The sequence below is a fragment of the Amycolatopsis antarctica genome, assembly GCF_002262875.1.
Taxonomy (GTDB): domain Bacteria; phylum Actinomycetota; class Actinomycetes; order Mycobacteriales; family Pseudonocardiaceae; genus Amycolatopsis; species Amycolatopsis antarctica.
The window spans coordinates 57,672-115,342 of sequence record NZ_NKYE01000010.1 but is presented as its reverse complement, the minus strand read 5'-3'; the positions used below and the strand labels follow the sequence as shown (position 1 = coordinate 115,342).

The 57,671-nt window shown below is 70.2% G+C and carries 47 protein-coding genes (2 of these 47 cut by a window edge); 38 read left to right on the top strand and 9 right to left on the bottom strand.

Going from position 1 to position 57,671, the window contains the following annotated elements:
• From CFN78_RS28755 to CFN78_RS17325, 24 genes are all read left to right on the top strand, one after another.
• Nucleotides 1-196: the 3' end of a hypothetical protein gene (locus CFN78_RS28755; RefSeq protein WP_133116375.1), read on the top strand. It extends 353 nt beyond the left edge of the window; only the last 196 of its 549 coding nucleotides appear in the window; its start codon lies off the left edge, out of view; it ends in the stop codon at nucleotides 194-196.
• Between the two features lie 205 nt (nucleotides 197-401).
• The gene (locus CFN78_RS17435; RefSeq protein ID WP_094863884.1) at nucleotides 402-1,226 is read left to right on the top strand and encodes a helix-turn-helix transcriptional regulator; all 825 of its coding nucleotides are present in this window, start codon (nucleotides 402-404) and stop codon (nucleotides 1,224-1,226) included.
• Between the two features lie 76 nt (nucleotides 1,227-1,302).
• Nucleotides 1,303-2,310, top strand: coding sequence for a DUF1702 family protein (locus CFN78_RS17430; RefSeq protein WP_094863995.1), 1,008 nt, complete (start codon nucleotides 1,303-1,305; stop codon nucleotides 2,308-2,310).
• A gap of 104 nt (nucleotides 2,311-2,414) precedes the next feature.
• Entirely contained in the window at nucleotides 2,415-3,395 is a 981-nt protein-coding gene (locus CFN78_RS17425) for a DUF1702 family protein (RefSeq protein WP_094863883.1), read from the top strand.
• On the top strand, nucleotides 3,392-5,335 hold the full coding sequence (locus CFN78_RS17420) for a CRTAC1 family protein (protein WP_094863882.1): 1,944 nt from the start codon (nucleotides 3,392-3,394) through the stop codon (nucleotides 5,333-5,335). Before CFN78_RS17425 ends, CFN78_RS17420 begins: the two co-directional genes overlap by 4 nt.
• A 4-nt stretch (nucleotides 5,336-5,339) precedes the next feature.
• On the top strand, nucleotides 5,340-6,389 hold the full coding sequence (locus tag CFN78_RS17415; RefSeq protein ID WP_094863881.1) for an enediyne biosynthesis protein: 1,050 nt from the start codon (nucleotides 5,340-5,342) through the stop codon (nucleotides 6,387-6,389).
• The gene (locus CFN78_RS17410) at nucleotides 6,386-7,771 is read left to right on the top strand and encodes a cytochrome P450 (protein WP_094863880.1); all 1,386 of its coding nucleotides are present in this window, start codon (nucleotides 6,386-6,388) and stop codon (nucleotides 7,769-7,771) included. The genes CFN78_RS17415 and CFN78_RS17410 overlap by 4 nt, the downstream gene beginning before the upstream one ends.
• Nucleotides 7,772-7,838: 67 nt before the next feature.
• Nucleotides 7,839-8,156: a DUF6235 family protein gene (locus CFN78_RS17405; protein WP_094863879.1), complete on the top strand. Its 318-nt coding sequence runs from the start codon at nucleotides 7,839-7,841 to the stop codon at nucleotides 8,154-8,156.
• Nucleotides 8,157-8,373: 217 nt separating this feature from the next.
• Nucleotides 8,374-8,859 (top strand): DUF6423 family protein, encoded by a 486-nt coding sequence (locus tag CFN78_RS17400; RefSeq protein ID WP_094863994.1) that lies wholly within the window; start codon nucleotides 8,374-8,376, stop codon nucleotides 8,857-8,859.
• Nucleotides 8,860-8,934: 75 nt separating this feature from the next.
• Complete coding sequence (locus tag CFN78_RS17395; protein WP_094863878.1) at nucleotides 8,935-10,275, top strand: FAD/NAD(P)-binding protein; 1,341 nt, start codon at nucleotides 8,935-8,937, stop codon at nucleotides 10,273-10,275.
• Nucleotides 10,268-10,717 carry a DUF6187 family protein gene (locus CFN78_RS28750; RefSeq protein ID WP_133116374.1) on the top strand — a complete coding sequence of 150 codons (450 nt, stop codon included), beginning with the start codon at nucleotides 10,268-10,270 and terminating at the stop codon, nucleotides 10,715-10,717. The genes CFN78_RS17395 and CFN78_RS28750 overlap by 8 nt, the downstream gene beginning before the upstream one ends.
• Nucleotides 10,692-11,294: a carboxymuconolactone decarboxylase family protein gene (locus tag CFN78_RS17385; RefSeq protein WP_094863993.1), complete on the top strand. Its 603-nt coding sequence runs from the start codon at nucleotides 10,692-10,694 to the stop codon at nucleotides 11,292-11,294. The genes CFN78_RS28750 and CFN78_RS17385 overlap by 26 nt, the downstream gene beginning before the upstream one ends.
• Nucleotides 11,295-11,380: 86 nt before the next feature.
• Nucleotides 11,381-11,911, top strand: coding sequence for a DUF5987 family protein (locus CFN78_RS17380; RefSeq protein ID WP_094863992.1), 531 nt, complete (start codon nucleotides 11,381-11,383; stop codon nucleotides 11,909-11,911).
• Complete coding sequence (locus CFN78_RS17375) at nucleotides 11,908-13,563, top strand: FAD-dependent oxidoreductase (RefSeq protein ID WP_094863876.1); 1,656 nt, start codon at nucleotides 11,908-11,910, stop codon at nucleotides 13,561-13,563. The genes CFN78_RS17380 and CFN78_RS17375 overlap by 4 nt, the downstream gene beginning before the upstream one ends.
• A gap of 3 nt (nucleotides 13,564-13,566) precedes the next feature.
• Nucleotides 13,567-14,151, top strand: a complete 585-nt coding sequence (locus CFN78_RS17370; RefSeq protein WP_094863875.1) for a hypothetical protein — start codon at nucleotides 13,567-13,569, stop codon at nucleotides 14,149-14,151.
• Nucleotides 14,148-14,744, top strand: coding sequence for a DUF6239 family natural product biosynthesis protein (locus CFN78_RS17365; RefSeq protein ID WP_133116373.1), 597 nt, complete (start codon nucleotides 14,148-14,150; stop codon nucleotides 14,742-14,744). Before CFN78_RS17370 ends, CFN78_RS17365 begins: the two co-directional genes overlap by 4 nt.
• A gap of 36 nt (nucleotides 14,745-14,780) precedes the next feature.
• Nucleotides 14,781-15,860 carry a carboxymuconolactone decarboxylase family protein gene (locus CFN78_RS17360; RefSeq protein ID WP_094863873.1) on the top strand — a complete coding sequence of 360 codons (1,080 nt, stop codon included), beginning with the start codon at nucleotides 14,781-14,783 and terminating at the stop codon, nucleotides 15,858-15,860.
• A 307-nt stretch (nucleotides 15,861-16,167) separates the two neighbouring features.
• Nucleotides 16,168-16,971 carry a TIGR03084 family metal-binding protein gene (locus CFN78_RS17355; RefSeq protein WP_094863872.1) on the top strand — a complete coding sequence of 268 codons (804 nt, stop codon included), beginning with the start codon at nucleotides 16,168-16,170 and terminating at the stop codon, nucleotides 16,969-16,971.
• Between the two features lie 209 nt (nucleotides 16,972-17,180).
• Complete coding sequence (locus CFN78_RS17350) at nucleotides 17,181-18,362, top strand: acyl-CoA dehydrogenase family protein (protein WP_094863871.1); 1,182 nt, start codon at nucleotides 17,181-17,183, stop codon at nucleotides 18,360-18,362.
• A 40-nt stretch (nucleotides 18,363-18,402) separates the two neighbouring features.
• On the top strand, nucleotides 18,403-18,831 hold the full coding sequence (locus tag CFN78_RS17345) for an SgcJ/EcaC family oxidoreductase (RefSeq protein ID WP_094863870.1): 429 nt from the start codon (nucleotides 18,403-18,405) through the stop codon (nucleotides 18,829-18,831).
• A 141-nt stretch (nucleotides 18,832-18,972) separates the two neighbouring features.
• Nucleotides 18,973-20,370 carry an NAD(P)/FAD-dependent oxidoreductase gene (locus CFN78_RS17340; protein ID WP_094863869.1) on the top strand — a complete coding sequence of 466 codons (1,398 nt, stop codon included), beginning with the start codon at nucleotides 18,973-18,975 and terminating at the stop codon, nucleotides 20,368-20,370.
• Between the two features lie 198 nt (nucleotides 20,371-20,568).
• The gene (locus tag CFN78_RS17335) at nucleotides 20,569-22,146 is read left to right on the top strand and encodes an MFS transporter (RefSeq protein WP_094863868.1); all 1,578 of its coding nucleotides are present in this window, start codon (nucleotides 20,569-20,571) and stop codon (nucleotides 22,144-22,146) included.
• Between the two features lie 284 nt (nucleotides 22,147-22,430).
• Nucleotides 22,431-23,588, top strand: coding sequence for a serine hydrolase domain-containing protein (locus CFN78_RS17330; RefSeq protein WP_094863991.1), 1,158 nt, complete (start codon nucleotides 22,431-22,433; stop codon nucleotides 23,586-23,588).
• Nucleotides 23,589-24,591: 1,003 nt separating this feature from the next.
• Nucleotides 24,592-26,193 (top strand): HNH endonuclease signature motif containing protein, encoded by a 1,602-nt coding sequence (locus CFN78_RS17325; protein ID WP_240519515.1) that lies wholly within the window; start codon nucleotides 24,592-24,594, stop codon nucleotides 26,191-26,193.
• On the opposite strand, the gene CFN78_RS17320 is transcribed toward CFN78_RS17325, so the two are convergent.
• The 5 genes from CFN78_RS17320 to CFN78_RS17300 form a co-directional block, all read right to left on the bottom strand.
• Nucleotides 26,148-27,731: a 4-hydroxyphenylacetate 3-hydroxylase family protein gene (locus tag CFN78_RS17320; protein WP_094863866.1), complete on the bottom strand. Its 1,584-nt coding sequence runs from the start codon at nucleotides 27,729-27,731 to the stop codon at nucleotides 26,148-26,150. The genes CFN78_RS17325 and CFN78_RS17320 overlap by 46 nt on opposite strands.
• 29 nt (nucleotides 27,732-27,760) lie before the next feature.
• A complete protein-coding gene (locus tag CFN78_RS17315; protein WP_094863865.1) occupies nucleotides 27,761-29,104 on the bottom strand; it encodes a cation:proton antiporter in 1,344 nt (447 codons plus the stop codon).
• On the bottom strand, nucleotides 29,101-30,609 hold the full coding sequence (locus tag CFN78_RS17310; RefSeq protein WP_240519514.1) for a tryptophan 7-halogenase: 1,509 nt from the start codon (nucleotides 30,607-30,609) through the stop codon (nucleotides 29,101-29,103). Before CFN78_RS17310 ends, CFN78_RS17315 begins: the two co-directional genes overlap by 4 nt.
• Nucleotides 30,610-30,726: 117 nt before the next feature.
• On the bottom strand, nucleotides 30,727-30,960 hold the full coding sequence (locus CFN78_RS17305; RefSeq protein WP_094863863.1) for a DUF6052 family protein: 234 nt from the start codon (nucleotides 30,958-30,960) through the stop codon (nucleotides 30,727-30,729).
• Complete coding sequence (locus CFN78_RS17300) at nucleotides 30,941-32,272, bottom strand: phenylacetate--CoA ligase family protein (protein ID WP_094863862.1); 1,332 nt, start codon at nucleotides 32,270-32,272, stop codon at nucleotides 30,941-30,943. Before CFN78_RS17300 ends, CFN78_RS17305 begins: the two co-directional genes overlap by 20 nt.
• 270 nt (nucleotides 32,273-32,542) lie before the next feature.
• On the opposite strand from CFN78_RS17300, the gene CFN78_RS17295 reads away from it, so the two are divergent.
• The 3 genes from CFN78_RS17295 to CFN78_RS17285 are packed head-to-tail and all read left to right on the top strand — an operon-like array spanning nucleotide 32,543 to nucleotide 36,130.
• Nucleotides 32,543-33,211 (top strand): flavodoxin family protein, encoded by a 669-nt coding sequence (locus CFN78_RS17295; RefSeq protein WP_094863861.1) that lies wholly within the window; start codon nucleotides 32,543-32,545, stop codon nucleotides 33,209-33,211.
• Complete coding sequence (locus tag CFN78_RS17290) at nucleotides 33,208-34,620, top strand: phenylacetate--CoA ligase family protein (RefSeq protein ID WP_205660549.1); 1,413 nt, start codon at nucleotides 33,208-33,210, stop codon at nucleotides 34,618-34,620. The genes CFN78_RS17295 and CFN78_RS17290 overlap by 4 nt, the downstream gene beginning before the upstream one ends.
• Nucleotides 34,621-34,636: 16 nt before the next feature.
• Nucleotides 34,637-36,130, top strand: a complete 1,494-nt coding sequence (locus tag CFN78_RS17285) for an anthranilate synthase component I family protein (RefSeq protein ID WP_094863860.1) — start codon at nucleotides 34,637-34,639, stop codon at nucleotides 36,128-36,130.
• Between the two features lie 31 nt (nucleotides 36,131-36,161).
• On the opposite strand, the gene CFN78_RS17280 is transcribed toward CFN78_RS17285, so the two are convergent.
• A complete protein-coding gene (locus CFN78_RS17280) occupies nucleotides 36,162-37,394 on the bottom strand; it encodes a cytochrome P450 (RefSeq protein ID WP_094863859.1) in 1,233 nt (410 codons plus the stop codon).
• Nucleotides 37,391-38,416 carry a methyltransferase gene (locus tag CFN78_RS17275; RefSeq protein WP_205660548.1) on the bottom strand — a complete coding sequence of 342 codons (1,026 nt, stop codon included), beginning with the start codon at nucleotides 38,414-38,416 and terminating at the stop codon, nucleotides 37,391-37,393. Before CFN78_RS17275 ends, CFN78_RS17280 begins: the two co-directional genes overlap by 4 nt.
• Nucleotides 38,417-38,738: 322 nt before the next feature.
• Here CFN78_RS17275 and CFN78_RS17270 point away from each other — a divergent pair, with 322 nt between their 5' ends.
• Nucleotides 38,739-39,362 (top strand): anthranilate synthase component II, encoded by a 624-nt coding sequence (locus CFN78_RS17270; protein WP_094863857.1) that lies wholly within the window; start codon nucleotides 38,739-38,741, stop codon nucleotides 39,360-39,362.
• A gap of 119 nt (nucleotides 39,363-39,481) precedes the next feature.
• Here CFN78_RS17270 and CFN78_RS17265 read toward each other — a convergent pair whose 3' ends face one another.
• On the bottom strand, nucleotides 39,482-40,807 hold the full coding sequence (locus CFN78_RS17265) for an MFS transporter (protein WP_094863856.1): 1,326 nt from the start codon (nucleotides 40,805-40,807) through the stop codon (nucleotides 39,482-39,484).
• 482 nt (nucleotides 40,808-41,289) lie between these two features.
• Here CFN78_RS17265 and CFN78_RS17260 point away from each other — a divergent pair, with 482 nt between their 5' ends.
• From CFN78_RS17260 to CFN78_RS17215, 10 genes are all read left to right on the top strand, one after another.
• Nucleotides 41,290-42,450, top strand: coding sequence for an epoxide hydrolase family protein (locus tag CFN78_RS17260; RefSeq protein ID WP_094863990.1), 1,161 nt, complete (start codon nucleotides 41,290-41,292; stop codon nucleotides 42,448-42,450).
• Nucleotides 42,451-42,529: 79 nt separating this feature from the next.
• Nucleotides 42,530-43,855: an acyltransferase family protein gene (locus tag CFN78_RS17255; RefSeq protein WP_094863855.1), complete on the top strand. Its 1,326-nt coding sequence runs from the start codon at nucleotides 42,530-42,532 to the stop codon at nucleotides 43,853-43,855.
• Between the two features lie 213 nt (nucleotides 43,856-44,068).
• A complete protein-coding gene (locus CFN78_RS17250; protein ID WP_094863854.1) occupies nucleotides 44,069-45,526 on the top strand; it encodes an extracellular solute-binding protein in 1,458 nt (485 codons plus the stop codon).
• Entirely contained in the window at nucleotides 45,523-46,899 is a 1,377-nt protein-coding gene (locus tag CFN78_RS17245) for a condensation domain-containing protein (RefSeq protein ID WP_094863853.1), read from the top strand. The genes CFN78_RS17250 and CFN78_RS17245 overlap by 4 nt, the downstream gene beginning before the upstream one ends.
• Before the next feature lie 116 nt (nucleotides 46,900-47,015).
• Nucleotides 47,016-47,288 (top strand): phosphopantetheine-binding protein, encoded by a 273-nt coding sequence (locus tag CFN78_RS17240; protein ID WP_205660547.1) that lies wholly within the window; start codon nucleotides 47,016-47,018, stop codon nucleotides 47,286-47,288.
• Nucleotides 47,289-47,354: 66 nt separating this feature from the next.
• Nucleotides 47,355-50,702, top strand: a complete 3,348-nt coding sequence (locus CFN78_RS17235) for a non-ribosomal peptide synthetase (RefSeq protein ID WP_094863851.1) — start codon at nucleotides 47,355-47,357, stop codon at nucleotides 50,700-50,702.
• Nucleotides 50,703-50,738: 36 nt separating this feature from the next.
• Nucleotides 50,739-52,361, top strand: a complete 1,623-nt coding sequence (gene cmdF, locus CFN78_RS17230; protein WP_240519513.1) for a tyrosine 2,3-aminomutase — start codon at nucleotides 50,739-50,741, stop codon at nucleotides 52,359-52,361.
• Nucleotides 52,362-52,455: 94 nt separating this feature from the next.
• Entirely contained in the window at nucleotides 52,456-53,565 is a 1,110-nt protein-coding gene (locus CFN78_RS17225; RefSeq protein WP_094863849.1) for an ATP-dependent DNA ligase, read from the top strand.
• A 128-nt stretch (nucleotides 53,566-53,693) separates the two neighbouring features.
• Nucleotides 53,694-55,994 carry an ATP-binding cassette domain-containing protein gene (locus CFN78_RS17220; protein WP_240519512.1) on the top strand — a complete coding sequence of 767 codons (2,301 nt, stop codon included), beginning with the start codon at nucleotides 53,694-53,696 and terminating at the stop codon, nucleotides 55,992-55,994.
• A 36-nt stretch (nucleotides 55,995-56,030) separates the two neighbouring features.
• Nucleotides 56,031-57,011 (top strand): DNA polymerase domain-containing protein, encoded by a 981-nt coding sequence (locus CFN78_RS17215; protein WP_094863848.1) that lies wholly within the window; start codon nucleotides 56,031-56,033, stop codon nucleotides 57,009-57,011.
• Between the two features lie 15 nt (nucleotides 57,012-57,026).
• Here CFN78_RS17215 and CFN78_RS17210 read toward each other — a convergent pair whose 3' ends face one another.
• Nucleotides 57,027-57,671: the 3' portion of a zinc-dependent alcohol dehydrogenase family protein gene (locus CFN78_RS17210; RefSeq protein ID WP_205660546.1), read on the bottom strand. It continues 360 nt past the right edge of the window; only the last 645 of its 1,005 coding nucleotides appear in the window; its start codon lies beyond the right edge, outside the window; the stop codon is at nucleotides 57,027-57,029.

Here is a 57,671-nt window from a genome sequence, read left to right as displayed (position 1 = left end):
CGGCCCGTGCGCACGCCCCGGCTGTGGTGCTCCGGTGCACGCGACCGTCCGGGCGGACGGCTCGCTGCGCCCGCAGATCGCATGCGGCGCAGGGCACTTCTGGCGTGGCGAGCCGGTGGGTGCCGGGAACGGGCGGAACGGCAAGGAACTCACCGAGACGCGGCCAGGCCCGGCGCGGCCGGAGCGAGCGGCATGAGCACGGCCGGGACGGCGCACCGCACGGTCGCCGCCGCGGCGGAGAACCGGCGCGTCCACGGGTGACAGCCGGCGCAGTGAGCGGTCCGCGGCCGAGCCCGCGACCGGTGCGGGGGTCGCGGTGCCAGTGGCGTCGCGGCGCAACGACGTGCGTTCCGTCAACACCACGCTGGCCAGGGGAGCCAGCCGAGCGAGGAGAATCCACGATGCTTTCGGCCGTCCAGCACGCGATCTCGTCCATGCACGAGCGATACTTCGACCCGATCACGGTGAACGACCTCGCCGCCGAGGTGTTCGTCAGCCCGTTCCACTTCTCCCGCATGTTCGCCAAGGTGACCGGCGTGACGCCGGGCCGCTACCTGACGGCCGTGCGGTTGTTCGAGGCGAAGCGACTGCTGCTGACCACTTCGCTGACCGTCTCCGACATCGTCTGCAGTGTCGGCTACAGCAGCGTCGGGACGTTCACCAGCCGGTTCACCCAGGCCGTGGGCATGACGCCGACGCAGTACCGCAGCCCCGAGGTGGGGCAGCTCCTCGTCGCCGTCTCCCCGGGTTTCCAGCGTCTGCCCGCACTCGAGGCACTGCGTAACGCCGGGGTGGGCTGTGCCCGCCCGCAGAGCGACGGCGGCTCCATCGTCGGCCGGATCGAGATGCCCACCGGATCGATGCCGGCGACCGTGCTCGTGGGGGTGTTCCCGGACATGATCCCGCAGCGCGGACCGGTGGCGTTCAAGGGAATGCCGAAGGTCGGCTCCACCGAGCTGATCATTAACAACGTGCCGGACGGCCGCTGGGTGGTCATCGCCGCCGCCGAGCACCAGGCGGCACCGGGCGTGCCCACGGCGTTCTCCCTCGGCATGATCAGCGAGCCCGTCACGATCTCCGCCGGGGCGGTGGCGAACGCGGACATCCGGATGCGCGCGCTCCAGCCGACCGACCCGCCGATCGCGTTCACCCTCGCGGGACAGGGATCGCCCACCGTTCCCCGGCAGTTCGTGGCCGAGGTCCGCGGACTGCGGGCCGTGGCCTGAGGTCGGCCTGGGCCCGAGCCGACGTTCACTCGTACACGACGGCGTGGCCGCCGTGCGAACCCGAAGGATGGATCTGATGGCGACAACCCTCGGCGCGCTCCGGCGCCGCGTACTCGCTCCGTCGATGGACGCGGTGAGCTTCGGCGGACGCGGTTTTCCCGGCGCGGGTTCGCCCGCCGCGGACCGGCTCGAGCGGGTTCCGCAGGTGGTGGTGTGCGGGTTCGAATGGGGGATCGACGGGCCCGCGCTCGGTGAGATCGAGCGCAGGCTGGACATGATCGAGCCCGAACTGCGCGGATTCGCCTACGAGGGCGCGACGATGGCGTTCACCATTCTCGACGCGATGGGCCCTCGACAGCGCCACCGCACGGTGGAACTGATGGCCGGCCCCGGGGAACGGCACATATTCCTCACCTACATCGGTATCGGCTTCGCCATGGCACGGCTGCCCAGGGTGCTGTGGAAGAAGGTGCTTCCCGATCTGGCTGGTTCGGCGTACCACCCCACGATGAGCTGGCTGGCCGTGGACGGATACGGATTCGACCGCGCCTATTTCGATACCCGCCGGTGGGTGGACGAACAGCACGTTCCCGCGCCGTACGCCTGGGACGGGTGCCCGGAGTACTTCCGGCGTGCGGTCGATCAGGGAATCGGCCGGGCGCTGTGGTTCATTCACGGCGCGCGCACGGCGGTGGTCACCGAGGCGGTGCGGCGGTTCGCCGAGCACCGCCGCGCCGACCTGTGGAGCGGCGTCGGTCTGGCAGCCACCTTCGCGGGCGGCTGCGACTCACCCGGTCTCGCGGCGCTGCGCGAGTCCGCGGGCGGGCACCGCGCGGAGGTGGCACTCGGTGCCGTGTTCGCCGCGAAAGCCCGTCAGTACGCGGGTTTCGTCCCCGCGCACACGGATTCGGCGGTATCCGCGCTGGCCGGACTGACGGTGGCCGAGGCCGTCGGGATCGCCGACGCCACCGATCCGGGTACGGCGCCGGAGCTGGTCCCCGCCCCCGCCGAGCCGGTCTACGAACTCTGGCGGCAGCGCATACGGGACGCCGTGACCGAACCGGGACTGCGGTTGGCGAGTTGATCCGCCCCCTCGCAGGCTGGGAGTAGATGGGCATTCCCGTGCGCTGCGAGAATTGATTCCGAGAATGCTCCAGGTGCGAATCTACCCGATTGGGGGAGAGCAAGTTGGGCAAAGGTCTGCGCGCGCTCAGGCGCCGTATCCTGACACCGAACGTCTCCGAGACATCGCTTGACGTGCGCGGCTTCCACAAGAAGAATCCGGAAGCCCAGGAACTGCTGGAAAATGTCGGGAAGATGTTCCTCACCGGATACGCACACGCCGTTGAGGCGCGCTCCGTGGTCGAGGCGGAGGAATGGCTCGAAGAGGTTCCGGCACCATTCCGCGGATTCGCATACGAGGGCGCCGGAATGGGCTACGCGATGCTCGACGGGCTTCCGTTCGGACATTCCCACCATGTCGCCGATTGTCTGGCGGGCCGGGGTGACGAGCACGTCTACATGGTGTACGTCGGCATCGGCTGGGCGATGGCGCGGTTGCCGAGGTTCCGCTGGCCCTCCGCCGACGACTTCGACCCGCTGCTGCGCGGGCTCATCCTGGACGGCTACGGATTCCACCAGGCCTACTTCCACACCGAGCGATACGTGTACCAGCAGTACCAGGACCCGGCGTTCCCGTGGCCGGGCGACGCCACCCGCGAGTACTCGCACCACGCGATCGACCAGGGGATCGGCAGGGCCATGTGGTTCGTCGGCGGGACCGACGCCGCACTCGTGGCGTCCATGATCGACAGGTTCCCCGAGTCCCGGCGGGCCGACCTGTACGCCGGGACCGGCCTGGCGGCGACCTACGCCGGTGGCGTCGAGCAAGAGGAACTGCACGTTCTGCGAGACCGCGCCGGTACCTGGCGTCCGCAGCTCGCGCAGGCCTCCGCCTTCGCCGCGGAGGCGCGGGTGCGGGCCGGGCTGCTGGTGCCGCACACGCCCGTAGCGACCGGCGTCCTCTGCGGCACCACGCCCGAGCTCGCCGCCGAACTCACGCGCAGGGTCCGCCCGGACGCGCCGGCCGCCGGCGGTGAGCCCGCCTACGAGGTCTGGCGACGACGCGTCGCCGGCGAGTTCGTCTCCATCGGAGGTGTCAACACATGACCACGACAGTTCGCTGGCTGCGCAAACAGCTCGCCGGACTCCTGGCGCTGGTGGTGATGGCGGCCCTGTTCGTCGCCAGCAGGCTCCCGGAGTCCTCCGCGGAGGAGGTCGACGAGCTGGCGGGCGGGTTCCGTTTCGCCCCGCTGTCGATCGCGATGCCCAGTGGTTTCCCCCAGCAGGAGATCCGCGAGGTCAATCAGGACTACACCGACATCGACGCGTGGATCTCCTCGGTGGGCGCGGGGATCGCGATGAACGACCTGGACGGTGACGGGCTGGCGAACGACCTGTGCGTGACCGATCCCCGGATCGACCAGGTTGTCGTGACACCGACGCCGGGTGCCCGATCGGACCGGTACGCACCCTTCGTGCTGGAGGCCGGTGCGCTGCCGATGAACGACGTGATGGCACCCATGGGGTGCGCTCCGGGTGACTTCAACGAGGACGGGTACATGGACCTCCTCGTCTACTACTGGGGACGCACGCCCATCGTCCACCTTGCCCGTCCCGGGGAGGTCCTCCTCGGCGCCGGCTCCTACCAGCCGGTGGAACTCGTGCCAGGGGACACCGGCCCGCGCTACAACGGTCCACAGTGGAACAGCAATGCCGTCGCGATCGACGATTTCGACGGCGACGGCCATCTCGACATCTACCTCGGCAACTACTTCCAGCACGGGCCCGTCCTCGATCCCTCGGTGTCCGGCGGGGTGTCGATGAACGACTCGCTGTCGAACGCCTCGAACGGCGGGGAGGACTACTTCTTCCGCTGGGCGGGAGCCTCCGGCGGAGCGTCGCCCTCGGTGAGTTTCGACCGGGTCGACGACGTCCTGCCGCAGGACCTCTCGAAGGGCTGGGTGCTCGGCGCCAGCGCCAACGATGTGGACGGTGATCACCTGCCGGAACTCTACCTCGCCCAGGACCACGGCCGGGATGCCATGCTGCACAACAGATCCACTCCGGGCACCATCGCGTTCGAGCCGCTGCAGGGCCCGTCCTCGCCACTGGTGCCGAAGTCGAAGCGGATCGGCGCGGACTCCTTCAAGGGCATGGCCGTGGACTGGGGCGACCTCGACCGTGACGGCCTCTACGACCTGTTCGTCAGCAACATCACCACCTCGTTCGGCATCGAGGAGAGCAACTACCAGTTCATGGCGACGCCGGGCAGCCGGTCGGAGATGCGCGCGCAGCTCCAGGCCGGTGAGGCACCGTGGGAGGACCGCAGCACCGACGAGGGCACGGCCTGGTCGGGCTGGGCCTGGGACGTCAAGATGGCCGACTTCGACAACAGCGGCCACCTGGCGATCGCCCAGACCAACGGTTTCGTCAAGGGCCAGCACAACAGGTGGCCGCAGCTCCAGGAACTCGCCACCTCGAACGACCTGGTCGTGCACGATCCCGCGTGGTGGCCCAATGTCCGGGCGGGTGACGACATCGCGGGCAATCAGCGACTGCACCTGTTCGCCCGCAAGCCGGACGGCGGTTACGTGAACGTCGCCGGGCAGCTCGGCCTCGACGTGCCGGTGCCGACGCGGGGCATCGCGACCGGCGACGCCGACGGGGACGGCAGGCTGGACCTGGCCGTGGCACGGCAGTGGGGCCAGCCGGCGTTCTACCAGAACCAGGCACCGGATCCGGGGGCGTTCATCGGACTGAAGCTGACCCACGAGGGCCCCCCCGGCACCCCCGGCTCGCCGGTGATCGGCGCGCAGGTCACGGTCACCACACCGGACGGCCGCACTCTGATCGAGCGCAGTGACGGCGGCGGCGGGCATTCCGGCAAACGCAGCAACGACGTCCACATCGGACTCGGCGACGTCACCGGACCGGTCACGGTCGGCGTGAAGTGGCGGGACCGGGCCGGCGTGGTGCACGAACAGGAACTTTCGCTGACCTCGGGCTGGCACTCGCTGCGGCTCGGCTCTCAGGCCAAGGAGAAGTGAGGACATGGCCGGGCAGACGACACAGGCAGGTCCCGTACGGCACGATCCGAAGGTGATCACGGCGCTGCGCCGGTTCGCCATCTCGATGACCGTGTTCAACATCCTCGGCTACACGGTTCTCGGCTTCGAGCAGCCGTGGCTCTGGCCCATCCTCGCGTTGGCGACCGGGTACGGGCTGGAAGTGGTGCTGGAGGTCGTCGGTGCGCGCACCGAGAAGCGGGCGCCCCGCTTCCGCGGCAACGGATTCCGCGGTCTCGCGGAGTTCCTGCTGCCCGCGCACATCACCAGTCTCGCGGTGAACATGCTGACATACCCGAACGACCAGATACTGGTGATGCTGTTCGGCATCGTGGTGGCGGTCGGCGCCAAGTGGGTGCTGCGGGCCCCGGTCCGCGGCCGCATGCGGCACTACATGAACCCGTCGAACTTCGGGATCGCGGTGATCCTGGTGCTGTTCCCCTGGGCCAGCATCGCGCCGCCCTACCACTTCAGCGAGAACGTCAGCGGGCCGATCGACTGGCTGATCCCGGCGGTCATCCTCGTGGCGGGCACGATGCTCAACGCGAAGCTCACCGGGCGGATGTGGCTGATCGCGGGCTGGCTCGGATTCTTCGTGATCCAGTCCGTGGTCCGCGGCTGGATCTTCGACACGGCGATCCTCGGCGCACTCGGCACGATGACGGGCATCGCGTTCGTGTTGTTCACCAACTACATGATCACCGACCCGGGGACGACGCCGTCCAAGCCGGCCTCGCAGTTCGCGTTCGGTGCCGGGGTGGCGATCGTCTACGGTGCGCTGACCGCCGCCGGTATCGCCTACGGGCTGTTCTTCGCGACCGCGCTGGTCTGCTTGGCACGCGGCGGTTTCCTGTGGTCACTGCACTTCGTCGACAAGACGCGGGTGAAGTGGGAGACGCAGCAGCGGGTGGAGGCGGCGACAGCCGGTCCGCCCGCCGCCGTGCCCTCGGTGACCGGACTGCCCTCGGCCGGCCGGGCGGAACCCGCCCCGGTCGCGGCGCGGTCGGCCGAGCCCCCGGGCGAGGTGGCGGCGTGACCGTCGTGGCGGGGCCCGCCGGTCGCACCCGGCGGGTGCCGCCCGGGCCCCCGCGCACCGCCACCTTCAGGCTGCTGCGGGAACTGTTCACCGACCGGCTCTCGCTGCTGTCCTCGGCGGCATCCCGGTACGGCGACGCCGCTCGGATCGCCATCGGCCCGAAGGCGCTCTATCTGTTCAACAGCCCGGAGGGCGCCAAGCACGTCCTGGCCGACAACAGTTCCAACTACCATAAGGGAATCGGCCTGGTCGAGGCGAAGAAGGTGATCGGCGACGGGCTGCTGACCAGCGAGGGCGAGCTGTGGCGAACCCAGCGGAAGCTGATCCAGCCCGCTTTCCAGCACAAGCGGATCGCCGCCCAGGCCGGGGTGGTGGCGGCGGAGGCGGGCCAGCTCGTCGATCGGCTGCGGAACCGGATCGGCGCGGGCCCGGTGGACATGACCCACGAGATGACCGGGCTCACGCTCGGCGTGCTCGGCCGCACCCTGCTCGACTCGGATCTCGGCGATCTCGGCGATCTCGGCTCGATCGGGCACGCCTTCGAGTCGGTGCAGGACCAGGCGATGTTCGAGGCGGTGACGCTGTCGCTGGTGCCGTCCTGGCTGCCATTGCCGATGCAGCGGCGATCCCGGAAGGCGAATGCCGAACTGCGGGACGTGGTGAACACGCTGGTCGCTCGGCGGGCGGAACGCGCCGGCGAGGACGTGGCCGGTGCCGATGTGCTCTCCCGGCTGATCGAGTCGACCCGGCGGGAGAGCGATCCCGCGGTCGGCGCCAAAAGGCTCCGGGACGAGCTGGTGACCCTGTTGCTGGCGGGCCACGAGACCACGGCCAGCACGCTGAGCTGGGCGCTGTACCTGGTGGGCCGGCATCCGGAGGTGGCGGCCCGGTTGCGCGAGGAGGCGGCGACCGTGCTCGGCGACCGCCCGCCGGAGTTCGCGGACCTGCGACGGCTGTCCTACACCGGCATGGTGGTGCAGGAAGTCATGCGGATGTACCCACCGGTGTGGTTGCTGCCCCGGATCGCGCTGGCCGAGGACGAGGTGGCCGGTTTCCACGTGCCCGCGGGTTCGGACGTGGTCGTCTGCCCGTACACGATGCACCGGCACCCGGACTTCTGGCACCGGCCGGAGTTGTTCGACCCGGACCGGTTCCACCCGGATCACACGGCCGATCGGCCGCGGTACGCCTACATTCCGTTCGGCGGCGGACCGAGATTCTGTGTGGGCAGCAATCTCGGCACCATGGAAGCGGTCTTCACGCTCGCGATGATCAGCCGCGAGCTGCGCCTTCGAGGGGCGGCGGGGCCTGCCGTCGCGGAGCCGATGCTGTCGCTGCGGGTACGGGGTGGCCTGCCGATGACGGTGCATCCGGCGCACTGACGGTCGCCGAAAACGGGTGGACGGGTCGAACGGGGTCGGGACGAGTCGATGGATCGGGGTGCGTCGCGTGGACGGCGAACGGGAAGCTGAACGGAAACGCTGCCGCCTGACGACGGGCCTGCAGCGGCTCGAACTCTGGGCGGCGACGGCGGACCAGGGTGAGCGCAACCGGGTGTACGACGTGTTGTTCGCCGTCGCCGACGGTTCGGTCTTCTGGCGGTACCGCGTGATGCGGGACGCGCACCGGCCGGGCGAGTTCTCCGTCGTGGTCCGCGACGACCTGATCGTCAAGGTGGATTTCCCGGCTCCGGCCTGTTTCGCGATCCTGTACGTCGGAACGCGCGGTAACGCCGAGGGCCTCGACGTCGATGTCGATGCTGCGTGACGAGATCGACATGAATGGCCGCGAGGCGTCGGCCATGTGGGTGCCGTCGCTTGAGATTTGCAATTTCGCTGTGTCAGTCTCGCTGCACTGAGACGAAATGTGTGCCGTTCCGCCATTCCACGTCAGTTCACGCGCCGTGCAAGGGAGACAACTCATGTCGTCGATGGACATTCCGGGTCTGGATGTTTCCACCAGGGTCCGTGCCAAGGACATCCAGATGGGCGCCGTCGCTGACGTGCGCCGGCGGGTCCTGATGGTCTCCGGAGCCATCGACGCCGTCGACCACGACGTCTCGATCAGCCTGCACCTGCCCGAGCCCGGACGCTGGCAGGTGATCAAGTCCGAGACCAACCTCACCGACCAGACCTGGGTCGCCATGCAGGTCACGGCCGATGAGGACACCCATTTCGTGGACGACGGCGACGCGATGATCCTGTCCCGCCAGTTCGCCAAGACGTTCATCACCCCGGACCAGCGGCGGCTCACCTTCTACGAGGGGGAGGTCCGGCCGGGCGAGGCCGTGCTGAAGGTGTTCGAACTGGAGACCACCGCCCGTCGCCCGGCGTACATGCACGCCAGGTACAGCCCGCTGCCGGCGGACAGCGCGGAGACCTCGGCCGGGAAACTGGATCGGTTGGTCACTGACGGAATGCCGCAGCGACCCGTTCTGGAAACGATTGTCCCGGTCACCATAATCGGGTGAACGGCTCAATTGTTTACCGCTGAACGGAGCAGTTGAACGCTTCGTCCGGCATTGCCGTCGTGCGAGGAGAACGGTATGACCACATTCGTTCCGGAACCCCGTCTGCTGTGGTCGGAGCGGGGCCGCGACTGGCCGCACCGGTATCTGCCCGCGCGGCCCGCGCGGACCGAAGGGCTCCCGTCATCGGCCGATGTGGTCGTAGTGGGTGCCGGGCCCGCCGGGCTCGCGGTCGCCTCGGCCCTGTGGCATCTCGATGTGCGCGACGTCGTGCTGGTCGACCGCACCGGCGGCGTGTGCCGCCGCTTCCTCGACCGCGTCGACACGCTGGCGCAGCGGGTGCTGCGCTCGCCGTACGAACATCACCCCGGGGTCGAGGGGTACCGCGACTGCGAGCTGCTGGATTTCGCGCGCCTGCAATGGTCCTGGCTGTCGGCGACCGAGCGCACGCAGATCCGGATGGCGCAGGCCGGGCACCGTTCGGTCGTTCCGGTCGACGTGTTCGAGGCGTACTGCCGGCATGTGGCCTCGCTGCACGGGGTGCGGGAACGGACCTGGCGGGGCGAGGTGCTCGAACTGCGGCGGGAGAACGGCGGCGTCGCCGTGCGCACCCGCGCGGGTGGCATCCGTGCCCGCACCGTCGTGCTCTGCCAGGGCGAAGAACGCCGCCTGGTGCCGGAGCAATGGTGCGGCGGCGGGCCGTTGCCCCCGGCTTTCGGTTACTGGGACGCCCCGGTACCGGGCGGCGCGCGCTCGGTGGTGGTGGTCGGAGCCGGACTGACCGCGGCACACGTGATCGGCCGCTCGCTCGCCGAGGGCCGCCGGGTGGACTGGGTGATGCGGGAGCAGGCCGAACGCTTCCAGTGTTCCGACGTCAACGCCTCGTTCTTCCGCGCCGAGGGCAGGGCCCGCTTCGACGGTGGCGTGCCATGGCCGGACCGGCTCTCCCTGATGGGGCGGCAGCGCAGGGCGTCGGTGATGTTCGAGTTCCGTCCACTGCTGGAGGAGGCGGAACGTGCGGGCAGGCTGCGGGTGCACCGCGGCCGCGCCGTCGAATCCCTGGCCGGCCCCGGCGGCGCCGCCGAGGTGGCGCTGGCGGGTGGTGCGCGGGTGCGCGGCGACTACGCGGTGCTGGCGCTGGGCACCGTGCCCTCGATCGGCGAACGCCTGCTGTCCGGTGAGATCGTCGGCACCCGGGACGGCTGGCCGGACCTCGACGAGCGGACGCTGGCCTACCGGCGTGCCCCGGAGGTGTTCGCCGTCGGTGCCGCCGCCTGCATGGTGCTCGGGCCCGCCGCCCGCAACATCGACGGCCACCGGGTCGCGACGGCGCGCGTCGCCGCCACCATCGCCGCCCGCCTCAGCGCCGGGACCGGTACCGCGGCCATCACCCGAGGCGAGGTGGAAGCCCTTGTCTAGCAACACCTTCCCGTTCTCCCTGCCCGGTGTGGACGATCCGGCCGAGGTGGAGACCGGGGTGATCCTGATGGGACTGGACCGCGAGCGGCTGCTCGCCGGACTCGGCGTGGCCTCGCTCGCCGAGGATCCCGCACTGGTGGCGCTCGCCGTGGACCACCTTCGGCACGGCGCCGCCGTCGACGCCCCGATGACGGCCGTCGTCGCGGCGGGCATCCGCTGCTGGCGGGCGTCCAGGGCGGCACTGACCGTGGCGGAGCCGCGCGGACAGGCGGTGTCGGCCGCTCCACGGCAGGCGTGGACCCGGGTGCTCGGACTCACCGGCAGCGCCTGCCCGGACCGTGGGCCGGCGGTTCGTTCCTACCTGGCGGCCTGCTGGTTGCGACGTGACGAAGTGGACCGACTCGTGGAGGACGACCGTGCCGTACCTGAAGTCACTGCCTGACGATGCCGTGCTGTTGCAGGTGTTCCGCGCGTACCCGGAGACCTCGCGGCCACTGCTGGACTACCACGAGCTGGTGATGCGGGGGACCTCACCGTTGACCGTGGCCGAACGGGAGCTCATCGCCGCGTACGTGTCCGGGCTGAACTCCTGCGACTACTGCCACGGCGTGCACACCGCCACCGCCGAGGCCTGCGGGGTGGCGGTGGGCGCCGTGCCCGCCGCCGTGGCCGATCTGGACGCGGCACCGGTGGCGGAGAAACTGAAGCCGATCCTGCGCTACGTCGGCACCCTCACCCGCAGCCCCTCCCGGATCGGCCCGGCCGACGCCGAGGCCGTCTACGCCGCGGGCTGGGAGGAGAAGGCCCTGCACGACGCCGTCCTCGTCTGCGCGCTGTTCAACTTCATGAACAGGATGGTGGAAGGCCTCGGAATCAGCGCCGGCCCCGACTATTTCGCCACCTCCGGTACCCGCCTGCGCGACATCGGTTACGCGGGTCTGGCCGGCCTGCTCGGCGACCCGGTGGCCGGCAGCCGAGAAGACGCCGGTACGGGCGCGCCGGTGGTCCCCTTGAGGTGATCTCCGCTGGGGACGGGGTCGCCGCCTTTCGACGAGGAGGAACGCCTGTGCAACCGGGAAACGCGGACGAGGAACACGTCAGGACGATGACGCTGGAGGCCTTCGCGGACACCATCGTCCCTGGAGAGAAGCGTTCGGCCGGCGATCACGCGATCGCCGGTGCCTCGGCGGGTGCGGGTGCGGTGGCCGCGGGCGCGCTGGAGCTCCTGCACACTCCGGCGACCGGAGTGACCGCGGGACTGGAATTCCTGGTGCCCATGCTGAACGGGCACGCCGAGAACCGCGCCCGGACGGAGGGGATCGAACTCGACGCCGCACTGCCCGCGTTCGTCGCCCTGCCGTTCGGGCACCGCACCCAACTGGTGCGCGAACTGACGGCACCCGGGCACCCGGAGAAGGACGGCTGGGTGGCACTGGCCCTGTTCTGCAACATGGCCTTCGACAGCGCCGCCCACCTGCACACCGCGCAGGCGATGGCCGAGGGACACCCCGGCCTGCTGGCCATGGGTTTCTACCCGCCGGACGCCGACGGCCTCTGGCGATTCCCGCACTACTCCTACCGGCGCAAGCTCGCCGACGTCCACCCGGACACGACACCCTCGGGGAGCCCGGCATGAGCACCGAGAAAACGGACGTCGTCATCGTCGGCAGCGGCTTCGGTGGCGCCATCGCCGCCTACCACCTCGCCGCGGGCGGGGCCAAGGTCGTCGTGCTGGAACGCGGCCCGTGGTTGCAGAGCAACGAGTTCGAGCACGACTTCCTGCTCGGCTCCTCCTACACCCGGGCGTTCGACTTCGTCGTCGGTGACGGCATGAGCGTGCTCGGTGGCAACTGCGTCGGCGGTGGCAGCGTCGTCTACTTCGCCGCCATGCCCCGGGCGCCGCGGTTCGTCTTCGAGCGCCACGGCAGCATCGGCAGGCGGATGTGGCCGGCCTCGATCGACCGGTCGAGCCTGGATCCCTGGTATGACAAGGTCGCCGAGGCCCTGCCGGTGTCCCAGCAGGACTGGAACGACGTCTCGTACTCGGGTGGACTGTGGGCTGCGGCGTGCCACCACGCCGGGCGCACGGCGAACCCGGCACCGGTGGCAATCGACAACGGCAAGTGCACCAACTGCAACTGGATGATGGGCGGGTGCCGGTTCGACGCGAAACGCTCCCTGCTGACCAACTACCTGCCCGCCGCACTCGCGCACGGCGCGCGAATCCGCCCGCTGCACGAGGTTCAGCAGTTGTCCCGCACCGAGGACGGTGGTTACCGGGTGAGCTACAACGTGGTCGACGAGGAGGACTACCGCGAGCACACCGGCCGCGGGGTCATCGAGGCGAAGATCGTGGTCCTCGCCGCGGGCGCGGGCGCGACGCCGGTGATCCTGCAGCGCTCGGAGGCCACGCTGGGCGCGATGCCGCACGCCGTCGGCCGGTACTTCTCCGGCAACGGTGAACGGCTGAACACCGCCGTGCTCGACGAGGACAAGGTCCGCGAGGTGCTCGGTCTCAGCCGGGAGGACGGGATCCCCTACGAGGCCAACCAGATCGGCAAGGGCCCGACGGTGGCGAACTGGGACAAACTCGATGGTTCGCTGCCCGAGTACTCCCGCTACTCCCTGGAACAGCTCTACTTCCCGCCGGGACTCGGCACCATCCTGGCGCAGGTTCCGGGCGGAGCCGACCCGACCTGGTTCGGCGCGGAGAAGAAGGAACTGCTGAAGCGGTGGCGTTCCTGGCTGACGATCTTCCTGATGACCGAGGACGACAACGAAGGCGTCTTCGGCCCGCCGCCACCCACCGGCAACGCCTTCCGCATCTCCCAGCAGATGCTCGGCCGGGGACCGCTGTCCTACGAGCCGACGGCGAACACGAAGCACGGCTGGGCACTGGCCGACGCCGACGTGAAGGACATCATGGAACGCGACGGCCTGGCCAAGGTCGCCCCGTGGACCAACGACGTCGTCGGGGCGTACACGGTGCACCCGCTGGCCTCCTGCCGGATCGGGGACGATCCGGCGACCTCGGCGCTCGGTGACAACCACGAGTTGCGCGACCACCCCGGCATCTTCGTCACCGACGGCTCGTCCGTCCCGGGCGCGTTGACGGTGAACCCGGCGATGACCATCGCCGCGCTCGCCGAGCGCGCCGTTCCCGGAATCGTCAAGGCCGCGCGGGAGCGTGGCGTCGACGTCTCATACGGTGCGCCGTCACCCGACGGCGCGACGAGTGGCAGGCGGGCCACCCTGAGGTTGGTGCCCAGCCTGTCGGCAGGGGAGTAGCGAATGGACACGTCAGCCCGGACCGGTGGGTGGCGCGCCGTCAGCGAGGCACTCAACACGCGCTGGCACAAGGCGGCGCTGATGGCCTACGCGATCGTCGTACTGGCCCACTGGGCGGAACATCTCGCCCAGGCCGCGCAGATCTACCTGCTCGGCTGGCCCGCACCGAAGGCCAACGGGGCGCTCGGGATGGCGTTCCCGTGGCTGGTCACCTCGGAGTGGATGCACTACGGCTACGCGATCGGGATGATGGTGGCGTTCATCGTGCTGCGGCACGGTTTCGTCGGCCGCTCCCGCCCGTGGTGGCGCGCCGCGATGTGGATCCAGGTATGGCACCACTTCGAGCACCTGCTGTTGCTGCTGCAGGCGCTCACCGGTGCGCACCTGCTGGGCGGAGCCAAACCCACGAGCATCGCGCAGCTCGTCATCCCGAGGGTCGAGCTGCATCTGTTCTACAACACGATCGTCTTCATCCCGATGGTCGTCGCGATGGTGTACCACCTGCGGCCGAAACCGGAGGACGTGGCGCTGATGCGGTGCACCTGCGGCACCGGGGCCGCGCGCCGGGCCGAGGCCGCACCGGTATGACGGCGGCGCAGGCGGCCGGTGGCCCGCACGACCACCTGGTCACGTTCTCGGTGACCACCGGTTCGCTCTGGTTGCGTGTCCTGCTCGTCGCCGGGCTGCTGCTGGTCGCGGCATTCGCTCTGCTGCGGCCCTTCCTCACCGAGCAGCCACGTCTCGCCGTGGAGCTGGTCACCTGGGCGGCGGCCGGGGCGGGACTGCTCGGCCTGCTGCTCACCGAGGGCATCGACCTGCCGCAACAGGTCGCCCTGCTGCTGCTGATCGCGCTGGCGGTGCCGGTGACGGTGACGCGAGCACGGCAGCCCCGGCTGCTGGCCGTTACCCGGCACGTGCGCGGTGTCGCGCCGTGGGTGCTGGCCCTCGCCCTCGTGGCGTCCGGAGTGGAGTTCGGGCGCGCCTGGCTGGGCGGCACGGACGCCGCCCCGGTGTTGTTGCACACCGGGCTGGTGATCGCGCTGGTGGGACTGTCCTGGTTCACGATCTGCCGGCCACGTACGCGCCTGGCGACGATCTCGGTGCAGACCCTGGTCTGGGTACTGGCCACCGCGGTCGTCGCCGGTACCGCGCACGTCGCCGTTCTCTCCTCCGCCGGGTGAGGCCCGGGCGGGGGCCGACCGACCGAGAGGTGTGCGATGACCCCCGTTCCCGTCCGGCTCGCCCTGCGGACCACCTTGTCCGGCATCCGTCACGTCCGGGCCGTCCGGCCCACGGCCGCGACCGGCCTCGTCCGCGAGGTCTACCGGCAGGCGGAGCGTGACTTCGGCATGCTCGCTCCGCCGATCGCACTGCACTCCCCGGCCCCGGAGACACTCGCCGCGAGCTGGGTGCTGCTGCGCGAGACGCTCGTGGCGCGGGGATCGGCGAGCCGGGCGGCGAAGGAGGCGGTGGCCGCGGCGGTCTCACTGGGTAACTCCTGTCCGTACTGCGTGGAAGTGCACACGGCCATGCTCGGCGGCCTCACCGGACGCGCCGACGCCGCCGCTGCCGCCGAGGGCACGACCGCCGCCGTTCGCGACCCGGAGCTTCGGGCGGTGACGGCCTGGGCGCGCGGAACCGGCGCCCTGCCGGGCCTGTCCGCGGGCACGGTGGCCGAACTTGCCGGCGTCGCCGCGACGTTCGACTACCTGAACCGGATGGTGAACGTCTTCCTCGGCGACTCCCCATTGCCACCGGGACTTCCCGCACCGGCGCGGAGAATCGCCGGCGGGATGCTGGGCAGGGTCCTGCGGCCCTCCGGTGCGGGGCCCGCTCGCGGCGCCTCGCTGTCCCTGCTGCCGTCCGCGCCACCGGGACCGTCCTGGGCGGGAGCCGAGGAGGTGGTCGCCGAGGCGTTCGCCCGGGCGGGTGCCGCGCTGGACACCGCGGGTCGCCGGGCATTGCCGGAGGCGGTACGTGCCACCGTGCTTGGCGCGCTGGCGAACTGGGACGGCCGCCCACCGGGACTGAGCCGAGCCTGGGTGGACCCACTGGTGTCCGGGCTCTCCGGAGCCGATCGCCCGGCGGCCCGGCTGGCACTGCTCACGGCGATCGCCTCCTACCAGGTCGACGACGGAGTCGTCGGCGCGTTCCGGAGCGGGCAACCCGCCGACCGGGCACTGGTGGAATGCGTCTCGTGGGCGGCGATGGCCGCGGCCCTGCGAACGGGCGAACTGCGCGCGGGCGCTTCCGGCACGGTCGCCACGCAGCCACCGGGCACCGCGCCCCGGCCGTGAACCGGAGACTCCGGAATCGCGCGGATGTGCACGCGGGAAGAAGACCCACGCCCCTCGCCCGGCGCAGAATGGTGTTCGTCGGATCGGCACCGCTGAGTCGAAGCAAGTCCGAGACGCACTGACGGCGAACGGCACGGCTTTCACGTCACGCGATCGATCTGCCGCCCCGATGACCGCCGTGCCCCGGCTCCGCGCCGTGGCACGGCGGTCATCGATCCACCGTCCGGCACGCCGGTGGCCCGGAGCTGCCGCACGTACCGCCGCCTCGCCCGCATCGGTCCGCCCAACCGCTGAGAGGACGCCACGCATGAGCAGCCCACAGGACGTGATCGATGCTCTGAGCACCGACGCTCACGAGGTCGACCGGCTCGTCGCCGAACTCGGCGAGTCCGAATGGGACACTCCGACACCCGCGCCGGGATGGACGGTGAAGGACCAGATCGGGCACCTCGCGTTCATCTTCCGGATCGCCGGGATGGCGGCGGGAGAGCCGAAGGCGTTCACGGCGATGACCGCCGGAATCGACGGGGGCGGCGCGTTCGACGCCGCCGTCAACGCCGCACTGGCCGACTACGTCGGGGATCCGGCCGAGGTCCTGCTCGCCCGCTGGCGCGCCGAGCGCGACACCGGCATCAAGCAGCTCGCCGCCGTCCCCGCCGACCAGGTGGTGCCCTGGCTGGTGAATCCGCTGCCGCCGTCGGTACTGGCCTGCGCGGGGATGATGGAGCTGTTCGCGCACGGTCAGGACATCGCCGACGCCCTCGGGGTCGTACGCACACACACCGACCGGATCGCCTACCTGGTCGAGTTCGCCGTGCGCACGAAGGACTTCGGTTACCAGGCAAGGAATCTGACCCCACCGGACGAGGAGTTCCGGTTCGAGCTGGTCAGCCCGTCCGGCCGGATCCTGACGTCGGGCCCGGAGGATGCCGGGCAGCGGATCACCGGCTCGGCCGCCGACTTCTGCCTGCTGGCGACCAGGCGCAGGCATCGCGACGACCTCGACCTCGGCGCGGTCGGGGCCGAGGCGGACCGCTGGCTCGACATCGCCCAGGCATACCGCGGCCCGGCCGGGGCGGGCCGCCGCCCCGGTCAGTTCCGGGTGCGCTGACAGTTCCGGGTGCGCTGAGTTTCGCGTCGCCGTCGGCGCAAGCGGGAAGACGCGCCACCGGGACCGGCGATGGAACCGTTGACCCGAACGCCGACACGGCCACCGTCGCCGGCCGGGTCCTTCACAACGCGTCGGTACCGCCATGACGGGTATCGCACCAACCGCGTGACGCGCGGCGTCGCGGTCGAGGTCGTCTCTAGGAGGAAATTGTGTCCACGACTGAGGTTCCGACCCGGGAGGAACTGGTCCGGCGTGCGTCCGAACTGGTTCCCCTGTTGCGCAGACACGCGAACTGGGCGGACGAGAACAGGCGGCTGCACGAGGAGTCCGTGGAGGCACTGGCCGACGCCGGTATCTTCCGGATGCGGATACCGCGCCGGTACGGCGGCTTCGAGTGCGACACCCGCACGCTGATGGATGTCGCCACCGAACTCGGCCGCGCCGACGGCTCGACCTCCTGGGTCGCCTCGGTGACGTGGATCCCGACGTGGATGGCCTGCATGTTCCCGGACGAGGTGCAGGACGAGGTCTTCGCGACGCCGGACGTGCGCCTGTGCGGGACGCTGAGCCCCAGCGCGATGGCAGCCCCCGTCGACGGCGGCGTGATCGTCAACGGCAAGTGGGGCTTCATCAGCGGCGCGCAGCACAGCCACTGGCAGGAGATCATCGCGATCCTCGCCGGTCCCGACTCCGAGCCGTATCCGATCATGGCCCTGGTCCCGATGTCGGACCTGCTGATCGTGGATGACTGGAACACCTCCGGACTGCGCGGAACCGGCAGCGTCAGCACCGTCGCGAAGGACCTCTTCGTTCCCACGGAACGAATACTGGCATTGCCCTCGGTGCTGCAGGGCGAGGCCGCCTCCAGCACGAACGCCGGATCACCGATCTACCGTGCGCCGCTGCTGCCGGTCGCGTCCGCCTCCTCGGTCGGCACCGTGCTCGGGCTGGGCCGGCACGCCCAGGAGGTGTTCTTCGAACGGCTCCCGGACCGCAAGATCACCTACACCGCCTACGAGAGCCAGCGGGAGGCGCCGCTGACGCACCTGCAGGCCGCCGACGCCGTGACGAAACTGGACCAGGCCGAGTTCCACGCACACCGGCTCGCAGCGCAGGTCGACGGCAAGGGCGTGGACGCCTCGCCCTGGAAACTCGAGGAACGCGCGCGGGCAAGGGCCGACCTCGGCTCCGTGGTGCGGCTGACCCGGGAGGCGGTGGACATCTTCGCCTCGGCCAGCGGCGGCTCCTCCGTCTACCGCGCGGTGCCGATGCAGCGGATCGCCCACGACGTGCACGCGGTCAACCTGCACGCGCTGATGAACCCGAACACCAACGCCGAGCTGTACGGCCGCGTGCTGTGCGGGCTCGAACCGAACACGCTCTACATCTGACCGCCGGACACCGCCGCAGGCAACGAGAAAGGCGTACGCGATGACGACCAGCACCCGACCGGACGGCACCCGGACCGGCCCCACCGAGGCGGACCAGGTGGCCGTCGCCGCCCTGACCCAGAAGGTGGTCGCGGCGTGGGCGTACCACGACGCGGAGGCCTTCGCCGGTGTCTTCGTCGACGAGGGAACCATGATCCTGCCCGGCGTCTACCGCAAGGGACGTGAGGAGATCCGCGCCTTCATGGCCGAGGCCTTCGCCACCACCTACAAGGGCACCCAGGTGACCGGCAAGCCCATCGACTTCCGTTTCCTCGCCGACGACGTGGCACTGCTGCTGACCCTGGGCGGAGTGCTGGGCGCGGACGAATCCGAGATCACCACCGGCAGCGCCATCCGCGCCTCCTGGCTCGCCGTGCGGCGCGAGGGTGAATGGAAGCTGGCGGCGTACCAGAACAGCCCTCGGGACTGACCGGAACCGGTACGCGCCGGGCGCGGTACGACGCGTCCGGCGCGACCCCACGAGGACCGCGCACGGCCCGGACACGGCGGCGTTTGCGCACACACAGCCCGGACCCAGGTTGCCCGGGCCGAGACATGGGAGGCGTCCGCGATGGGCGAATACACGGGAGACCGCGCGGCGGTGCTCGGCGCAGGCATGGCCGGGCTGCTCGCCGCCCGCGTGCTCTCCGAGTCGTATCGGCGCGTGCTCGTCATCGACCGCGACGAGGTGCTCGGCGTACGGGGACCACGCCGCGGCGTGCCGCACGCCCGGCACGCGCACGCGCTCCTCGCCAGGGGCCAGCAGATCCTGGAGGAGCTTTTTCCAGGCCTGGAAAGGGAACTGGGCGAGGCCGGCATCCCGGCAGGCGATCTGGCGGGCAACCTGCGCTGGTACTTCGGCGGGGAGAAGCTGGCCCAGGAGACGTCCGGTCTGGTGAGCGTCTCGGCGACCCGCCCGGTGCTGGAGGCGCACGTCCGTGCTCGCGTCGCCCGTCTGTCCACTGTGGAGTTCCGGGAACGGTGTGGTATCCGCGGATTGCAGGCCGATCCCGGACGGGAGCGGGTCATCGGTGTACGGGTCATCGACGAGGCGGAGGACAGCGTCGAGGAGTTCGTCGCCGCGGACCTCGTCGTGGACGCCACCGGCCGCGGTTCCCGCACCCCGGCGTGGCTGGAGGAACTCGGCTACCAGCGACCCAGGGAGGACAGGGTCAAGGTCGACCTCGCGTACACCACCCGGCACTACCGGCTCCGCGACGACCCGTACGGCACCGACCTCTCCATCAACCCCGTCGCCTCCCCGGACAACCCGCGCGGCGCGTTCTTCCCGAAACTCGGGGACGGCACGTCGATGTTGTCGCTCACCGGGATGCTCGGCGACCACCCGCCGGCCGACGACGAGGGCTTCCTCGAGTTCGTGAAGTCACTCGCGGCCCCGGAGATCTACCAGGCGGTGCGCGAGGCCGAACCGGTCGACACCCCGGTGACCTTCCGCGTCCCGGCCAGTGTCCGGCGCCGGTACGAGCGGTTGCGCCGCTTCCCCCGCGGACTGCTCGTGATCGGTGACGGGGTGTGCAGTTTCAACCCCGTGTACGGACAGGGGATGACCGTCGCCGCGATGGAGGCGATGGCACTGCGCGAGCACCTGAGCGAGGGCGGGCCCGACGCGCGCCGCTTCTTCCGGCGGATCGCACCGATCGTCGACGTGCCCTGGGAGACCTCGGTGAGCGCGGACCTGGCGTTCCCGGGCGTCGAGGGCCGCCGCACGCTGAAGGTCAGGATCGGCAACGCCTACGTCTCCCGCCTGCATGCCGCCGCCCGGAGCGATGCGCGGTTCGCGACGGCGTTCTTCCGCGTCGCCGGGCTCGTCGATCCGCCCCAGGCACTCATGCGGCCTCGGCTGATGCTCGACGTGCTGCGTGGTTCCCGGCGCCGGGTGCCCGTCGTCCCGGCCCGGCCGGCGGCACCACCCGCCGAGGTCGAGGCGCCCGTCCGGCGCGCCGCCTGAACCGCCGGGCGGCCCGGCGCGCGCGTTCTCCCGGGCCGTCCGAGCACCGCACGTTGAGAGATGTCGATCCGGTATCCGGCCCAGCACACTGAGCGTATGGCCCAACGGGCCCACCCCCGGCCGGACCCGCCGCATCGGGCCGCAGGCGCCCGGCACGTCCCGGGCGCAGGTCCCACCCAGACAGCAGGAGGAGATTCCATGGGCGCGAGCCAGACGACCGGGAACGGTGCCCGTGCGGGCAGGCGGGAGTGGATCGGGCTCGCCGTGCTCACCCTGCCGACCCTGCTGGTCTCGGTCGACGTGAGCGTGCTGTTCCTCGCCCTGCCGCACCTGACGGCCGATCTCGGCGCCTCGAGCACCGAGCAGCTCTGGATCAGCGACATCTACGGGTTCATGGTCGCCGGATTCCTCGTCACCATGGGCACGCTCGGCGACCGGATCGGCAGGCGCAAGCTGTTGCTGATCGGCGGTTCCGCGTTCGCCTGCGCCTCGCTGCTCGCGGCGTTCTCCACGACACCGGAGATGCTGATCGTCGCCAGGGCACTGCTCGGGATCTCCGGCGCCACCCTGCTGCCATCCACCATGGCACTGATCAGCAGCATGTTCCGCGACCCCAAGCAGATGGGTGTGGCGATCGCCGTCTGGGGCACCGCGTTCATGTCCGGTGTCGCGCTGGGACCGGTCATCGGCGGCGCCCTGTTGTCGACGTTCTGGTGGGGTGCGGTCTTCCTCATGGGCGTGCCGATCATGCTGCTGCTCGTGCTGTCCGCGCCGTTCCTGCTGCCGGAGAGCCGCGACCCGGCGGGGGGACGGATCGACGCGGGCAGCGTCGCCCTCTCCATGGTGGCCATTCTGCTCGTCATCTACGCGCTCAAGGAGTTCGCGAAGGAGGGTCTTGAGCCGCTGGCGATCGCCGGCCTGCTGGCCGGCGCCGCCGTCGGCGCGCTGTTCCTGCGCAGGCAGCGCGGGCTGGCCGACCCGCTACTGGACCTGAGCCTGTTCCGGCACCGCTCGCTGACGGCCGCGCTGATCCTCAGCCTGTTCGTCGGTGCCCTGCAGAGCGGCACCGGCCTGCTCGTCGCGTTGCACTTGCAGACGGTCGCGGGTTTCTCACCACTGGAATCGGGGCTGTGCCTGGTGCCGCCCGCGCTGACACTGATGCTCGCCATCAACGTCTCACCGCACATCGCCCGCCGGGTACGCCCGGCCTTCGTCCTCGCCGGCGGAATGGCGATCGCCGTGGCCGGGCAGTTGATGATCGCCCAGGTGGACGCCACCGGTTCGGTGGCCTACCTGATCACCGGCGTGGCCGTCTCCTATTTCGGTGTGGGGCCCGCCGCCGCGCTGCTGAACCACCTCATCCTCGACACCGCACCCCCGGAGAAGGCCGGATCCGCCTCCTCGGTGTCCGGCACGGCGGGTGAATTCGGTGTGGCGATGGGAATCGCCGCGCTCGGCAGCCTGGGCGCGGTCGTGTATCAGGGGGCGCTGACCGTGCCCGAAGGCGTGCCGGGCGACATCGCCGCCGCCGCGGCGGAGAACGTCAACGGTGCCGTCGCCTCGGCGGGACAGGTTCCACCCGCAGTGGGGACCGAACTGCTCGACTCGGCGCGGGAGGCGTTCACCAGCGGACTGAACGTGGTCGCGATCGTCAGCGCCGTCCTGTTCGCCGCGCTGGGCACCCTCGCCGTGGCCCGGCTGCGCGACGTGCCCCCGACCGGTTCGGAGCACGGGGAGCAGTCCGATGTGGACTCGGCCGCCGTGGCGGCCCACTGATCCGGTGGCACGGCGAAGTCCACGGACCGCTAGGAGGGTGCGACGACAAGTTCGCTAGACGGCGCGCGCGCCGCGGGCAGGAACGTTTCGAAACAGTACGGCGATCGGCAATCCGCTTCGCCGGGCACAGTCAGGTGACATTCGTGGCGGACACACCGGAGTGGCCGGTCGGGACCCCGCCGGACTCGGCGGTCCCGCGGCCGGCTTCCGGGATCGATCCGATCGGCCGGGCCGAAGCTCGTCAGTACACCTTGTGCGGCAACGACAGGAAGGGAATCCACGGCATGAGTGACATCCAGAAGAAGGTTCAGGGAGCCCTCGACGACCTGGTCGAGTCCGGCGCCGAGGTCGGCGTGCAGGCGGCCGTGTACCACCGAGGGGAGCTGGTGGTGGACGCCGTCTCCGGCGTCGCCGACAGTGCGTCCGGCCGGGCCTTCACCTCGGACACCCCCGTCTACAGCACCTCGACCGGCAAGGGCGCGACCTCGGCCGTGTTGCACACGCTCGTCGAGAAAGGCGTACTCGACTACGAGACCCCCATCGCCACGCTCTGGCCGGAGTTCGGTGTGCAGGGCAAGGACAAGGCGACCGTCCGGCACGCGCTCACGCACACGACCGGCGTTCCCGGTGTCCCCGCCGAGACCACCCCCGAGGACCTGTGCGACTGGGACAAGATGTGCCGGGCGATCGCGGGGGCGGCACCGTGGTGGGAACCGGGCACCAAGACCGGCTACCACGCCCAGACCTACGGCTACATCATCGGTGAGATCGTCCGCCGGGCCACTGGTAAGCCGATCTCCCAGGTACTGCGCGAAGAGATCGCCGTTCCGCTCGGGATCGCCGACGAACTGTTCTTCGGCGTTCCCGCCGCCGAGCTCGGCAGGCTCGCGACCCTGGAGGAGGCACCCGCCGATCCGGCCCAGCAGCAGGAGGGCGGCGAGGGTGAGGGCGGTGACTTCGACATGTCCGAGATCCCGTTCTTCCGCGTCGTCGACGGTTTCACCGCGGCACCGATGGCGGCGATGCCGGACGCGACCTTCGGCAATCGATCCGACGTACTGAACGCCGACATCCCGGCAGGCGGTACCTTCTCCGCCCGCGCGATCGCCCGGGTCTACGCCGCACTGCTCGGTGATGTCGGTGGCGTGCGCCTGGTCTCCGCCGACCGGCTGGCGGAGATCGCCAAGGTGGCCATCTCCGATCAGGACGAGATCATCGGGTTCCCCTCCACGCGGGGGCTCGGGTACGACATCGGCTTCCAGATGGGGCCGCTGGACAGCCCGAACCTGATCGGCATGGCGGGCAGCTTCGGTACCGCGGCGTACGCCGACACGGAGAAGGAACTGGTCGTGGCGGTGAACAAGAACCGTGTCCATTATGGACAGTTTGACGCCTTCAATCGGGTCAGCGACGTCGTCCTGAAGTCGCTGGGCGACAAGTAAACGGTAGTCGCGCAACGGTGACGCCTGCGATCGGCCCGTCCGGATTCCGGGCGGGCCGATCGTCGTGGGTGCTGGCGGGCTCGGCATCGCGGGTCTCGGTTCCGCTGGTGGGGCGTGTCGGGGGTCGGGGTCGGGGGTGTCTGGCTCCGGGGCGTGTCGGGGTGGCCCCGGGGTTGGGGGTATCGGGGTGGTGGCTTGGGTTTCGGGCACGCCTTCGGCGCGCCGTGGGTAACTGTCGCTGCGCGGGGCGTTCGCCGTTGATGGTCACCAGCGACAGTTACCCACGGAACGGGTTTCTCGGTGCTGTCTGGTTCGGTGCGGGTGGGGTGTCGCGTCCGGCTGGGTGTGTCGCGTTCGGGTTCGTACCCCGGTTGTTGCGTCCGGTTGTCTTTCGGGGGCCTGCTTGACGGGATGGGTGGCGCTGGTCGGTTTGGTGCTGTTGGGTTCCTGGCCGCACGGGGGGCTCGGAACGCGCCGGGTGGCTGTGAGTCGCGGAGTTGACCGGCCTCATCGAGAACGGGTGGCCGCGACTGGACCCGCTCGGAAGTGGGCCGCTGGGTGCCGCCGCCTGGGGCCCGATCGACGTGGTCGACCTCGACGGCCCGTCCGGCCCGGCCACGCTGACCAGCGCGCTGCTCCGCCGAGGCGTCGGGACGCGGCGTTTGTTCCGTGCTTGTCGGGATGTGCTGCGAGAGGTTCTCGGGGATATTGATGGGCTTGTTTGCTGGGGGCTGATAAATGAATGTTCCATTCGTGGGGTCGCGTACTCGATGGTGTGATGGGAATTGTCTGTGGGTGTCGGTAGAATGGGTTCATGATCAGTGGGGGATCTGTTGAGGTTCGGTTGGCTGCGATTCTTGATATGGATTCGCGGGAAACGGTGCGGGTTGATCACGGGGGTCTGACTGGTGTTGGGTTGCCGTCGTCGCTGCGTGGGCTTCTTCGGGTGATGCGCGATGCCGAGGTCGCCCGATCGCGTGCCGAGGCTGTGCAGGTGCGAGCGGTGGCTCGGTTCGCGGCGTTGTCGGAGGAGTCGCGCGGTGTGGCTGCGGAGGTCGCGTTGACCCTGGCCACCACCGAGCATCGTGCACAGCGGATGGTGGCGATGGCGCAGGCGTTGACTTCTCGACTACCGGAAACGTTGGCTGCGTTGGACACCGGCGTCGTCGACAGCTACAAGGCATCCAAGATCGTCGATGCCACCAACCCGCTATCGGACGAGCAGGCCGCTGCCGTGGACGCGGCGATGGTGGGTCGGCTCGACGGGCGGAATCCGTCCAGCATTCGCCGCGCCGCCGTGCGGCAGGTCGCCGTGATCGATCCGGACGGGCACGCTGAGCGGGCGCGGAAACGACGTCTGGAACGCAGCGTGCAGTTGGTGCATCAGGACGACGCCATGAGCACCCTGATCGCCGATCTGCCCACCGAGACCGCCACGGCGATCTACGCACGCGTGGACCGGATCGTGAAAACCCTGCGTGGTGGTGGCGAAACCCGCACCCTGGAACAGTTACGTGCCGACGTGTTCGCCGAACTCTGCCTCGGCCACCGCACCGCCGAGACACGTACCGAAGTGTTCGTGCACGTCGCCGCGACCACCCTGGCCGGAGCCGACGACCATCCCGCCGAGCTGCCCGGTCACGGGCCGGTACCGGCCTGGCTGGCCCGCCACCTCGCCACCAACTCGGGTTCGGTGTTGCGCAAGGTCGTCACCGACCCGGTCACCGGAACCGTGCTCGACCTCGGACGTACCCGCTACCGGCCACCCGCCGCACTGGCCGAGTGGGTGAAGGTACGGGACCGGGAATGCCGGATGCCGGGTTGCCACCGACCCTCACACGCATCCGACATCGACCACACCCAGGACTGGGCACGAGGCGGCAAAACCAGCGCCGACAACCTGACCGGACTCTGCCGACGACACCACCGCCTCAAAGACCTCCCCGGCTGGCACTTCAGACAGGACGGCACCGGCGCCCTGCACATCAGGACCCCCAACGGCGACACACACCAGCCGACCCGAACCACTACGTCCACCGGACAGCTACAGGCCGCACTTCTGACGGTCCACGCGGAGACGCGACCCGAACCGGCACCGGCATACCAACCCCACGATCGGGACAGCACAACGAACCGCGCAACGGACTGCGCTGCGATCCGGAGCTGCCAGTCGCGTGCCGCCAGTCGGAAGCGCAACCTCCACCCCGTCGCATGTCGACCTACTGCGGGCATCCCAGTCGCTACCGGCGTCGTTGCCGACCTGGCCACCGCCGGCACGGCGGCAACCGCGATCGACGCGTGGACACCGCCCAGGTCCGCGACGGCACGACCGACCACGAGCCGAGGCCCGGGTGGCACTCGCGCCCTTCCGACGAAGGTGACCGTCACCGGAATCGATCCGCGGGGACGGTGGCGAAAAGGCCGGCGACCGAGCAACACCGTCCCCAGCGCAGTCAACGATCAGGACGCGACCCCTACGGCTGCACCTGTCGGCCTGCCCAGGCACCGAGGGACACCAGCGACACCACACCGATCAGGCTCGCCCGGCCGAACCGGGCGTCAGGTGTCGAGCAGGTCGGTCCGTGCCCGCTGCAGCTTCTCGTAGGATTCCAGATCCGGCACGGTCCAGCCGTCCAGGTCGTACTCGGCAAGGCACCTGTCGGCGAACGCCTTGTACCCGTCGGCCTGCCCGTTCGACAACTGCGAGAACACCAACTCCAGCCGGGTGTTCTCGTGATTGCCGGAATAATTGCGTTCGTACAGCTCGTGCCGCCCACCGAACTCCGAGCCGACGGCATCCCACAGCAGCTTCATCAACTTCACCCGCTCGACGGCATCGGCGCCCCCCGAACCCCGCAGATACTTGTCCAGGTACGGGCGAATATCCGGGTTGCGGAAGTCCGCCGAACTCGAGTTGACGTAGATCAGCGCACCGGCGACGTCCTGGTGCACGATCTCCTTGATCCGCGGGTAACCGATCTGCATGAACCAGCGGTGCGCCATCCCGTACTCCGGATTGGGCAGCAGCGCACCGTTCTTCCACGGCACCGGATTCCGCACCGCGGCATCGGCCAGCCCCCAGAACATGTTGCGCCACGCCAGAACCTCACCGAGCCGAGTCTGCACCCCGCGGAAATCCCCGGTCCCGGTCAGTTCCAGCGCCTTCATGATCAACCCCGCGATGAACTCGAGCTTCACCGCCAACCTGGTGCAACCGTGGAACGTCGCACGCTCGATCATCCCGGACTTCGCCGTGAACATCTGCGCCTTGCCGAGATGCCCGTAGACGAACACGTTCTCCCACGGGATGAGCACCTTGTCCAGCACCAGGATCGTGTCGTTCTCGTCCAGCCGGGACGACAGCGGATAGTCGAACGGGCTGCCCATCACCGCCGCCGTCGCGGCATAGGACTGCCGGCAGATCAGCTTCATCCCCGGCGCGTCCATCGGAATGGTCGCCACCAGGGCGAACCGGCGATCCTTCACCGGGATCCCCCAGTGTGCGATGAAGTTGTAGTGGGTGATGGCCGAACCGGTGGCCACCATCTTCGCGCCGCTCACCACGACCCCGGCGTCGGTCTCCTTCTCGACGTGCACGAACACGTCCGCCACCTCGTCCGGCGGGCGGTCCCGGTCGACCGGCGGATGCGCGATCGCGTGGTTCCAGTACAGCACCTTCTCCTGCGACTCCGCGTACCAGCGGCGGGCGTTGTCCGCGAACGGCGCGTAGTAGTCCGCGTTGGCGCCGAGCGTGCCGAGGAACGACGCCTTGTAATCCGGACTACGCCCCATCCAGCCATAACTCTGCCGCGCCCAACCGGCGATGGCCCGCTGATCCGCGATGAGATCGTCGACGCTCATCGGCGTCCGGAAGAACGGGTGCGTGTACCCGTCACTGCCGGTGTCGGTCGGCGCGGTCAGCACACCCCGGTTCGCCGGATCGTGCAACGAGTCGTACATGCGCGCCACCATCCGCACCGGATTGGCGAACGCCGGATGCGTCGTGACGTCCTTGACCCGCTCGCCGTACAGGTAGATCTCACGGGAGTCCCGCAGGGTCTCCACGTACTCGGATCCGGTGAGCGGCCGGGTGATCCGCCGCGGCGGCCCGGGGAACGCCGGTTCGTGCTGACCCTCGGTCATGGTGCACCTTTCCGGATAACGGGCGGCGGTCAGCGGGCTGCCCGCGCCGTGTCGTTCAGCCCCGGGCCGTCGGCCGCGGACCAGCCCGCAAAGCGGATGCGCCGCTGCTGTTCCTCCGCATCCGGTATGAGGTCGCGGGTCGCCAGCCGCAGCAACGGTGGCGCGAGCAGGGAGGTGACGATCGCGACCAGCACGATGATCGTGAACGTCGCCGTGTTCAGCACACCGATACGCAGGCCCGCCAAGGCGATGACGACCTCGATCATTCCCCGGGCGTTCATCGCCACCCCGAGTGCGATTCCCTCGGTGTGACTCAACCGCCCGGCCCTCGCGCCCAGGTAGACGCCGCCGAACTTGCCGAGGATCGCCACCAGCAGCACCGCGATCGCGGTGAGGAGCACCGTCGGCTCGGCCAGCAGCGTGATGTCCATCCGCAGGCCGATGCCGGCCAGGAACACCGGAGCCAGCACGGCCAGCACGATGGTCCGCAGCGGCGCCAGCTTCGCCGGATCGGCGAACCCCAGCACCGTGGCCCCCGCCACGAACGCGCCGAACAGCGCCTCCAGCCCGATGGCCGCGGTCGCCGCGCTGTAGGCCAGGATCGTCACCACGGCGACGGCCACCGTCGGTCCCGCCTCGGCGTGCCGCGAACTCGCCCGCAGCGCACGACGTACGACCGGCCGACCGATCAGGAACGCCGCCGCGAGGAACACGACCAGGTACCCGAGCGTCTGTGGCAAGGTCGCACCCGCCGCGCCCCCGGTCGCCAGCGCGGCGACCACGGACAGCAGCAGCCAGCCGACGGTGTCGTCGAAGAACGCCGCCGCGACCGTGAGCTGACCGACCTTGCGGTGCATCAGATCCAGCTCCAGCAGGATCTTCGCGATCACCGGGATCGCCGTGACGCACATGGCGACCCCGAGGAACAGCGCGAACACCCCACGGCCCACACCGTCCGGCACCAGCGAGTCCGGCACGACGTACCCGGTGGCGAAACCGCAACCGAGCGGTACCACCAGTCCGCACACACTGATCCACATCGCCCGCCCGCCGTGCTTGCGGAACACCGAGCTGTCCAGATGTGCCCCGGTGATCCCGACCAGCAGCAGCACCCCGACCTGACTGAACGCGTCGAGCAGATGTGTCTGCGCCGGATCCTGCGGGAAGAGCCACGCGCCGAGCTGCGGCGCGAGATTGCCCAGGATGGTCGGTCCCAGCAGGACCCCGGCCAGCAGCTCGCCCACCAGCGCCGGCATCCCCAGCCGTTTGGCCAGCCTGCCGAGTACGACACCCGCCAGCAGCAGCGCACCCACCTGCAACAGGAACACCAGCAGCGAATGCGTGCCAAGCGGGGGCACCGGGGCGGGCGTCACCGTGCGTCCACCCCTGCGCCGTCGTCGCGCACCCAGCTCAGGCCGTCGGCCGAGGCGGACAGACCACCGGGGGTGATCGAACGACCCTCACCGGCCTGGGAACCGACCAGGGCGCGCGCCTGCAATGCCGTGCCCTGTTCCAGCAGCTTCCCCGCCGCCGCACCGATCACCGCCCCGTCGGCGTGCTCCTCGGCACCCGCCACCATCCGCGTCATGTCCCGCGTGCCCGCCGCGATCCGCTCGGTCGCCGTCCCGCCGCCGTCGAACTCCCCGGACGAGACGCCGCCGACCAGCTCGACGAACGCCTCGATGTCCGAGCCCGCCGAGTCGGACAACTTCCTGGCCCGCCAGAAGTACGAATCCTCGGACTCGTGCATCTCGTAGAAGCCCACCAGGAACTCGTAGAACAGGCCGTACTCCCGGCGATACCGCTGCTCGAACTCCTCGAACGCCGCCTGCTCACCGATGCCCTCGCCGGCACCCTCGTCGCCGGCCTCCAGGCAGGCGTTGATCGACCTGGCCGCGAGCAGACCGCTGTAGGTGGCCAGGTGCACTCCGGAGGAGAACACCGGGTCGACGAAACACGCCGCGTCACCGACCAGCACCATGCCCGGGGCGAAGAACCTGGTGTTGCAGTACGACCAGTCCTTGCGGACACGGAACTGCCCGTACGGCCCCTCCGTGACCGGGGTGGCCTCGGCGAGCATGTCCGCGATCAGCGGGCAGCTCTGCACGAACCCGCGCATCGCCTTCGCCGGATCCCCCTGAACAAGGGAGGCCGACTCCTGGTTCACCACGGCGCCCACACTGGTGATCTCGGGCGTCAGCGGGATGTACCAGAACCAGCCGTTGTCGAACGCGACGCTGAGGATGTTGCCGGAACTCGGTGCGGACAGGCGCTTCCCGCCCTCGAAGTAGCCGAACAGCGCCAGGTTGCGGAAGAACGTGGAGTACTCACGGCGGCTGTCCGCGGCGGCGTAGATCCGGCTGGAGTTACCGGAGGCGTCCACGACATAACGGGCGCGGGCCTCGTGCACCGCCCCCTCGGCATCGGTGTACCGCACACCCTCGGCGCGGTCCGCCGACTTCAGCACGTCGGTGACCGTGCACTGTTCGGACACCTCCACGCCGTGCTTGCGGGCGTTCTCCAGCAGGATGTGGTCGAACTTCATCCGCTCCACCTGGTACGCGAACGAGGTCGGGCCCGCCATCCTGCGGGACACGGCGAAGTCGAAGGTCCACGGTTCCGGATTGGCCCCCCACTTGAACGTTCCGCCATGCTTCACGGTGAAACCCGCGTCCCTGAGCTCCTCGTGCACGCCCAGCAGGTGCGCGATGCCGTGCACCGTCGCCGGCAGCAGCGACTCGCCGATCTGGTAGCGGGGGAAGCTCTCCTTCTCCAGCAACAGCACCCGGTGTCCGCGCTTGCGCACGAGCGTGGACACGGTGGACCCCGCCGGTCCACCGCCGACGACGATCACGTCGTACTCCTGCCCTGAATTCACGGCTCCTCCTGATGAGTTGTGTCGTTCGCGCACCATGGCACGGACCATCCTCAGTGGAGGGTCCGCGGCTCACGGTTCCGACGTGGCGCGGTACGGGGTGTGCTCGCTGTGGCCGGGTCAGCTCACGAGTGCCTGCTCAACGTCCTCGGGCCCGTTCTCCCACTGTCCGCTGTAGAGCTCGAACTCGAGCGCCTGCCCGTCGATCGCGGCGTACACCTCGGCCAGCGCGAGCCGGGCGGCGGCCCGCACGGCAGGCACCTCGCAGGAGGCGGCGAGGTCGCTCAGCAGTTCGTAGCAGTCGCGCAGTTTCTTCTCCTGCGCGGCGGGGAGGTCACTCTGAACGTTCGTCATGGAAACGTGCCGCCTTCACTTCGAATCGTGGCAAGCTGCCCGGGGCCGCGAACTCGACCTCGGGCCGGAGTCCGATGATCCGCTTCATCGCGTTGCTGATGCGCTCGCCGAGAGCGGCCAGGTCGCTGCCGGCGTCGCCGTTCGGTTCCACCCGCAGCACCACGGTGTCCAGACCGCGCACCGTGCGCAGGTTCGTCTGGAACTCGTCCACCTCGGGGAAGCCGCGCACCACTTCCTCCACCATCACCGGGGTCACCGACACCCCGCGGATCTTGCGCATGTCGTCGGCGCGGCCGAGGATCCCGCGATCGAGGTAGTCCCACGTCCGTCCGCAACCGCACTCGTGCCACGGCCGCTTCACCACGAGATCCTCGGTCCAGTGCCGGAAGAGCTGCATGCCCTCGCGGCCGATACCGGTGGACACGCGCACGCCCTGCTCGCCGTAACCGACGGGCTGCCTGGTCTCGGGGTCGAGGACCTCCTCGATCACCGCCGACTCGATGATGTGACAGCAGCCCGGCCGGTGCGGGCACTCGAACATGTTGACGGTGCCCAGTTCCGTCGTGCCGGCGGCGTTGAACACCCGGGCGCCGAAGCCGTTCGCGATCGCCTGCGTCGTCAGATCCGAACGCGGTTCGCCACCCGCCATGATGATCCGGACGTTGCCGTCCCTGGCGAGATCGACGCCCATCTCGCGGGCCGTCTCCAGCAGGCGCATGGCGTAACTGGGCGTGCAGCCCAGGACGTCGATCCGCAGATCGATCAGCAGGCGGACCCGGGTCTCGGAGTCGAGGCCGCCGATCGGCACCGCCTGAGCGCCGATGCGTTCCAGGGCGTAGTGCATGCCCCAGAAACCGACGAAAAGGCCGTAGCCGAAGGCGACCATGCCGCGGTGGCGTGCGCGCACGCCCATGCCGTACAGGGCCGTCGCGTACACGTCGACCGACCAGGCCCAGTCGCGCGCCGTGTCGAACGAGCGCACCGGTGGGTTTCCACTGGTGCCACTGGTCTGTGAGTGCCGGATCGCCAGCGCCGGATCGGTGGAGGGCAGGATCCCGTACGGTGGCGCGGTTTCCTGCGCCGCGATCAGGTCCGACTTGTACACCAGCGGAACCCGCTCGAAGTACTCGTCGAGGGAGCCGATGTTCTCCGGGATGCGTGCGCTCCAGAACGGCGACCGGCGGGCGAGCCGCAACGACTGCCGCAGTTTCCGCCACTGCCACTGACGCAGCTCCTCCCTGGGCATGGTCTCGGTACGGGGATGCCAGTACTCGGCCCCCGCCACCGGTTGAATCAGTTCCAGCGTGGCCATCAGCGTCGCCCCCTGAGAAGGTCCGCGGAGTCGGCATGCTGGGGCCGGCCGGCCGGACCTGCCTCGACATCCCGTGTGCTCGTCACCGCATCATCGTCGCGGCCCGCCGGACGCCGTGGCATCTCCCCGTGTGCGCTCCGGGACAACGGCACCGCGCACTCCGGGAGATGCGGCCGGACGGCTGCCCGGCCGACGCTGGAATCAGGCGTCACACCGATGTCCGGGCCCTGACGGCGGCGGACATCGCATCGCAGCCAAGGAGGCAACACCGTGTCCGCACCGCCGACCATCGTCGCGATCAACGGTTCCGAACGAGACGGCAACACCGCCGAGGTGCTCCGGCATGCGGCCGCGGTCGCGGCGGCGCGCGGTGTCGTGCTCGAGTCCATCGACCTCCGTACCGTGCGGATGTCCCGGTGCGGTCCGTGCGGCGACTGCAACGACCGGCTCGTGCGCTGCGAACTCGACGACGACGTCGCCTCCGTCGTGGACCGGATGATCGCCGCCGACGGCGTCATCTACGCCGCCCCAGTGCATGGTTTCGGCTCCGCCTCACTGATGCAGGCGTTCATCGAACGTGCCGGAGTGGGCTACCTGCGATTCGACCGGCCGCTGAGCAATAAGGTCGCCGGGGTGATCTCCGTGGCCCGCCGCTACAGCGCCAGCACCATCACCGCGCAGCTCACCCTGAACGCGCTGCTGAACCGGATGATCCTGGTGGGTGCCGGCTTCCCGGCGGAAGTACAGGCCCTGCACCGCGGCGATGCCGCGAAGGACGCCGAGGGGCTGACGAACGTGAGCAGGCTCGTCGACCGGATGATCGACATGATCGAACTGCTGTCCGAGCATCGCAGGCTCACCGGCCGGGAGGACGTGTTGTCCGTCGCCGACCGCAACGAGCGCGTCGGGCTCGCCCTCAACGACACGGCTCCGCTGTGACCGCGGCGGACGCCCGGCCCCCGTTCGCCGACCACTACGCCGCGGTACTGCGGGATTTCCGTGACGGGAACATGACGGCCACCTCCCGCGATGCGTGGCGGCGGGAGCGGCTGACCACGGTACTGCGGCACGTGAGCGCGCGATCTCCCTTCTACCGCAGGCACTTCGACGGCGTCGACGTGGACACGGTGACTCCGGACGACCTGCACCGGCTTCCCTTCACCACGAAGGAGGACCTGCGACGGGAGAAGTACGAGGTCATCTCCGGCGACATCGCGGACGCGGGCATCTTCTACGAGACGACCGGCACCACCGGCGATCCGACGCCGTGCCCGCGCGGCCCGCGCGACATCCTCACCAGCAACGCCTTCGTCGAGGAGTCGTGGCGACGGCTGTTGCGCGCGCGCTACGGCGACCGGATGCCCGTCGTCGGCCTGATGGGCCCGTCCGAGCTCTACGCGTTCGGCGACGTGTTCGGCGCCGTCACCGGCTCGCTGGGCGCGTGCCACGTGAAGATCTGGCCGGAGTCGCCCCGGGTCGGATTCCGTAAGGCACTGCGGCTGATCGAGGAGCTGGGCGTCGAGGTCATCGTGTGCGCGCCCGCGCTGTGCCTGAGCCTGGCCAAGGCCGCGCTTCACCACGGCTACGACCCGGCCCGGTTGCCGGTGTCGATGTTCCTGGTGCTGGGCGAGATCTGCACCCGGGAGTTCGCGTCGAACGTCACCTCGCTGTGGCCGGGGGCCGTCGTGCATCCGACGCTGTACGGCTCGCAGGAGGCCCTGTGTATCGCCACCGGCGCGGTGACCGGTGAACTGCACCTGTCGGAGCTGAACTACCTGGTGGAACTGATCGACCCGGACACCGGGGAGGTCCTCGGCGACACCGGACAGGGCGAGCTCGTGCTGACGATGTTGATCGACGGCAGCAAGCCGCTGATCCGCTACCGCACCGGTGATCTGGTCCGGATCGCGCCGCCCGCACCGGATCCGGCGCTGCCCGGCCCGGTCGTCGAGGTGCTCGGCCGCGTCGCCGACCGGATCCGGCTGGGCGGTGCCGTACTGCGACCCGCCGAACTGGAGGCCGCGGTCCTCGGCGGGGTCCGCGGCTGTCTCGGCTACCAGATCGTCGTCGACCGGCGGCCGGACGGCACCGACGAGGTCACTGTCCGGCTGGACCTCCGGCCGGACGAGCCCGGCGATCCGGACGCCACCGCGGCGGTGACCGCGCGGCTGCGCGCACTGACCGGACTGGCCTGCGAGATCGTCGTCGACGCCGAACTGGACCCGGTCACCAACACGGGCGCCTTCGTGAGCTGGAAAGCCGCCCGCATTCTCGACAACCGGGCCGAAGCCGACGACGCGGTACGGGTGGCGAGAGAGGTCGCACACCGGTACGCCATCACGACGTGAACACGGGGGACCGGGCATGACGATCGAGAAGCTGCAGTCCGTGCCCGCCCGTCCGGCGCGGCGTGTGCACGTCGAGACGGCCAGGCTGCCCGCTCCGTACGTGGACGCGCTCGCCGGGTACCGGGCGCTCGCCACCCGTTTCGGCGAGGACGAGGTCTACCTGCTGGAGTCGGCCGCCGGTCCGGCCGGCGATCGCAGGCACCAGTTCGTCGGCTTCGGTGAGCTGCTCGCGGTGTCGGTGACCCGGGAGGTGGTGCGGATCGACGGTGTCCCGGCGTTACGCGAGATCGTGCTCGGTGCGCTGGAACCGATGCTGGACACCACGCACGGGGACCACCGGTTGCGTGCGTCCCGGGACCTGTGGCACGTTCTGCGCGCCGTGCGGGCGGTGTTCGACTCCGAGGGGGACGCGTCCCGGTTCCGGTTCGGCTTCCTCGGCTACTTCGGCTACGACGCGGCGCGGTACGTCGAGGACCTGCCGTACCTGATTGACACACCGTCGGACATGCCGGACGTGCAACTGGTGCTGCATCAGGGATGCGTGGTGACCGACCTGGCGGCAGGCACGGCGGAACTGCTCGTGCACCACTCGGCCGACTGGCCCCGGCTCGACCCCGCGACGGTGCGGGCCCTGCTGGCGGACGCCGTGCCGGCCACCGGTCCGGACGCGGGCCCGTTGCCCCCCTCGTCGGTGTCCGACGACATCGACGAGGATAGTTACCGCGCTGTGGTCGACCGCTGCATGCGCCACATCCGGGTCGGTGACGTCTACCAGGTGCAGATCGGTCACGAACTGACCGTCACCAGCGAGATCGAGCCGGTGCGGGTGTACCAGCGGCTCCGCGAGCGTAACCCGTCGCCGTACATGTACCTCACCTCGATCAACGGCAGCACCGTGGTCGGGGCCAGCCCGGAACTGTTCGTACGGGTCGAGGACGGCACGGTCGTCATGCGCCCGATCGCGGGCACGATCGCGCGCGACGGCGCCGACGACGAGGCGGCCGCCCGCAGGCTGCGCGAGGACCCCAAGGAGATCGCCGAGCACACGATGCTGGTCGACCTGTGCCGCAACGACATCGGGCGCATCTGCGAACGTGACACGCTCGACGTTCCGGACTACCTGGACGTCGAGCGGTATTCCCACCTGCTGCACCTGGTGTCCACTGTGGAGGGGCAAGTCGCCGAGGGGGCGGACAGCTTCGACGTCATCGCCGCGCTCTTCCCCGCGGGCACCATGACCGGCGCGCCGAAGATCAGGGCGATGGAGATCATTGAGGAACAGGAGTCCAGTCGCCGCGGGCTCTACGCGGGCACCCTGGGCTTGATCGACGTCGGCGGGTATCTCAACCTGGCGCTCTGCATCCGCACCCTGATGCACCGCGACGGCCGCTACACCACTCGGGCCTCGGCGGGCATCGTCGCGGATTCCGAGCCCGGCCGGGAATGGGCGGAGACGCTGACGAAGTCGGGCGCCGCGTACTGGGCCGTCACCGGACGGGAACTGCGGTGAGGCGACACCGGCCGCCCCACCGAGGCCGGCGTCAGTCCACGGTCACCGGCAGCAGGTCGTGCCCGCGAACCAGCCACCGGTCCCGGTACACGTCACCACCGGCCCCCCGGACATCAGGGAAACGCCGCAGCAGCGCGGGAAACGCGATCTGCGCCTCCATCCTGGCCAGTACGGCACCGAGGCACAGGTGCATCCCGCCACCGAAGCTCAGTGGTCTGCTCTTCCGCCGGTACGGGTCGAAGGTGGCGGCGTCCGGGTAACGGGCCGGGTCGCGGTTGGCGGCGGCCAGTACCAGCAACACCTTCGTGCCCTCCGCGACCGGCGTGCCCATCAGGTCGAGGTCGGCACCCGCCCACCGGCTGGTCGCCTGCACCGGCGGCTCCAGCCGGAGCGTCTCCTCGACGTACCCCGCCGCGATGTCCTCGCCACCCGTACGCAGCGCCTGGGCGTGCCGCGGCTGGTCGAGGGCGAACCGGAGGCCGTGGCCGAGCAGATGCGTGGTGGTGTCGAAGCCCGCCACCAGCAACAGCACCAGATTGCCGACGAGTTCGTTCTCGGTGAGCCGGTCGCCGTCGGACTCGCGCGCTTCGGCGAGCGCGCTGATCAGATCGCCGGCCGGCCGCCGTCGCCGGAACTCGACCAGGTCGAGGAAGTACGCGGACAGTTCGTCCATCGCCCGGTCCGCACCGGCCAGGCGGGACAGGGTGCTGATCCCCTCCAACGCGACGGTCACCTGCGAGGACACCTCGCGGAACCAGTGCTGATCCCGTTCCGGCACACCGAGAAGCTCACCGATCACCGCGACCGGCAGGCGAAACGCGAACTCCGCCATGAAGTCGATCGGGTGCCCGCCGTTCGTCAGATCCGCCATCCGATCCAGCAGACGGCCGGTGAGTGTCTCGACGGCCGGGCGCAGGGCGCGGATCCGGCGAGTGGTGAAGGCTCCCGTCATCAGTGCGCGCATCCGGTGGTGGTCGGGTGGATTGGTGTACAGCATGGAATCGGTGAACCCGCGCATCGAGGAGTGCTTCTGCCAGCCGGGGTGCCGGCGGTCGTGGCTGTGCTGGTCCTGCACCAGCAGCAGGGGTTCGCGCAGTGCGCGCGTGCACTCGGCGTATCCCAGCGCGACGAGCATCCCCGCATCGGCGCGGACCAGGTTCCCGTGTTCGCGAAGCCGTTCGTAGACGGGATACGGGTCCCGCCTGCCCGCTGGGCCGACGAGCACGGCGATGGCCTCGGCGGGCGTGCTCAATCGCGTCGTCATCGGCCCCGCCTCGCGGTGCCACCTGCGCGGAGTTCGATGACGGTGCTGACCCCGGCGGCGTACTCGGCGCGCGGGAGGAGGCCGGCCGCCCCCGCCAGGGCGGTGAGCTCGGCGGCGTCGCGTTCCTTGCCGCCGTAGTAGGCCAGCATCCGCAGGTCCATCGCCGTGCCGGGGCGGTCGCCCGCGGCGCCGATGCGCTCGATGACGAAGACGGAACCGCCGGGACCCGCGGCCTCGGCGCACCGGCGCAGGATCCGCATGGCCGGCTCGTCGTCCCAGTCGTGCAGGACCGAGGACAGCAGGTACCCGCCCGCGCCGGGCGGCAACGAGTCGAAGAAGCTGCCGCCGACGACCTCACCACGATCGTCCACATCGGACTCGATGAACGCCCGCTTGGCGGACTCCGCGGTGTCCGGAAGGTCGAGTACCGTCACCCGCAGTTCGGGGAAGGCGCTCAGCAGTGCGACGGCGAGTGTGCCCGATCCGCCGCCCACGTCGACCACGCTGCCCAGCGCGCCCCAGTCACGCGCGCCCACGATTCCCGCCGACCGGCTCCGTGTCAGGTCCGTGCCCATGCTCTCGGCGAAGGAGCGCGCACGTGCCGGTTCCGACTCCAGGTCGACCCAGAAATCCCGTCCGTACAGTCGAGGGAACGCCGCGGCCCCGGTGCGGACGCTGTGCATCAGGTGCACGAACGACAGTTCCGCGCGGCCCACGGCGCTCTCGGTGTCGAGCATGGCGCGTATTCCGGACGGGTGGTCCGATCGCAGGCACTCGCCCGTCCCGGTCAGCGCGTACTCGCCGGACTCGTTCTGCCGCAACACCTCGTGCGCGGCGAGGTGGCGCAACACGCGGCCAAGCGCGTCCGGGTGCGTGTCCGTCGCTTCGGCGAGCCCGGGCACGGTGGTCGTGCCCGCCGCGATGAGATCGGCGATGCCGAGGGTCGCGGCCACCCGCACGGCCATCGGCGTGGCGAGATGCGCCATCCTCCACAACCGCCGGTCCGGCTCGTCTCCGCCCACGGTTCCTCCCTTTCCCGGTGGATGTCCGATCGTCCGTCCGCGACGCGGCCGGCCGCTTTCAGCGTCGCAGATGTCCTATTAGTCGTGTTCTCGGTAATTGCTTCCTCACCGCCGCGATGGTCACCGGGGAGACGATCCGCGACGCGGAAGCGTGCCGGCGCATCCCGGCAGACAGGGAGACGTCCCAGTGATCCGCCTGGGGCACGCTGAACCGGAACCGCGGGGCCACGGCGTCCGGCCGCGGGGCGGATGCCGTGGTGCCGGAGTCCTGCCGAGGGCACCGGGCGCGGCCGCCGTCCGAGCGAACGACCAAGGAGCCGGTGTGCGAATCCTCGTCGTCGACGCGTTCGACAGTTTCGTCTACATCCTGCGCCAGTACCTGATGTCGGCCGGAGTGCGGCCGGTGATGGTGCGGTCCGGTGACATCGCGGCCGGCGACGTCCGGGCGATGCGGCCCGACGGTGTGCTCCTCGGCCCCGGGCCCGGTCATCCCGCCGAGTCCGGGCACGTCGAACTGGTCCGCGCACTCTCCGCCGAGGTGCCGATATTCGGTGTCTGCCTCGGACACCAGGCGATCGGGATGAGTTTCGGTGCGACCGTGGTTCCCGCGCGCAGGCTGATGCACGGGAAGACCAGCCGGATCGCGCACGACGGCCTCGGCCTGTTCGCCGGCATGGTGGACTGCTTCCAGGCAGCGCGGTATCACTCGCTCGTCGTGGTCGAGGACACCGTCCCGGCCTGTCTCGAGGTCACCGCACGCTCGGTCGACGACGGGTACGTGATGGGGCTGCGGCACCGCGAACTTCCCGTCGAATCCGTGCAGTTCCACCCGGAGAGCGTCTGCACGGAGGACGGCATGCGGATGATCGGCAACTTCGTCGCGTCCTGTGCGGCGTTCCCGAGCTGGGGCGTGCCCGCCCGGCAGGACCGGCTCGGCGCCGCCTGAACGCGGTGCCGGCGACCAGCACTCCGGCGGCCGGGAATCCGCGTCGGCACGGAGTTGCTTGGTATACAACGAGATCGGGGCCGGGTAGGCGATTTGCCCGCCCGGCCCCGAGCAAACGGCTAGGCGGCGGCGCGAGCGTGCTCCGGCCGCGCGGGCAGGTCGGTCACCAATGCCCGGTCCGGAACGTAGCGGCTGGTGGCCACCACGGCCGCGCCCCAGCCGACCAGCACCGTCACGACGACCCCCGCCATGAACCACCCGGAAGCGCCCTGCTGGTCGGTGTAGGTGGCCAGGGACGGGGTGAGCCCGCCCAGGATCGCCGTGGTCAGCGAGTGCGGCAGGCCCACCCCGAGCGTCCGCTGCTCGGGCGGGAAGATCGCACCCAGTACCTTCGGCGAGACGGCCGTGAGGCAGCCCATGTAGATGACGCCACTGCCGTAGGCGAGTACGAGGGTCAGGAAATCCCCGTCGATGGTCAGGTAGGTGTAGGGCCCGATAAGCAGGAAACCGATGTTGGTGAACGCGAGAAAACGTGGCACGCCGACGCGGTCGGCCAGCATTCCCAGCGGAACCTGCACGAGGACGGTGATGCTGGTGACCACCACGATGACCCAGAACATCTGCCCCGGCGGCGCCAGCCGGTGCCCCATCGCCGGGACCGCGGTCGTCCAGATACCGATCACCGCGGTGAGCCCGGCGACGAAGAGCACCACCAGCAGCACCTGCCTGCGGTACGAGGTCAGCACCCGGCGCATCGAGCCGCGCGACTCCTTGCCGCGCACCTCGCGCTGGAACACCGGGGTCTCGGCGAGGCGGTTGCGCGCGATCAGCAGGGCCACGCCGAAGATCGCGCCCAGCAGGAACGGCACGCGCCAGCCCCACTCGGCCATGCCCTGCGGTCCCAGCCACGCGGACAGCACGCCACCCAGCAGCGAGGCGACGAACGCGCCGCTCGCCGCGCTCAGCGAGAACAGACTGCCGTAGCGCACCTGCTTGTTCTCCGGTGCCAGCTCGCGCAGATAGATCACCGCGGCCGGCCACTCACCTCCCGAGGAGAAGCCCTGCGCTGCGCGCGCGGCCAGCAGCAGCAACGGCGCCGCGATACCGATCTGCTCGTACGTCGGGCATACGGCGATGACGGTGGAGCCGGCGGCCATCAACGCGATCGACAACATCAGGGCGGGCTTCCGGCCCCGGCGATCCGCGACGATGCCCAGCACGACGCCGCCGACCGGGCGCAGGAACATTCCCACGGCGAACACCGCGAACGCTCCGAGCAGCGAGGTCACCGGATTCGACGAGGGAAAGAACTCTGCGGCGAAATACGGTGCGAACAATCCGAAGGCGAGCCAGTCGAAGTACTCGACGAAGTTGCCGAAAACGGTGGCCAGAAGCGAGCGACGATGCAGGGAGGCCGAATCGCCTCGCGCGCCGGAAAGGGTCATCGGGACTCCTTGGTGTGGATGAACGTCCGCGTGCCGTGCCGTCTGACACGGGGTGTCGAATCGCGCGACACGACGTGCCGTATCGCGCGACACGACGTGCCGTATCGCGTGACACGGGGTGTCGTATCGCATGACACGACGGGAGGCCGCGGTACGTCGACGAACTGCGGATCGGGTGCGCGGCGGCGGCCCTCGTGTGCGCCAGCGTGTCATGATCGGCGACGGCGACCGTCCTCGTTTCTGCTCTGCCTGCCTTCCCGAATATCCCTGGTGCACAAGAGAAGTCGTGCGCGTTCCGGTACGTACCCGGCTCACGGTGCGCGCCGGAACGCGCACGCTGCGGATCCGCAGGCCACAAGATGATCCGCGGCGCCCGCCGGTGCGACAGTTCTCCTCGCGCGGAATCCCGTGCTCGGAACAATCGTCGACGCGTGTGCCCGAACTCGTCCGTCGATGCCGTGTGAGAGGTGGAGGAGTCGGCGATGCGCCCATTCCGGATCGAGATTCCACAGGCCGACCTGGACGACCTGGTGCGCAGACTGGGGGACACCCGCTGGCCCGGCGAGTTGCCGGGAATCGGCTGGGAGCGCGGGGTTCCGGTGGAGTACCTGAGAGAACTGGCGGAGTACTGGCGGACCGAGTACGACTGGCGTGCGGCCGAGAAGCGGCTGAACTCCTTCCCGCAGTACGTCACCGAGATCGACGGGGCGAACGTGCATTTCCTGCACGTCCGCTCCACCGAGCCAGGGGCGACCCCGCTGATCCTCACCCACGGCTGGCCGGGCTCGGTGGTGGAGTTCCTCGACATCATCGGGCCGCTGACCGATCCGGTCGCGCACGGCGGCGAGGCCGCGGACGCCTTTCACCTCGTCATCCCGTCCATCCCCGGGTACGGATTCTCCGGGGACACCGGCGAGACCGGCTGGGACGTGCCGCGTGTCGCCCGCGCCTGGGCCGAGCTGATGCACCGGCTCGGCTACGACAGGTACGTCGCGCAGGGCGGCGACTGGGGCAAGGTGATCTCCCTCCAGCTCGGCCTGGCCGACCCCGCTCATGTCGCGGGTGTGCACCTGAATATGCTCGTCACGTTCCCGCCCGCCGACGATCCCGGCGCGATCGGTGCCCTCGGCCCGGACGATCTCGCCAAGCTCGAACACTCCGGACGGTTCGCCGAGGACGGCCTCGGCTGGCAGCGAATCCAGGCCACCCGCCCGCAGACCCTCGCCTACGGGCTCACCGATTCACCCGCCGGCCAGCTCGCCTGGATCGTGGAGAAGTTCCGCGAATGGTCCGACTGCGACAAGTCGCCGGAGGACGTGATCGACCGCGACGCCATCCTCACCGACGTCACGATCTACTGGCTCACGGCCACCGCCGGATCCTCCGCGCAGCTCTACTACGAGAGCGCGCACACCAGCACCGACTTCGCGGCCACCTGGGGCGGCCCGTGGCCGCTGGAGATGCCTGTCGGCATCGCGGTGTTCCCGGGCGACGCGACCCGCCCGATCCGCGACTTCGCCGACCGGGCACTGCCCACGCTGACCCACTGGACCGAACACGAACGAGGTGGGCACTTCGCGGCGCTGGAACAGCCCGCCGCACTCGTCGAGGACATCAGGACGTTCACGCGGACCCTCCGGTGACCCACTCCAGCCACGGAGACGCGGACCGTTCCACGGTCGGTGCTGTCCACAACGCATGTGATCAAGATGGGAGAACGTGATGACGACACCAGTTGTCGCGGCCGGGCGTGACGCGCGAGCCGGCGGCACGAAACGCGACGGACGACTCGAGGGCCTGCGCGGGTACCTGGCGATGGCGGTGGTGGTGTACCACGTCGCCTTCCAGGCGGGCACAGCCAGCTTCATGGAGGAGTCGACGAGAAGCTTCTGGACGACTGCGATCGACGGGCTCTCCGCCTGCCTGCCGCCGTTCTTCGTCCTGTCCGGGTTCTTCCTGTACCGGCCGTTCGCCAGGGCGATCCTCGGTGGGACGCCGAAACCAGCGGTGCGGCCGTTCCTGTGGCAACGGGTCGTCCGCCTGATGCCGGCTTATGTGCTGGTGGCCGTGGTCGCGTTGCTGACGCTGAACTTCTACGCGATAGACGGTTTCTGGTACGTCGCGAGGCCGTTCCTGCTGTTCCACTTCTACTGGCCGGATGTTCCCTGGGTGACCGGGATCGACCAGACCTGGACCGTGCCTGCCGAGTTGCTCTTCTACCTGATCCTGCCCGCCTTCGCGATCCTGGTGACCCGGTTCGCCCGCGGCGCCGTCGACGCGGCGAGCCGGACCCGCCGGATGCTGGTGCCGCTGCTGCTGTTCGTCGTCGCCGGGTTCGCCTGGACGATCTTCACCAACCTGCCCGCCACGCAGGAGATCGTGACCTCGTTCAACATGTGGTACTGGCCGTTCGGCTACTTCGACGCGTTCGCGGTCGGTATGGCGCTGGCAACCGTGTCCGCCTACGCCCAGGTGACCGGGCGGACCCCGCGGTTCTTCCAGGTCGTGGCCAGGCACCCGAACCTGTGGTGGCTCGGCGCGCTCGCCGCCTACCTGCTGAACATGCCGCGGCTGTTCGGCACCCCGGGCGTCGGCAACTATCTCGGGCAGGAACTCACCATTCACGTGCTGGTGCTGGTCTTCTCGGCCTGCCTGGTCATTCCGCTGACCGTTCCGGGGGTGCGTTCACGGCTGATGGACGGGACGCTGGACAACCCGCCGATGCGGTTCCTCGGCCGGATCTCCTATGGCATCTACCTGTGGCATCTGATCCCGATCACGCTGTGGCTGGAACAGGGCAACCTGTTTGGCAACGTACCGCTGTCGTCACCGGAACTGCGCGGCACCATCGGGTTCTGGGCGTTGCTGATCCCCACTGTCATCGGCACGGTCATCGCGGCCGCGCTCAGCTACTACCTGCTGGAGCGGCCGATCGCGCGGTGGGCACGGCGACGGCAGGATCGGCGAGCCCCGCGGTCCGTGCCGGTCACCGAGATCACCGAGATCACCGAAGCCGCCCGGCCGGTGCCGGAACGTACGCCGGTCTGATCACCAGCACCGTGGCCCGCGGGCGCGTCGTCCCGGAACCGGGAGGCCGCCCGTGGGTCACGGCAACGCAGGAGACGCCATCGGTGACCGGCCGGTGGCACGCTCGCCGCGAGCGCGGAGCACGCCGCCGCCGACCGTGACGGCTCGCCTCGATGTTCCCGTCCGGATGCGAGATCCGCACCGCACCCGGCCACCGCACCGTGTGGAGGATCCGTGTCGAATACCCGTGACCACGACGGGCGCGTCACCGTCTCGGTCTGGTTCGCCGACTACCCCTTCAGCACCTACGAGGGTGAACCGTTCCTGGCTCCGGTGCGGCGAATGGCCGCGGCGTTCGAACGGGCGCACCCGGGCTACCGGATCGACGTCGGAAGCAGGTTCTTTCCGTCGATGGCGGGTGAGATCCGGGACGCCGTCGCGACCGGCACGGTGCCGCATTTGGCCGCCTACTACGCCGGCGACAGCAGGCTGGCCCTGGATCAGCGGGCCGCCGACGGCTCCGCTCTGTTCACCCCGGTCGGCCGCGCGATCGGGGACCGCACCGAGATCCTCGGTGAACCCGTCGTCTCCGGTGATCTGCTGCCGGCGGTCCGGGACTTCCACAGTCACGGCGGGGAACTGGTGTCACTGCCGATGACGGCCACGACGACCGTGCTGTACGCCAACACCACCCTGCTCGCCAGGGCCGGTGTCGACCGGCTGCCGGGTACCTGGCGGGAGGTCGAGCACGCCTGCCGCCGGATCGCTGCGCTGCCGGACGGCCCGTCGCACTGCATCACCTGGGCCGTGCACGGCTGGATCGTGCAGCAAGCGGTGGCGCAGCAGGGCGGCACCATCGCCGACCGGGGTAACGGCCGGAACGGCGAGGCCGGCACGGTCGACCTCGCCACCGGTGAGATCCTCGCCTATGCGCGGTGGTGGCGCGGCCTGCACCGGGACGGCCACTACCTGGATCCCGGCACCGAGGGGGACTGGGCGGCGGCCTTCGCGGCGTTCGATCGGCAACAGGTCGCGATGGTCGTCGACTCGTCCAAATCGGCCGAGGAGTTCGTGCTCGCCGGCGGACGGCAGGGCTTCGACGTCGCGGCGGGGCCGATGCCGCACAACGAGGAAGCACCGTACGGCGGCACATTCGTCTCCGGGGACTCGTTCTGGCTGGCCGGGGGACTCGATCCGGCCACCGAGGACGGTGCCCTCGCGTTCCTGCAGTTCCTGATCAACCCGGAGAACGCCGCGCACTGGCATCGCGGTAACGGTTTCGTCCCGGTCACCGGTGCCGCCAGGCGACTACTGGAGGACGAGGGCTGGTTCGGCCGGTCGCCGCACCGCGCGGTCGCCGGTGAACAGCTCGCGGCGTCCACTCGTACTCCTGCGGCGCTCGGTGCCTCCCTGGGCAACCAGGACGCCATCGGGGAGGTGCTCGCCCGGGCGATGGCCGACGTGGTCCGCGGCGCCGCGGCTGAACAGCGTCTCCGGGCGGCCACCGTCGAGGCGCAGAACGTCCTCGACGAGTACCACGCGAGCAGACGCGGCGAGGCCGGCCCCCCGGAGACTGCCCGCCACGCGAGTGCCCGCCGAGACGGTGCCGCGCGGAGAGAGCCGTCCCCGTCCGTGACCGTGCTCGACAACACCGTGCCCGACCCGAACGGAACCAGGAGTACCACGCCATGACCGTATCCGAGATCTCCCCGGCCACCGGTACGAGCGCGGGAACCGCGCCATTGTCGGCCCACCAGCGTTTCCTGTGCATGTTCGACCAGGGCGAGGAACAGGGGCCCTTCGGGCCGCGGTACCACATCGCGGGCGCCTGGCGGATTGCCGGCGCACTCGACGCCGAGGCGCTGCGGGCCGCACTGACCGAGGTCGTCGGGCGGCACGAGGCCCTGCGGACAGAGGTCGTCCGCGGCGGGCCCGGGGCCTCGCAGCGGGTTCTGCCGCCGATGGAGGCGGCCCTGGAGATCCACGACCTGTCCGGGGTACCCGCCGAACGACGTGATCGGGCGGTGGAGGAGCTGTACAACGCGGTCGAGTCCGGAACCGTGGACGCTGCGCGGTTCCCCCTGCTGCGGGCGGTTCTGGGCAGGTTCGGCGATGACGACGCGGTCCTCGTGCTCAACGCCCACCACACCGCCGCCGACGCCTGGTCGATGCACGTGATCCTCCGCGACCTGCTGACGTACTACGCGCGGCGCACCGGCCACGAGGCCCCGGAGCTGCCGGAGGTCACGCAGTACCGGGAGTTCGCCGAGTGGGAGTCGCGCCGATCCGGCGAATCGCTGGAGAAAGCCCGGGAGTTCTGGCGGGAGAACCTGCGCGGTGCGCGGATCCACGCGGTGCGCACGGTTCACCCCCGCTCGGCGAACCTGCCGAAGTCCTCGGCGTGGCAACGGTTCACGCTGGAGTCCGAGGTGGCCGCACTGGCCCACGAGTACGCGAGAACACACCGCAGCTCACTGTTCATGGTGCTGCTCTCTGCGTATGAGGTGTTCCTGTACCGCACCTACGGTGAGGCGGACATCGTCGTGCCCACGTTTTCCCTGGGCCGCGGTCAGGAACGGTTCATGGACACGGTCGGCGCCTTCGTGAACTTCCTCCCCCTGCGGACGGATCTGACCGGGTGCGCGGACTTCCACGAGGTCGTCACCAGGACGAAGAAGACCTGCCTGCGGGCGTTCACCCGGGACCTGCCGTTCGTCGAGATCATGGCGCAGGCACCGGAACTGATGGCCTCCGTCGCCGTGGACGACGCGCAGACCTGGGTGTTCCAGGTCGCGGCCGCGCCGCCAGGGGACTCCGTGGAGACGATCGCGGGCCTGCGGGTGGAGCGGGTCTGGCGGCGGACCGTCTCCCAGCCGGTCGGTTCCGACGTGCCGGACGGTGCGTTGTGGACCATCCACGCCGACGCTTCCGGGGAGATGGCCGGGAGCCTCGGGTTCAACACGAACCGCAACGACGAGGACGCCATGAACGGCGTGCTCGCGGAGTTCCTGCACGTCCTGCACGACGTGCTCACCGCACCGGACAGTCCGATCGAGGGTAGCTGATCCTCGCACGACCAGAGATGCGCGAACGTGCTCGCGCTTGCAAGACTTCCTGTTATGGAGGGGAAAACGAGCCGAGCACGATGATACAGGAGATTCAGCGAGACAGGAGAATGCGGATGATCAGCAGCTCTGCTCCCGGCCCGGCCGGCCTCGCGGCGGTCGTCGAGAAGATCTGGCGCGACGTCCTGGGCGTCCCGGGTGGACAGACCGAGGCCACCTTCTTCGAACTCAGTGGCCAGTCCATCACGGCAGTGCTGATCGCGAACCGTGTCGAGGAGGAACTCGGGGTGACGGTGGACGTCGAGGAGCTGTTCGACGACCCCGACCTCGCCGACTTCATCGGCAAGGTCGCCGAGGCGGCGCGCGCCGCCGAGCCGGAAGCCGCGTAACCGCCGTCCCCCGCGGCGCCGCCCGGACGAACGGGCGGCGCCCAGCACGACGCCCAAGGAGCTGATGTGACCGAGTCGACCGAGGCCGCGGCCACGGGTGGGGGGCTGCCCGCCACCGAAACCGAGGAACACCTCTGGTTTCGGGAGAAGGTCGTGCCGGGGTCGACGTCGCATACGCTCGCATGGGCCTTTCTGGTGCGCGGCCCACTCGACGTCGCCGCGCTCCGTTCGGCCTGGCTGACCGTCGCGAGCCGGCACGAGGCGCTGCGGACCTCGTTCACGGCGTCCGGCCCGCGACTCGTCCGGAGGGTGACCACGGTGCCCTCGCCCGATGTGTCCACTGTGGAGGTACGGGACGCGGGTGGTGCCTCGGCCGAGGGAACGGCCCGGGCGGACATCGCCCGCTGGGCCGCCGGCGTCGCCGCCGTCCCGCTGGACGGCGACGGCGGGCCGCTCGCCCGGCTGACCCTCGGACGGCTGGCCCCCACGGCGTTCGGCGTGGTGCTCCGGCTGCACCGCCTGGTCGCGGGTGAGGACTCGGCGGCCGTCGTACTGGCGGAACTGTCCGAGGCGTACGCCGACACCACCGGTGCTCCGGGGGCGGCGACCGGGGCCCCGGCAACCGGCAGCACCCCGGCCCGGCGCCACGGCGCCGGCGACGAGGAGTCCCTGAGCTGGTGGACGTCCGCCCTGCGACCGCTGCCGCCGCGACTGTCGCTGCCGGTGGACCGGCCCCGGCAGTCGGTCCCGGACCTGCGGGCAGCCGCGGTCTGCTTCGCCTGGGACCGCGAACTCGGCAGGGCACTGGAGAACTTCGCGGCGGCCGGACTGGTCGGCCCGTCCACCGTCGTACTCGCCGCCTGGCGGTCGCTGCTCGGCCGCTGGGGCGCGCAGGACACCGTCGCCGTCGGCGTGCCGATCGGACCGCGTCCGGGTGGTGCCGGGGCGGTGGAATCCGCACCCGGCCCCGTTCCGGTGACGGTCCGCCTCGACCGCGATCCGACCCTGCGCGATGCCGTCGCCGCCACCGCCACGGCGCTGCGGGACGCCGTCCGGCACCGGGACGTGCCGCTCGCCCGGATCCTGCGCGCGCTGCGGGACGAACCGGAGCCCCTGCGATCGCCGGTGTTCGACACGACCTTCACCCCCGAGGCACCGCCGGCACCGGAACTGTGGCTGGCCGCGGCCGCCGTCGTACCCGTCGCCCTGCCGCAGCCCGACCTGCTGGAGGACCTGGCGCTGTCGATGCGATGGGACGACGGGCGGGTCACCGGGACCCTGCGGTTCCGCGGGCTGTTCGACGAACTGTCCGCGCGGGCGATGCTGGAGCAGCTCCGTGTCCTGCTCACCGCCGCGCTGGGCGAACCGGACGTGCCGATGGGCGCCCTGCCCCCGGGAACAGGGGACACGGTAGAGACCGCGAGCAGCGGGCCCGGTACCTGCACCGAGGACCCGCCATCGGTCCACGAACTCGTCCGCCTGCGCGCGGACACCGACCCCGAGGCGGTGGCCGTGGACTGGGACGGCCGCGCCGTCACCTACGGCGAACTCCGGCGCAGGGCCACCGAGTTCGCCCGGGCGCTGCGCCCATACGAGGTCGCCGCGTCCCCGGTCGTCGTCCGGCTGGCGACCGGCCCGGACCAGGTCGCGGCCCTGCTCGGTGTGCTGGAGGCCGGGGCGCATCTGATGTGGCTGGGAACGGGCAAGGCGGGCGAACGGGGCCGGGCCGCGCTCACCGACGTGCGACCTGCCTGCATGCTGACCGGAGCCGAAGGCGAGTCGGGCGACGGAGGCGAGCTGGCCCGGTGGTATCGCGAGGAACTCGGCGGCCGGGTCGTCCCTGCCGGCGGTGGCCCATCGACGGCTCCGGGGGGCCGGATGCCACCCGCCGCCGTTCCCGACGCCTGGGCCTATATCGCGCACACCTCGGGTTCCTCGGGCAGGCCGAAGGGCATCGCCCAGACCCACGCCGCGCTGGCGCAGTTCGCCTCCTGGTTCGGCACCGAGTTCGGGCTGGGCCCGGGGTCCAGGGTCGCCCAGTGGGTGGCGCCCGAACACGATCCCGCGCTGTGCGAGGTATTCGCGGCGCTCGTCGCCGGGGCGACGCTGGTCCCGGTACCCGACGCGCTCCGCCGCGATCCGGAGCGGCTGGTGGCCTGGCTCGGCGCCGAACGTGTCACCACGATCCAGACCGTGCCCAGCTTCGCCAGGGAGATGTTGCGTGCCATCAGGAAACGCGGCGGCAGCAAGGATCTCGGTGCGCTCGCCGCCGTGCTGCTGATGGGCGAGGCGTTGCCCGGCGAACTGGTGAACGGTTTCCGTGAGGTGCTGCCGGGGGCCCGGCTCGCCAACCTCTACGGCCCCACCGAGACGGTCGCCGCGACCTGGCACGAGGTGACCGGGCCGATCACCGGCCCGGTGCCGATCGGCCTGCCGATCCCGGGGCGTGCGGTCGTGCTGCTCGACGAGCACGACCGGCCGTGCCCGCCGGGCGTCACCGGCGAGATCGTCGTGCTCAGCCGGTACGTCTCGGCAGGCTACGTGGGTGAGGGTGTCGGGGACGGGACCCGCTTCCGTGCGCCGACGGCACTGCCGGGCGGTGTCCCCGGCTCGGGGGAACGGGTGTACCGCACCGGTGACCTCGGCCGCCTGCGCTGGGACGGAACGCTGGAGTTCCGCGGCCGCAAGGATCTGCAGATCAAGTTGCTCGGCAACCGGCTCGAACTGGCCGAGGTGGAGTCGCTGCTCGCCGGCCACGAGTCCGTACTCGAATGCGCTGCGGTGCCGGTGACCGACGGCGACGGGCTCGCCGCGAGGCTGGTGTTCCACGTCGTCCCCCGCCGTGACGAGACGGGCGAGCCGGTGGCGGGGGCGAAGACCTGGCGCGCGTACCTGCGTGCCCGGCTCGGTGGTTCGGCCGTGCCCGCGATCTTCCGTACGGTCGAGGGCCGTCTGCCGCGCACCGTGGCGGGCAAGGTCGACCGGATCGGCCTGGCTGCTCTCGGCACCACCCGGCTACCCGGCCCGGTGACACGAACCGTGGTGGAGGCGGCGATCGCCGAGATCTGGGCGGCACCGGCCGGTGCCGTAGCCGAGGACATCGCTCCTGAGGACATCGCCCCCGAGGACACCACTACCCGACTCGGATCCGGTCCATTGCCGCTGCTGCACATGCTCGATCGGGTCCGCGCGGTCTTCGGCGTCACCGTGACGCCCGCGCGGTACCTGGCCGACCCGACCCTCGCGGGCCTGTCGGCCGTCGTCGAGAGAGCGGTCGCCGCGCGGGCCGTGGCCGAGACGGCCGTCGCGGGAACAGGGCAGGACCCGGACGGGGCACCGGACGACGGACCGGGCGAGGGCCTCACCGGGACCGGCCCTGCCCTCCGGGAGCCCGTTCCGGCACACCCGCGCTGATCGCCGATCCACCCGTGAACACCGAACCATGATGAGGTGAGGACATTGACTCTGGCCGAGACCGCGGCCCCCGTCGAATTCGACGGGGAGAGCCTCGACATCGCAGGAGTGCGCCGGGCAGCCGAGGACGGCGCGCACTGCACCGTCACCCCCGAAGCCCTTGCCAGGGCAGCGAAGAGCCGCACGATGTTCGAGGACATCGTCCGGCAGGAGATCCCGATCTACGGCGTCACCACCGGCTACGGCGAGATGATCTACATGCTCGTCGGCACGTCCAAGGAAGTGGAGCTGCAGACGAACCTGGTCCGCAGCCACAGCGCAGGTGTCGGCCCGCTGTTCGCCGAGGACGAGGCCCGCGCGATCCTCGCGGCGCGACTGAACGCCCTCGCCAAGGGCTACTCGGCCGTGCGGCCGGAAGTGCTGCGCCGGATGGAGCTCTACCTCAACGAGGGCATCGTGCCCGCCGTGCCGGAGATCGGCTCGCTCGGCGCCAGTGGTGACCTGGCACCGCTCTCACACATCGCGGGCACGCTGATCGGCGAGGGCTACGTACTGCGCGAGGGCAGGCGGGTGCCGACCGGGGAGGTGCTGCGCAAGCGTGGCATCGAACCGCTGGAGCTCCGGTTCAAGGAGGGCCTGGCGCTGATCAACGGCACCTCGGCGATGACCGGGGTCGGGTCCCTGGTCACCGCGCGGGCGCTGGATCAGGTGCGGCAGGCGGAGATCGTCACCGCGCTGGTCATCGAGACGCTGCAGGGTTCGACGAGTCCGTTCCTGCCGGAGGGGCACGAGATCGCCCGGCCGCATCGCGGGCAGATCGACACCGCCGCGAACATGCGGGCTCTGATGAGCGGTAGCACGCTCACCGTCGAGCACGCGAACCTGCGCGACCAGGTCGCGGCCGGTGCCGACGACTCCGGTGACGGCGACGTGCAGCGCACCAAGGTGTACCTGCAGAAGGCGTACTCGCTGCGGGCGATCCCGCAGGTCCTCGGCGCCGTCCGCGACACGCTCCACCACGCGGTGTCCACGCTGGAGATCGAACTGAACTCGGCCAACGACAACCCGTTGTTCTTCGAGGGGCAGGAGATCTTCCACGGCGCCAACTTCCACGGGCAGCCGATCGCGTTCGCCATGGACTTCTGCACGATCGCGCTGACCCAACTCGGCGTGCTGTCCGAACGGCGGACCAACCGGGTGCTGAACCGCCACCTCAACTACGGGCTGCCGGAGTTCCTGGTCACCGGGGATCCGGGACTCAACAGTGGGTTCGCCGGTGCGCAGTACCCGGCGACGGCCCTGGTCGCGGAGAACCGGACGATCGGGCCGGCCAGCACCCAGAGCGTGCCGTCGAACGGCGACAACCAGGACGTCGTGAGCATGGGCCTGATCTCCACCCGCAACGCGCGCCGGGTCCTGAGGAACAACGAGAAGATCCTCGCCGTGGAGTTCATGGCCGCGGCGCAGGCCGTCGACATTTCCGGCCGCTACGAGGGCCTGAGCCCGTCCGGCAGGGCGACCTATCACGCGGTGCGCTCCCTGGTGCCCACCCTGGACCGCGACCGCTACATGGCCGACGACATCGAGGCCGTCGCGGACGCCATCTCCCGGGGGGTGTTCCTCGCCGCGGTCACCGCGGCGGGGACCGAGCTCATCTGAGTACCCGTGTCCGTCGTGGACGGTGACCACCGTCCACGACGGACACCGCATCCTCGCGTGTGCGCCGGCGCGAGAGGACGGCGACGATGGGGGGATGCAGCTTCCCGTCATGCCGCCGGTCGCGCCGATGCTGGCGAGACCGGCCCGGGAGATTCCCGACGGCTGTTCGTACGAGCCGAAGTGGGACGGGTTCCGGGCCGTCGTTTTCCGCGACGGCGAGGACGTGGAGATCGGCAGCCGCGGCCGCAGGTCACTGACCCGGTACTTCCCCGATCTGGTCGCGGCGTTCCGGCACGACCTGCCCTCGCGCTGCGTCCTCGACGGGGAGATCGTCGTCGAGGGGGCATCCGGTGGCCTCGACTTCTTCGCGCTGCAACAACGGGTGCATCCGGCGGCAAGCCGGGTGGCCACGCTCGCCGAGCGCAGCCCGGCCAGGTTCGTGGCCTTCGACATGCTGGCCCTCGGCGAGACCGACCACACGCCGGATCCGTTCCACCGCAGGCGTTGCGTGCTGGAGCGGGCCCTGCTGGGCGCGCGGGCCCCGATCCACCTCACGCCGCTCACCACCGACCCGGCCGTCGCCGCGCGCTGGTTCACGGCGTTCGAGGGAGCGGGACTGGACGGCCTGATCGCAAAGGACCCAGACCTGCCCTACCTGCCGAACCGGCGGGCCATGGCGAAGGTGAAGCACGTGCGCACCGCCGACTGCGTACTCGCGGGCTACCGAGTGCACAAGTCGGGCCCGGGCCTGATCGGCTCGCTGCTGCTCGGCCTGCACGACGACGCGGGTGCCTGGGCGGAGACGACCGGCTGGACGGACCAGCGCGGCGGGCTCGTCCCGGTGGGTGTGGCGGCGGCGTTCCCGATGGCGCGGCGAAGGGAACTCTTCGACGAACTGCGGCCACTGGTCACCGGTATCGAGGACCACCCGTGGTCGTGGGTGGCCGAGGTGGTGGCCGGACGCGCGGGCTCGGGCCGCGGCGGCACCCGTTGGGACGCCGCGCGGGACCTGTCGTTCGTGCCACTGCGCCCGGACCGCGTGCTGGAGGTGCGCTACGACTATATGGAGGGCTTCCGCTTCCGGCATCCCGCGCAGTTCGCACGCTGGCGTCCGGATCGCGAGCCCGCTTCCTGCGGTTACGCGCAGCTCGACCGTCCCCGGCCTGCGGATCTGGCGGACGTGCTGGCCGGCCGGATCCGCTGACCGGCGAGTGCGCATCGTCGAAGAAGACCCGGGACGCCCGTGCCGGGCATAGTCGGCGAGAGGACCGCGAACGCGGCATTTCGGACCGCGTTGGCGCTCGGTACGGAACTCGACGAGGGGAGATCCCGGTGGGCGGCACCACGAGGGCGAAGAAGAGTGGGCCCGCGCTCGGGTACGTGGGTGACAGCATCCGGGTGAGCGGGGCGTCCGTGCACAATCTCAAGGATGTGTCGCTGGACATCCCGAAAAACCGGATCACCGTGTTCACCGGCGTCTCGGGCTCGGGCAAGTCTTCGATCGTGTTCGACACCATCGGGGTGGAGGCCCAGCGGCAGTTGCACGGGACGTTCCCGTGGTTCATCCGCAACCAGCTCCCGAAGTACGAGCGGCCGCACGCGGACGAGATCGAGCACCTGACCACCCCGGTGATCGTCGACCAGAAACCCCTCGGCGGCAGTGCCCGCTCGACCGTCGGCACCATCACCGACATCCAGCCGATGATCCGGACCCTGTTCGCGCGCAAGGGAACCCCCACCGACGGCAGGCCCTCGGCCTACTCGTTCAACGACCCGCAGGGAATGTGCCCTGACTGCGACGGGCTCGGCCGCGCGGTCCGCCTGGACCTGGACCTGATGCTGGACCGCTCGAAGTCCCTCGACGACGGTGCCGTGCTGTTCCCGGAGTACAAGGTGGGTAGCCCGGACTGGCAGATCTGGGCCAACTCGGGAAAGTTCGACACCGCGAAACCGTTGTCCAAGTACAGCAAGAAGGACATGGACGCGCTGCTGCACGGCACCGGTGACAAGGTGACGGTGAAGACGAAGAACACTTCCTTCCAGACCAACTACGAAGGCCTGGAGGACCGGTTCAGCAGGCTCTACCTCAAGCGCGACCTCAGCTCCCTCAGCGACCGCAAGCGGGAGGCCGTGGAGAAGTACGTCACCGACGGCGTCTGCCCGTCCTGCGACGGCGCCCGCCTCAACGAGGCCGCGCTGGCGACCCGGATCGGCAAGCACTCGATCGCCGACTGGTCGCGGATGGAGATCGGTGAACTGGTCGGGGTTCTCTCGGCGATCGGCGACCCGCAGGTGAAATCCGTCGCCGACGCCGCCCGTGCCGCACTGGAGCGGGTCGTGGCCATCGGGCTCGGCTACCTCAGTCTCGACCGGGCGACCGCCACGCTCTCCGGTGGCGAGGGCCAGCGGCTGAAGCTGGTGCGCCACCTCGGTAGCAGCCTCACCGGCATGACCTACATCTTCGACGAGCCCAGCATCGGCCTGCACCCGCACGATGTCGGAAGGCTGAACCATCTCCTGCGATCCCTGTGCGACAAGGGGAACACGGTGCTGGTGGTCGAGCACGACCCGGACGTCATCCAGATCGCCGACCACGTGGTGGACGTCGGCCCGGACGCGGGTGTGCACGGTGGTGAGATCGTCTTCGAGGGCGGCTACGCGGAACTCCTCGAGGCGGACACCCTGACCGGCCGGGCCCTGCGCCGTGAAACCTCACTCAAGACGGACGTGCGGGCACCCTCCGGCAAGCTCGCCGTCCGCGACGCCACCCGGCACAACCTGAAGAAGGTGTCGGTGGAGATCCCCACCGGGGTGCTCACCGTGGTCACCGGTGTCGCCGGATCAGGCAAGAGCTCGCTCACCGGCGCCTTCCTGGCCGGACAGCCCGAGGCGATCGTGGTCGACCAGTCGCCGATCGCGGCCTCGTCCCGCTCCACCCCGGCCACCTATCTCGGTCTGATGGACCCGATCCGGCAGCTCTTCGCCAAGGCGACGAAGGCCGCCGCGGGTCTGTTCAGTTTCAACTCGAAGGGTGCCTGCGCGGAGTGCGAGGGGCGTGGCGTCATCATCACCGAGCTGGCCTACATGGACCCGGTGACCAGCCACTGCGAGGGTTGCGGCGGCCGCCGGTTCGACGAGTCGGTGCTCGCGCACACGCTGCGCGGCAAGTCCATCGCCGACGTCCTGGAGATGCCGGCCGACGAGGCGGTCGAGTTCTTCGACGAGCCCGCGCTGAATGCCAAGCTCGCCGCGCTGGTGGACGTCGGTCTCGGGTACCTCAGCCTCGGCCAGTCCCTCAGTTCCCTCTCCGGTGGTGAACGCCAGCGGATCAAGCTGGCCACCCAGTTGCACCGATCGGGCAGCGTCTACGTCCTGGACGAACCGACGACCGGACTGCACATGTCCGATGTAGACACCCTGCTCGATCTGCTGAACTCCTTGGTGGACAAGGGAAACACCGTAGTGGTGATCGAGCACAACCTCGACGTCGTGCAGCAGGCCGACTGGATCGTCGACCTCGGGCCGGAGGGCGGCAACGACGGTGGCGAGATCGTCTTCACCGGTACGCCGAAGGACCTGCTCAAGGCCAAGGGATCACTCACCGGCGACCACCTCAGGCGCTACCGGCGGTGAGCCTCGACGGTGCCGCGCCCGCGTCCGGCTGAGAACGTGACCGCGCACGTGGAGGTCACGGTTCCCGGCCCGCACGGGCCGCGCACCCTGCGGGTGTCCAATCCGGACAAGCTCTACTTCCCGGAACGGGGTTTGCGAAAGCTCGACGTCGTGGAGTACTTCCTGACCGTGGCACCGGGGGTACTCGAAGCGACCGGCGACCGCCCGACCACCCTGGAACGGTGGCCGGGCGGGGTGCGGCCCGGGGCCGGGGACGACGTGTGGCGGGGTGCGTCCGGATCGGCGTTCTTTCAGAAGCGGGTCCCCGCCAACGCTCCGCCGTGGGTGTCCACGGTACGGGTTCCCGCGGGGGCGGGCCGCACGGCCGACCAGGTCCGTCCCACCGAGCCCGCGGTGATCGGCTGGGCGGCCAACCTGGGCACGCTCGCCTTCCACGCGTACCCGGTGCGGGCAACCGACCTGAACCACCCGGACCGGTTGCACATCGACCTCGACCCGCAACCGGGCAGCAGCTTCGGCGACGTGGTGCGGATCGCCGGCGAACTATGTTCGCTGCTCGGCGAGCTGGGTGCGACGGGCTTCCCGAAGACCTCCGGCGGGCGGGGCGTGCACGTGCTGGTGCCGATCGAGCCAAGGCGGCCGCTCGGTGAGGTCCGGCGCGCGGCCATCGCGATCAGCCGGGAGCTCCAGCGTAGGTTGCCGCGTCTCACCACGATCGCCTGGCTTCGGCGCGACCGCGGCCGGCACGTGTTCATCGACTACAACCAGTCCGTGGGCACGATCGCATCGGCGTACTCGGTGCGGGCGACGCCGGCGGCCACGGTGTCGGCACCGGTCCACTGGGCGGAACTGGCCGAGGCGGATCCGCGCGACTTCCATCTCGGATCCATGCCGGCCAGGTTCCGCACCGTCGGCGATCCGCACGCCGGGCTGGACTCACACCGCTGCTCCCTGGAACCGATGCTGGAGATGGCCGACCGGGACGACCGCGACGGCGTCGGCGGCGACCTGCCCTGACCCTCGTCGTGGCACTCAGTCCGCGACGATCACGACCTTGCCGAAATGCTTGCCGGTGCCCAGATGCCGGTACGCCTCGGCCGCCTCCCCGAACGGGAACACCCGGTCGACGATGGGGTGGATCGCGTGCCGCACGATCGCGCGGTTCAGCTCCTCGAACACCGCCCTGCTGCCCACCGACAGGCCCTGCACGGTGACCGCCTTCCACAACAGGTGCGGCACGCTGATGCCCGCCCCGTCGGCCAGCACTCCGATCACACTGACCCGGCCACCGGTGCGCACGGCGGCCAGCGACTGCCGCAGGGTTCCGGCGCCACCCACCTCGAGCACGTGGTCCACCCCGCCACTCCTGCCGTGGATGGTCCGGCCCCATTCCGGCACGCGGCGGTAGTTGACGCCGTCGGCCGCGCCGAGCCCGCACAGCCGCTCCAGTTTCCGGTCGTCGCCGGAGGTGACCGTCACCCGCGCCCCGCCCGCCACCGCGAGCTGCACCGCGAACACCGACACCCCACCGCTGCCGAGGGCCAGCACCTGCTGCCCGGGCGCCAGTCCGCCGTGAGTCACCAGCGCGTGCCAGGCCGTCACCGCCGCACAGGGAAGGGTCGCCGCTTCGGGCATGTCCAGGTGGGCGGGCGCGGATACGACGGCGTCCTCGTCGAA

Excerpts from the sequence above, each read along its gene's own strand:
- CFN78_RS17280 (WP_094863859.1), bottom strand. The coding sequence starts at position 37,394 with ATGACGACGCGATTGAGCACGCCCGCCGAGGCCATCGCCGTGCTCGTC.
- CFN78_RS17435 (WP_094863884.1), top strand. The coding sequence starts at position 402 with ATGCTTTCGGCCGTCCAGCACGCGATCTCGTCCATGCACGAGCGATAC.
- CFN78_RS17430 (WP_094863995.1), top strand. The coding sequence starts at position 1,303 with ATGGCGACAACCCTCGGCGCGCTCCGGCGCCGCGTACTCGCTCCGTCG.
- CFN78_RS17245 (WP_094863853.1), top strand. The coding sequence starts at position 45,523 with ATGACCGTATCCGAGATCTCCCCGGCCACCGGTACGAGCGCGGGAACC.
- CFN78_RS17355 (WP_094863872.1), top strand. The coding sequence starts at position 16,168 with ATGAGCAGCCCACAGGACGTGATCGATGCTCTGAGCACCGACGCTCAC.
- CFN78_RS17285 (WP_094863860.1), top strand. The coding sequence starts at position 34,637 with ATGACGATCGAGAAGCTGCAGTCCGTGCCCGCCCGTCCGGCGCGGCGT.
- CFN78_RS17420 (WP_094863882.1), top strand. The coding sequence starts at position 3,392 with ATGACCACGACAGTTCGCTGGCTGCGCAAACAGCTCGCCGGACTCCTG.
- CFN78_RS17360 (WP_094863873.1), top strand. The coding sequence starts at position 14,781 with ATGACCCCCGTTCCCGTCCGGCTCGCCCTGCGGACCACCTTGTCCGGC.
- CFN78_RS17225 (WP_094863849.1), top strand. The coding sequence starts at position 52,456 with ATGCAGCTTCCCGTCATGCCGCCGGTCGCGCCGATGCTGGCGAGACCG.
- CFN78_RS17255 (WP_094863855.1), top strand. The coding sequence starts at position 42,530 with ATGACGACACCAGTTGTCGCGGCCGGGCGTGACGCGCGAGCCGGCGGC.
- CFN78_RS17320 (WP_094863866.1), bottom strand. The coding sequence starts at position 27,731 with ATGACCGAGGGTCAGCACGAACCGGCGTTCCCCGGGCCGCCGCGGCGG.
- CFN78_RS17370 (WP_094863875.1), top strand. The coding sequence starts at position 13,567 with ATGGACACGTCAGCCCGGACCGGTGGGTGGCGCGCCGTCAGCGAGGCA.
- CFN78_RS17380 (WP_094863992.1), top strand. The coding sequence starts at position 11,381 with ATGACGCTGGAGGCCTTCGCGGACACCATCGTCCCTGGAGAGAAGCGT.
- CFN78_RS17330 (WP_094863991.1), top strand. The coding sequence starts at position 22,431 with ATGAGTGACATCCAGAAGAAGGTTCAGGGAGCCCTCGACGACCTGGTC.
- CFN78_RS17335 (WP_094863868.1), top strand. The coding sequence starts at position 20,569 with ATGGGCGCGAGCCAGACGACCGGGAACGGTGCCCGTGCGGGCAGGCGG.
- CFN78_RS17400 (WP_094863994.1), top strand. The coding sequence starts at position 8,374 with ATGGGCGCCGTCGCTGACGTGCGCCGGCGGGTCCTGATGGTCTCCGGA.
- CFN78_RS17305 (WP_094863863.1), bottom strand. The coding sequence starts at position 30,960 with ATGACGAACGTTCAGAGTGACCTCCCCGCCGCGCAGGAGAAGAAACTG.
- CFN78_RS17240 (WP_205660547.1), top strand. The coding sequence starts at position 47,016 with ATGATCAGCAGCTCTGCTCCCGGCCCGGCCGGCCTCGCGGCGGTCGTC.
- CFN78_RS17265 (WP_094863856.1), bottom strand. The coding sequence starts at position 40,807 with ATGACCCTTTCCGGCGCGCGAGGCGATTCGGCCTCCCTGCATCGTCGC.
- CFN78_RS17415 (WP_094863881.1), top strand. The coding sequence starts at position 5,340 with ATGGCCGGGCAGACGACACAGGCAGGTCCCGTACGGCACGATCCGAAG.
- CFN78_RS17340 (WP_094863869.1), top strand. The coding sequence starts at position 18,973 with ATGGGCGAATACACGGGAGACCGCGCGGCGGTGCTCGGCGCAGGCATG.
- CFN78_RS17375 (WP_094863876.1), top strand. The coding sequence starts at position 11,908 with ATGAGCACCGAGAAAACGGACGTCGTCATCGTCGGCAGCGGCTTCGGT.
- CFN78_RS17345 (WP_094863870.1), top strand. The coding sequence starts at position 18,403 with ATGACGACCAGCACCCGACCGGACGGCACCCGGACCGGCCCCACCGAG.
- CFN78_RS17365 (WP_133116373.1), top strand. The coding sequence starts at position 14,148 with ATGACGGCGGCGCAGGCGGCCGGTGGCCCGCACGACCACCTGGTCACG.
- CFN78_RS17300 (WP_094863862.1), bottom strand. The coding sequence starts at position 32,272 with ATGGCCACGCTGGAACTGATTCAACCGGTGGCGGGGGCCGAGTACTGG.
- CFN78_RS17260 (WP_094863990.1), top strand. The coding sequence starts at position 41,290 with ATGCGCCCATTCCGGATCGAGATTCCACAGGCCGACCTGGACGACCTG.
- CFN78_RS17395 (WP_094863878.1), top strand. The coding sequence starts at position 8,935 with ATGACCACATTCGTTCCGGAACCCCGTCTGCTGTGGTCGGAGCGGGGC.